This is a genomic window from Planctomonas deserti, from assembly GCF_003067705.1.
GTDB classification, from domain to species: domain Bacteria; phylum Actinomycetota; class Actinomycetes; order Actinomycetales; family Microbacteriaceae; genus Planctomonas; species Planctomonas deserti.
Genome location: NZ_QANL01000001.1, coordinates 1,080,760 through 1,138,430 on the forward strand (window position 1 = coordinate 1,080,760; position 57,671 = coordinate 1,138,430).

General features: G+C 69.9%; 46 protein-coding genes and 3 tRNA genes. 26 read left to right on the forward strand and 23 right to left on the reverse strand.

Going from position 1 to position 57,671, the window contains the following annotated elements; all coding sequences use genetic code 11:
• Positions 1–47: 47 nt before the first annotated feature.
• From DAI20_RS04945 to DAI20_RS04970, 6 genes are all read right to left on the reverse strand, one after another.
• A complete protein-coding gene (locus tag DAI20_RS04945) occupies positions 48–203 on the reverse strand; it encodes a zinc transporter permease (protein WP_108249395.1) in 156 nt (51 codons plus the stop codon).
• Positions 204–423: 220 nt separating this feature from the next.
• Positions 424–1,323, reverse strand: a complete 900-nt coding sequence (locus DAI20_RS04950) for an ABC transporter ATP-binding protein (RefSeq protein WP_108249396.1) — start codon at positions 1,321–1,323, stop codon at positions 424–426.
• Positions 1,320–2,198 carry an ABC transporter ATP-binding protein gene (locus DAI20_RS04955; protein WP_108249397.1) on the reverse strand — a complete coding sequence of 293 codons (879 nt, stop codon included), beginning with the start codon at positions 2,196–2,198 and terminating at the stop codon, positions 1,320–1,322. The genes DAI20_RS04950 and DAI20_RS04955 overlap by 4 nt, the downstream gene beginning before the upstream one ends.
• Positions 2,195–3,178: an ABC transporter permease gene (locus DAI20_RS04960; protein WP_108249398.1), complete on the reverse strand. Its 984-nt coding sequence runs from the start codon at positions 3,176–3,178 to the stop codon at positions 2,195–2,197. Before DAI20_RS04960 ends, DAI20_RS04955 begins: the two co-directional genes overlap by 4 nt.
• 18 nt (positions 3,179–3,196) lie before the next feature.
• Positions 3,197–4,186, reverse strand: a complete 990-nt coding sequence (locus DAI20_RS04965) for an ABC transporter permease (protein ID WP_108249399.1) — start codon at positions 4,184–4,186, stop codon at positions 3,197–3,199.
• Between the two features lie 46 nt (positions 4,187–4,232).
• Positions 4,233–5,936 (reverse strand): ABC transporter substrate-binding protein, encoded by a 1,704-nt coding sequence (locus tag DAI20_RS04970; RefSeq protein WP_108249400.1) that lies wholly within the window; start codon positions 5,934–5,936, stop codon positions 4,233–4,235.
• Between the two features lie 149 nt (positions 5,937–6,085).
• Between DAI20_RS04970 and DAI20_RS04975 the strand changes: the two genes are divergently transcribed.
• Both DAI20_RS04975 and DAI20_RS04980 read left to right on the forward strand, forming a co-directional pair.
• Positions 6,086–7,360 (forward strand): ROK family transcriptional regulator, encoded by a 1,275-nt coding sequence (locus DAI20_RS04975; RefSeq protein WP_108249401.1) that lies wholly within the window; start codon positions 6,086–6,088, stop codon positions 7,358–7,360.
• A gap of 174 nt (positions 7,361–7,534) precedes the next feature.
• On the forward strand, positions 7,535–9,691 hold the full coding sequence (locus DAI20_RS04980; RefSeq protein WP_108249402.1) for an alpha-galactosidase: 2,157 nt from the start codon (positions 7,535–7,537) through the stop codon (positions 9,689–9,691).
• Between the two features lie 90 nt (positions 9,692–9,781).
• Here the strand turns inward: DAI20_RS04980 and DAI20_RS04985 are convergent, their stop codons facing one another.
• Positions 9,782–10,651 carry a LacI family DNA-binding transcriptional regulator gene (locus DAI20_RS04985; RefSeq protein ID WP_108249403.1) on the reverse strand — a complete coding sequence of 290 codons (870 nt, stop codon included), beginning with the start codon at positions 10,649–10,651 and terminating at the stop codon, positions 9,782–9,784.
• A gap of 281 nt (positions 10,652–10,932) precedes the next feature.
• Between DAI20_RS04985 and DAI20_RS04990 the strand changes: the two genes are divergently transcribed.
• From DAI20_RS04990 to arfA, 7 genes are all read left to right on the forward strand, one after another.
• Positions 10,933–12,300, forward strand: coding sequence for an ROK family protein (locus tag DAI20_RS04990; RefSeq protein WP_240605877.1), 1,368 nt, complete (start codon positions 10,933–10,935; stop codon positions 12,298–12,300).
• 244 nt (positions 12,301–12,544) lie between these two features.
• Positions 12,545–13,393, forward strand: a complete 849-nt coding sequence (locus DAI20_RS04995) for an alpha/beta fold hydrolase (RefSeq protein WP_108249405.1) — start codon at positions 12,545–12,547, stop codon at positions 13,391–13,393.
• A gap of 162 nt (positions 13,394–13,555) precedes the next feature.
• Positions 13,556–14,605, forward strand: coding sequence for a lipoate-protein ligase LplAB (lplAB, locus tag DAI20_RS05000; protein ID WP_108249406.1), 1,050 nt, complete (start codon positions 13,556–13,558; stop codon positions 14,603–14,605).
• A 13-nt stretch (positions 14,606–14,618) separates the two neighbouring features.
• A complete protein-coding gene (locus tag DAI20_RS05005) occupies positions 14,619–14,852 on the forward strand; it encodes a KTSC domain-containing protein (RefSeq protein ID WP_108249407.1) in 234 nt (77 codons plus the stop codon).
• A gap of 111 nt (positions 14,853–14,963) precedes the next feature.
• Entirely contained in the window at positions 14,964–15,983 is a 1,020-nt protein-coding gene (locus DAI20_RS05010) for an NAD-dependent epimerase/dehydratase family protein (RefSeq protein ID WP_108249408.1), read from the forward strand.
• Positions 15,984–16,192: 209 nt separating this feature from the next.
• Positions 16,193–17,221 carry a LacI family DNA-binding transcriptional regulator gene (locus DAI20_RS05015; RefSeq protein WP_108249755.1) on the forward strand — a complete coding sequence of 343 codons (1,029 nt, stop codon included), beginning with the start codon at positions 16,193–16,195 and terminating at the stop codon, positions 17,219–17,221.
• Between the two features lie 96 nt (positions 17,222–17,317).
• Entirely contained in the window at positions 17,318–18,838 is a 1,521-nt protein-coding gene (gene arfA / locus DAI20_RS05020) for an arabinosylfuranosidase ArfA (protein WP_108249409.1), read from the forward strand.
• Positions 18,839–19,081: 243 nt separating this feature from the next.
• Here arfA and DAI20_RS05025 read toward each other — a convergent pair whose 3' ends face one another.
• The 7 genes from DAI20_RS05025 to DAI20_RS05055 form a co-directional block, all read right to left on the reverse strand.
• Positions 19,082–19,363, reverse strand: coding sequence for a GNAT family N-acetyltransferase (locus tag DAI20_RS05025; protein ID WP_108249410.1), 282 nt, complete (start codon positions 19,361–19,363; stop codon positions 19,082–19,084).
• Positions 19,364–19,439: 76 nt separating this feature from the next.
• Positions 19,440–20,318, reverse strand: coding sequence for a right-handed parallel beta-helix repeat-containing protein (locus DAI20_RS05030; protein WP_159084919.1), 879 nt, complete (start codon positions 20,316–20,318; stop codon positions 19,440–19,442).
• Positions 20,319–20,657: 339 nt separating this feature from the next.
• The gene (locus tag DAI20_RS05035) at positions 20,658–22,055 is read right to left on the reverse strand and encodes a UDP-glucose dehydrogenase family protein (protein WP_108249412.1); all 1,398 of its coding nucleotides are present in this window, start codon (positions 22,053–22,055) and stop codon (positions 20,658–20,660) included.
• A 96-nt stretch (positions 22,056–22,151) separates the two neighbouring features.
• On the reverse strand, positions 22,152–23,270 hold the full coding sequence (locus tag DAI20_RS05040; protein WP_108249413.1) for a right-handed parallel beta-helix repeat-containing protein: 1,119 nt from the start codon (positions 23,268–23,270) through the stop codon (positions 22,152–22,154).
• Positions 23,267–25,111 (reverse strand): right-handed parallel beta-helix repeat-containing protein, encoded by a 1,845-nt coding sequence (locus DAI20_RS05045; RefSeq protein ID WP_108249414.1) that lies wholly within the window; start codon positions 25,109–25,111, stop codon positions 23,267–23,269. Before DAI20_RS05045 ends, DAI20_RS05040 begins: the two co-directional genes overlap by 4 nt.
• The gene (locus tag DAI20_RS05050) at positions 25,108–26,274 is read right to left on the reverse strand and encodes a glycosyltransferase (RefSeq protein WP_240605878.1); all 1,167 of its coding nucleotides are present in this window, start codon (positions 26,272–26,274) and stop codon (positions 25,108–25,110) included. The genes DAI20_RS05045 and DAI20_RS05050 overlap by 4 nt, the downstream gene beginning before the upstream one ends.
• Positions 26,275–27,202: 928 nt before the next feature.
• Positions 27,203–27,733 carry a MarR family winged helix-turn-helix transcriptional regulator gene (locus tag DAI20_RS05055; RefSeq protein WP_108249416.1) on the reverse strand — a complete coding sequence of 177 codons (531 nt, stop codon included), beginning with the start codon at positions 27,731–27,733 and terminating at the stop codon, positions 27,203–27,205.
• Positions 27,734–27,829: 96 nt separating this feature from the next.
• Between DAI20_RS05055 and DAI20_RS05060 the strand changes: the two genes are divergently transcribed.
• Positions 27,830–28,774, forward strand: a complete 945-nt coding sequence (locus DAI20_RS05060; protein ID WP_108249417.1) for an NADP-dependent oxidoreductase — start codon at positions 27,830–27,832, stop codon at positions 28,772–28,774.
• A 69-nt stretch (positions 28,775–28,843) separates the two neighbouring features.
• On the opposite strand, the gene DAI20_RS05065 is transcribed toward DAI20_RS05060, so the two are convergent.
• Positions 28,844–30,304: a GH1 family beta-glucosidase gene (locus DAI20_RS05065; protein ID WP_108249418.1), complete on the reverse strand. Its 1,461-nt coding sequence runs from the start codon at positions 30,302–30,304 to the stop codon at positions 28,844–28,846.
• Between the two features lie 240 nt (positions 30,305–30,544).
• Here DAI20_RS05065 and DAI20_RS05070 point away from each other — a divergent pair, with 240 nt between their 5' ends.
• Positions 30,545–31,510, forward strand: coding sequence for an amidase domain-containing protein (locus DAI20_RS05070; RefSeq protein WP_240605879.1), 966 nt, complete (start codon positions 30,545–30,547; stop codon positions 31,508–31,510).
• 123 nt (positions 31,511–31,633) lie between these two features.
• Here DAI20_RS05070 and pgm read toward each other — a convergent pair whose 3' ends face one another.
• A complete protein-coding gene (gene pgm / locus DAI20_RS05075) occupies positions 31,634–33,256 on the reverse strand; it encodes a phosphoglucomutase (alpha-D-glucose-1,6-bisphosphate-dependent) (RefSeq protein ID WP_108249757.1) in 1,623 nt (540 codons plus the stop codon).
• 82 nt (positions 33,257–33,338) lie between these two features.
• Between pgm and pheA the strand changes: the two genes are divergently transcribed.
• Positions 33,339–34,316: a prephenate dehydratase gene (gene pheA, locus DAI20_RS05080; protein ID WP_108249419.1), complete on the forward strand. Its 978-nt coding sequence runs from the start codon at positions 33,339–33,341 to the stop codon at positions 34,314–34,316.
• A gap of 295 nt (positions 34,317–34,611) precedes the next feature.
• Positions 34,612–35,178 carry a hypothetical protein gene (locus tag DAI20_RS05085; protein WP_108249420.1) on the forward strand — a complete coding sequence of 189 codons (567 nt, stop codon included), beginning with the start codon at positions 34,612–34,614 and terminating at the stop codon, positions 35,176–35,178.
• A 129-nt stretch (positions 35,179–35,307) separates the two neighbouring features.
• On the opposite strand, the gene DAI20_RS05090 is transcribed toward DAI20_RS05085, so the two are convergent.
• Complete coding sequence (locus tag DAI20_RS05090; RefSeq protein ID WP_108249421.1) at positions 35,308–36,312, reverse strand: diacylglycerol/lipid kinase family protein; 1,005 nt, start codon at positions 36,310–36,312, stop codon at positions 35,308–35,310.
• Between the two features lie 38 nt (positions 36,313–36,350).
• Between DAI20_RS05090 and serS the strand changes: the two genes are divergently transcribed.
• From serS to DAI20_RS05110, 4 genes are all read left to right on the forward strand, one after another.
• Positions 36,351–37,622, forward strand: a complete 1,272-nt coding sequence (gene serS / locus DAI20_RS05095) for a serine--tRNA ligase (RefSeq protein WP_108249422.1) — start codon at positions 36,351–36,353, stop codon at positions 37,620–37,622.
• Positions 37,623–38,459: an HAD family hydrolase gene (locus DAI20_RS05100; protein ID WP_108249423.1), complete on the forward strand. Its 837-nt coding sequence runs from the start codon at positions 37,623–37,625 to the stop codon at positions 38,457–38,459.
• A gap of 193 nt (positions 38,460–38,652) precedes the next feature.
• Positions 38,653–38,737: transfer RNA gene (locus tag DAI20_RS05105), tRNA-Ser, on the forward strand.
• Positions 38,738–38,786: 49 nt separating this feature from the next.
• Positions 38,787–40,100: an LCP family protein gene (locus DAI20_RS05110; RefSeq protein WP_108249424.1), complete on the forward strand. Its 1,314-nt coding sequence runs from the start codon at positions 38,787–38,789 to the stop codon at positions 40,098–40,100.
• Positions 40,101–40,265: 165 nt separating this feature from the next.
• On the opposite strand, the gene DAI20_RS05115 is transcribed toward DAI20_RS05110, so the two are convergent.
• Entirely contained in the window at positions 40,266–42,251 is a 1,986-nt protein-coding gene (locus DAI20_RS05115) for a coiled-coil domain-containing protein (RefSeq protein ID WP_108249425.1), read from the reverse strand.
• 720 nt (positions 42,252–42,971) lie between these two features.
• On the opposite strand from DAI20_RS05115, the gene DAI20_RS05120 reads away from it, so the two are divergent.
• Positions 42,972–43,062, forward strand: a tRNA-Ser gene (locus tag DAI20_RS05120).
• Positions 43,063–43,216: 154 nt separating this feature from the next.
• On the opposite strand, the gene DAI20_RS05130 is transcribed toward DAI20_RS05120, so the two are convergent.
• Positions 43,217–44,281 carry a LacI family DNA-binding transcriptional regulator gene (locus DAI20_RS05130; RefSeq protein WP_108249426.1) on the reverse strand — a complete coding sequence of 355 codons (1,065 nt, stop codon included), beginning with the start codon at positions 44,279–44,281 and terminating at the stop codon, positions 43,217–43,219.
• 221 nt (positions 44,282–44,502) lie between these two features.
• Between DAI20_RS05130 and DAI20_RS05135 the strand changes: the two genes are divergently transcribed.
• The 4 genes from DAI20_RS05135 (at position 44,503) to DAI20_RS05150 (ending at position 49,484) form a co-directional block, all read left to right on the forward strand.
• Positions 44,503–45,762, forward strand: a complete 1,260-nt coding sequence (locus tag DAI20_RS05135; protein WP_108249427.1) for an ABC transporter substrate-binding protein — start codon at positions 44,503–44,505, stop codon at positions 45,760–45,762.
• Between the two features lie 78 nt (positions 45,763–45,840).
• On the forward strand, positions 45,841–46,803 hold the full coding sequence (locus tag DAI20_RS05140; protein ID WP_108249428.1) for a carbohydrate ABC transporter permease: 963 nt from the start codon (positions 45,841–45,843) through the stop codon (positions 46,801–46,803).
• Positions 46,800–47,705, forward strand: coding sequence for a carbohydrate ABC transporter permease (locus DAI20_RS05145; RefSeq protein ID WP_205781344.1), 906 nt, complete (start codon positions 46,800–46,802; stop codon positions 47,703–47,705). The genes DAI20_RS05140 and DAI20_RS05145 overlap by 4 nt, the downstream gene beginning before the upstream one ends.
• Positions 47,706–47,708: 3 nt before the next feature.
• Positions 47,709–49,484 carry a DUF5605 domain-containing protein gene (locus DAI20_RS05150; RefSeq protein WP_205781345.1) on the forward strand — a complete coding sequence of 592 codons (1,776 nt, stop codon included), beginning with the start codon at positions 47,709–47,711 and terminating at the stop codon, positions 49,482–49,484.
• Here DAI20_RS05150 and DAI20_RS05155 read toward each other — a convergent pair whose 3' ends face one another.
• Entirely contained in the window at positions 49,485–50,561 is a 1,077-nt protein-coding gene (locus DAI20_RS05155) for a DNA polymerase IV (protein ID WP_497802630.1), read from the reverse strand.
• 394 nt (positions 50,562–50,955) lie between these two features.
• Here DAI20_RS05155 and DAI20_RS05160 point away from each other — a divergent pair, with 394 nt between their 5' ends.
• Both DAI20_RS05160 and DAI20_RS05165 read left to right on the forward strand, forming a co-directional pair.
• Entirely contained in the window at positions 50,956–52,287 is a 1,332-nt protein-coding gene (locus DAI20_RS05160) for a S1C family serine protease (protein ID WP_108249430.1), read from the forward strand.
• Positions 52,288–52,383: 96 nt separating this feature from the next.
• A tRNA-Arg gene (locus DAI20_RS05165) sits at positions 52,384–52,456 on the forward strand.
• A gap of 86 nt (positions 52,457–52,542) precedes the next feature.
• On the opposite strand, the gene DAI20_RS05170 is transcribed toward DAI20_RS05165, so the two are convergent.
• Entirely contained in the window at positions 52,543–53,394 is an 852-nt protein-coding gene (locus tag DAI20_RS05170; protein WP_108249431.1) for an MmyB family transcriptional regulator, read from the reverse strand.
• Positions 53,395–53,495: 101 nt separating this feature from the next.
• On the opposite strand from DAI20_RS05170, the gene DAI20_RS05175 reads away from it, so the two are divergent.
• The gene (locus DAI20_RS05175) at positions 53,496–54,242 is read left to right on the forward strand and encodes an SDR family oxidoreductase (protein ID WP_108249432.1); all 747 of its coding nucleotides are present in this window, start codon (positions 53,496–53,498) and stop codon (positions 54,240–54,242) included.
• Between the two features lie 93 nt (positions 54,243–54,335).
• On the forward strand, positions 54,336–54,698 hold the full coding sequence (locus DAI20_RS05180; RefSeq protein ID WP_108249433.1) for a VOC family protein: 363 nt from the start codon (positions 54,336–54,338) through the stop codon (positions 54,696–54,698).
• Between the two features lie 121 nt (positions 54,699–54,819).
• Here DAI20_RS05180 and DAI20_RS05185 read toward each other — a convergent pair whose 3' ends face one another.
• Together DAI20_RS05185 and DAI20_RS05190 are read right to left on the reverse strand one after the other, a co-directional pair.
• A complete protein-coding gene (locus DAI20_RS05185; RefSeq protein ID WP_108249434.1) occupies positions 54,820–56,421 on the reverse strand; it encodes an ATP-binding cassette domain-containing protein in 1,602 nt (533 codons plus the stop codon).
• 464 nt (positions 56,422–56,885) lie between these two features.
• Positions 56,886–57,596: an SDR family oxidoreductase gene (locus DAI20_RS05190; protein WP_108249435.1), complete on the reverse strand. Its 711-nt coding sequence runs from the start codon at positions 57,594–57,596 to the stop codon at positions 56,886–56,888.
• Positions 57,597–57,671 lie beyond the last annotated feature (75 nt).

The following is a 57,671-nucleotide window of genomic DNA, read 5'->3' on the forward strand; positions in this document are numbered from 1 at the left end:
GAGGCCCCTCGCGTCGAGCTCAGCGCGTCGGCTCAGTGCTCGTCGTATCAGTGCTCGTCGTAGTGGTCCTCGTGCTCGGCGTGCATGTGCTCGCCGTGCATGTAGTCCACGTGGTCGCCGTGCTCCACGCTCTGGTGGCCGCAGTCCGCGCCGTGCTGGTGCTCGTCGGTGGTGTGCTCCGCGTGCACATCGGTGTCGGTCATTTGTGTTCCTCTCGTCCGAAGATCGGGGTGGTCGTGGGTCCCACGAAACCATACCCATAAACGGATTGCAATACGTCTATCTAATTGAGAACGGGAATCACGGAACGGGAATCACGGAACGGGAATCACAGAACGGGAATCGCGGGTGTCCTCGTAGGAAAAGGCGGTGCCCGGAACGGGCGAACCGTTCCGGGCGCCGCCCGTTGTCGAGGGAGTCGCTTCAGGACACCGGGACGGGCCGCTTGTCCAGGGAGGTCCACTCGCCCGTGTAGTGGTTGAAGCTCACCGAGTTGTCGATGCCGCTGCGGTCGGGCGCGCCCGCCGCGCGGACCAGCTTGCCCATGCGCTCCGGGTCCGGCGCGGACGCGGCGAGCAGCTTCGTGTAGTCGTGCTGCGGGTTGAGGATCACGGAGTCGGCCGGGCCGCGCTCCACGACGCGCCCGCGGTAGAGCACGAGGATCTCGTCGGAGAAGTGGCGGGCGGTGGCCAGGTCGTGGGTGATGTACAGCACGGCGAGGTTGTCCTCGCGCTGCAGGCGTGCCATCAGGTTGAGTACGCCGAGGCGGATCGACACGTCGAGCATCGAGACGGGCTCGTCGGCGATGAGCACCTGAGCGCCCGGGGCGAGCGCACGGGCGATCGCGACGCGCTGGCGCTGGCCGCCGGAGAGCTCGTGCGGCCGGCGGGCGGCGATGTCCTCGGCGGGGGAGAGGTTCACGCGCTCGAGCATGTGCACGACGCGCTCGTGCGTCTCCGCGGCCCCGCGGGTGCGGCGGTGGATCTTCAACGGCCGCGCCACGTGGTGCTCGATGCTGTGGAACGGGTTCAGCGACGCGAACGGGTCCTGGAAGACCATCTGCACGTGGCGGCGGTAGACGGAGCCGTGCACTGGCGTGCGGTCGTCTAGAGTCACATCGATGGAGCCCGAGGTCGGCTTCTCGAGCCGGGCGAGCATCCGCGCGATGGTGGACTTGCCCGATCCGGACTCACCGACGAGCGCGACGGTGCGGCCGGGCAGCAGGTCGAACGACACGCGGTCGACGGCGGTGAGCGTCGAGCGCTTCATGCCGTTGCGGATGTGGAACTCCTTGGTCAGGTTCTTGACCTCGACGCTCGTCATCGGTTGTCTCCCGTCAGGGCGTGGTCGCCGGTGCGGATGAAGTCGCCGCGGTCCCCGGTGAGGCTGGGGAAGGAGCCCAGCAGCTTCTGCGTGTAAGGGTGCTGCGGGTTGCGGTAGATCTGCTCCCCGCTGTTCAGCTCCACGATCTCGCCCCGCAGCATGATCGCGATGCGGTCGCTGATCTCGAGGAGCAGCGGCAGGTCGTGCGTGATGAAGATCACGGCGAAGTTGAGCTCGTCGCGGAGGCGGATGATCTCACGCAGGATGTCGCGCTGCACCACCACGTCGAGGGCCGTCGTCGGCTCGTCCATGATCATGACCTGCGGCTCGAGGATCAGCGCCATGGCGATCATGACGCGCTGGCGCATGCCTCCGGAGAGCTCGTGCGGGAAGCTGTTCAGGCGCTTGGGGTCGACCCCGACCCGCTGCAGCACATCCTGGCTGCGGGCGCGGCGCTCGGCCTTCGACATGCCCGGCCGGTGGGTGCGGAGCACGTCGTCGAGCTGGGCGGCGATGGAGATGACCGGGTTGAGCGCGTTCATGGCGCCCTGGAACACCATCGAGAGCTTCGACCAGCGGAACGCCCGCAGCTTCTCGTCGGAGAGGGCGAGCAGGTCGATGTCGCTGCCGTCCGCGTCCGAGAAGGTGACGGACCCGGAGGCGATGCGCGCCGGCGGCTTGTGCAGGCGGTTGATGGCGTAGGCGAGCGTGGTCTTGCCGCAGCCGGACTCGCCGGCGAGGCCGAGGATCTCGCCGGGGGCGAGGGTCAGGCTCACGTTCTTGACGGCGGTGACGGGGTTGGCGACGTCGTAGACGACGCTCAGGTCCTCGACCGTGAGCACCGGGCGCACGGCGCGCTCTGTCAGTGCGGTCATCGGGCTGCAGCCTTCCTGGCGATGCGCATGCGCTTGGCGTGGGCACGCACGTTGCGGAGCTTGGGGTTGATGATCTCGTCGATGCTGAAGTTGATGAGCGAGAGGCCGCAGCCGAGCAGGGCGATGATGAGACCCGGCGGCACGAACCACCACCACGCCTTCAGCTGCAGGGCGAAGCCGTTCTGCGCGTAGAAGAGCATGGTGCCGAGCGTCGACGAGTTGGATGCGCCGAGGCCGAGGAAGGCGAGGCCGGCCTCGCTCAGGATCGCGAAGATCACCGCGAACACGAACTGCGAGGCGATGACGGGGAGCAGGTTGGGCAGGATCTCCACGGCGATGACCCGCCAGGAGCGCTCGCCGGCAACGCGCGACGCGGCCACATAGTCACGGTTGCGCAGCGACAGGGTCTGGGCGCGGAGCACGCGGGCGGACGCGGCCCAGCCGGTGATGGCGAGCACGACCGCGATGGTCCACAGCCCGCGCTGCTCCTGCGGCACGAAACCGGAGATCACGATGACCAGCGGCAGGCCGGGGATCACGAGCATGACGTTGGAGAAAAGGGAGAACGCCTCGTCGGCGAACCCGCCGAGGTAGGCGCCGAGGACGCCGAAGAACGCGGAGAGCAGCGTCGCGAGCACACCGACGATGAGGCCGATCTCGAGCGAGCCGCGTGTCGCGAAGGCGAGCTGGGCGAGCACGTCCTGGCCCGTCTGTGTCGTGCCCAGCAGGTGTCCGCCGCCGGGCGGCTGGAGCCCGGAGTTGCGCACGGTCGTGGGGTCCTGCACGAACAGCGGGCCGAGGAGGCCGAAGAGCACGATCGCGGCGACGATGCCGAAGCCGATCACGAGGGACGGCGTCATGCTGGGCAGCATCGCGCGCCAGCCGGCACGGGGCTTCCTGCCCTCCTCGCGGGCGGTCGCGGCGAGGGCCTCGTCGGCGTCGGCGACGGACGGTTCCGTGGTGGGAGTGAGGTTGGTCATGTGTCTTTCCGCCTTCGCCTAGCTGCGGGCCCGGGTGCGGGGGTCGATGATGCCGTAGAGCAGGTCGACCAGGAGGTTGGCGCCGAGCACCGCGAGGGTGATGACGAGGAAGATGCCCTGCATGAGCGCGTAGTCGCTGTTCTGCACGGCCTGCAGCAGCTTGGAGCCGATGCCGGGGTAGGAGAACACCTGCTCGGTGATGATCGAGCCGCTGACCACGAAGCCGAGGGAGATCGCGAATCCGGCGATGGAGGGCAGGGCCGCGTTGCGCGCTGCGTAGCCGCCGAGGATCCGCGAGTTCTTGAGGCCCTTCGCCTGCGCCGTGAGGATGTAGTCCTCCGACAGGGTCGAGACCATCATGTTGCGCATCCCGAGCAGCCAGCCGCCGATGGACGACAGCACGATCGTGAGCGCGGGCAGCGTGCCGTACTCGATCGCCGAAAGGATGAACTCGGTGTTCCAGCCGGGGCTGAGCACGACGTCGTATCCGCCCATGCCCGGGAGCAGGTGGAGCGTCGACGAGATGATCAGCACGAGGATGAGGGCCAGCCAGAAGTACGGCACGGCCGCGAGGAGGGTGGTGGCCGGCACGAGGCTGTCGAGCCACGTGCCGGGCTTCCAGCCCACAATGGCGCCGAGGCCGACGCCGAGGATGAACGACAGGATCGTCGCGATGCCGACGAGCGCGATCGTCCAGGGCAGGGCCTGGCCGATCACCTCGCTGACGGGGGTCGGGAACACGCTGACCGCGATGCCGAGGTCGCCCTTGGCGAGGTTGACCAGGTAGTTCCCGTACTGCACCCACAGCGGGTCGTCGGTGCCGCCGCCGAGGAGGAGTTCGTAGGACCGGCGCGTGGCGGCGTCGACGATGCCGCCACGCTGCTGAAGCTTCGCGAGCAGGACGTCCACCGGGTTGCCGGGCATCAGACGCGGAATCAGGAAGTTCAGCGTCAGAGCGGCCCAGAGGGCAACCAGGTAGAAGCCAAGCTTCCGAACGAAATAGCTCACTTCATGTCACCAATCACTTGCGGACTCTCCTCGGCGGGGCGGCCGACTACTTGCCGGTCGGGGTGAGCGAGGCGAACACCTGCGAGCTGTCCGGGCGGGACCAGACGGCGGGGACCGCGTAGAGGTCCTCCTCCGTGGGCCAGCCGGAGAACTTGGCGGCGTTGTACTCGCTGGTGGTTCCACCGGTCAGCACGGGGATGTACGGCAGGTTCGCCGCGATCTTCTGCTGGATGAGGTCGTAGTGCGGCTTGCGCGACTCGACGTCGGTCGGGTTGGACGTGCGCAGCGCGGCGAGCGCCGCGTCGACCTCGGGGTCGCTGAAGCGGGCGAAGCCGGGGTTCACGCTCTGACCGACGGGGCCGGTGTTCGCAGTGCTGAAGAACTCGTTGTACATGTAGTACGGGTCCGCAGCGGGGCCCTGGGTGACGGAGTCGATGAGCAGCTGGTACTCACCGAGTCCGCGGACCTCGGTCCACTCGTTCCACGAGGACTGCAGAGCGGTGATCTCGATGCCCACGGCCTTGGCCTGCTGGGCGAGGAGGTCGACGGCCGTGATGTAGTCGGTCCAGCCGGTCACGACGCGCACGCTCATGGCGAGGCGCACGCCGTCCTTCGCGTAGATGCCGTCCGAGCCCTTGGCGTAGCCGGCGGCCTCGAGGATCTGGGTCGCCTTGTCGACGTCGGCGCTCATCGGGGCGGTCTTCTCCGGCAGGCTGTCGGAGAGGATGGCCTCGTCACGCTCGGGCAGGGCGAAGCCGGGGGAGACCTCGGCGGCCGTGTCCTGGAACGCCAGCGAGTTGATCTGGTCGCGGTCCATCGCGTAGTAGAGGGCCTGGCGAACGGCGGGGTCGGTCTGCGGTCCCTCGCAGCCGAGCTCCGCGTTGGAGCAGGTGAACAGGGCGACCTGGTTCATGTGCACCGTGACGGCCTTGTAGCCGGGGTAGTTCTTCTCGACGTTGGCCATGTCCGGCACGGGGCCGGTCTGCCAGTCGATGCTGCCCGCGGCGAGGGCGTCCGCGCCGGCCTGGTTGCCGGAGAGGGCGACGTAACGCACGTGCTTGAGCTCGGGCTCGCCGTCCCAGTAGGTGGGGTTGGCGTCGTAGCGGAAGGCCTGGGCCTTGAACTCGCCGAGCACGAACGGGCCGGTGCCGACGGGCTCCGCGACGACGTCGGTCGCGGGGTCGATGTCCTTCCACAGGTGCTCGGGCACGATCCACGTGCGGCCGAGGATGCTGGGGCCGTTCACGAACGCGGGAGCCGGGAAGGTGATGGTGACGTGCGTCGGGTCGACGACGGCAACCTCACCGTCGAAGCCGATCGCGTTGATCGCCGGGTTCTCCTTGAGGAGGTTGAGGCTGAAGGCCACGTCGTCCGCCGTGAAGTCCTCGCCGTCGCTCCACTTGACGCCGTCACGCAGGGTGACGGACAGGACGGTGCCGTCCTCGTTCCAGGAGAACTCGGTGCCGAGCAGGGGCTTGGGGTCCCCGCTCTGGAGCTGGTTGTAGTAGAACAGCGGCTCGAAGATTTCGCCCGGGCCGCCGATGGTGGAGGGCGAGTACGGGTTGAAGTTGATCTGGTAGTCGCCGGCCTGGCCGGTGTAGGCGACGAGGGTGTCGGACGCGCTGCCGGAGCCCGAGCCCCCACTGCTGCCGGAGCCGGATGCGCTGCACCCGGTCATGAGGAGCACTGCGGCCGCCGCCGTGGCGACGAAGGCTGCTCCCTTCCGCCTAGCGGAAACGTTGCGGAACATCGTTGATCCTTCCTGCGTCGCCACAGCGATGTGGGCGAGCGATCTGTGTCCAGTCTCGGTGCGGCTGGTGTTTTACATTCTTAGCGAACTAAATTAAGTAAGTCAACAAAGGAGGCAGTGCCTCCCAGCCAACCGCGAAGGAGTGGTCGATGGCGACTGCAACTGCCCTAGCCCGGCCACGAACGCACGGCATCGTGCTCGACCTCATCCGTGCCGCGCGCACGATCAGCAGGGTCGAGCTGGTCGAGGCGTCGGGTCTCACCGGGGCCACGATCACCAACGTCGTGCGCGAGCTGCTGGACGACGGCCTCATCGAGGAGGCGGGCAGGGCGGAGTCCACGGGCGGCAAGCCGAGGACGCTCCTGCGGCTCCGAGCCCGGGCCCGCTTCACGGTCGGGGTGCAGCTCGACCGGTGCAGCTGCACCATCGTCATCATCGACCTGGCCGGTCAGCTGGTCGCCCGCACGGCCATGGGCGGTGCCGGCCTCCGCTCGCCCCGCGAGACCCTCATCGCGGTCGCGGACCACCTCGACGGACTCATGGCCACCGCGGACGTGCAGCGGAGCCTCGTGCTCGGCATCGGCCTCGTCAGCCAGGGTCCGCAGGACCTCACCTCGGGTCGCCTGCTTACCGGGAACCCCATGGGAGCCTGGCACGGCTACCCGCTTCTGGACGAGTTGGAGGCCATCACCGGGCTGCCCGTTCTGCTCGACAATGACGCGACGGCCGCCGCGATCGGCGAGTTCTGGATCGGCGGGGTCGAGCCTGCCAGCACGTACGGCTGCATCTACATGGCCAGCGGCATCGGCGGTGGCGTCGTGAGCAGGGGCGGCGTGTACCGCGGCGGCACCTCGAACAGCGTCGAGATCGGCCACGTCTCCCTCGACATCGACGGCGAGACCTGCGAGTGCGGCAATCGCGGCTGCCTCGAGCACTACGCCGGACCGGAGGCCGTGATCGCGGGCGCCGAGCGGGTGCCCGGCCTCAGCCGCCGCCTCGGCCTCACCCACGGTGACACGGACACCCTGGTGAACTTCACCCGCATCGCCCGCGCGGCGATGGCGGGGGACCCGGAGCCGCTGCGACTGCTGCACGCGTCCGCCCGATACGTGGCGCACGCGGCCATCGGCCTCGCCAGCCTCTTCGACCTCGACGCCGTGGTGCTCGCGGGGCAGAGCTTCGCGTCCGCCGGCTCCATCTACGCCGAGGCGATGCAGACCCAGCTCGACCGCACGGGGTTCGCGCGCGACGTGCATCCCGTGCAAGTGTTGCTCTCGAAGAGCGGCGCGGACGCCGCCGCCATCGGTGGGGCGGTGCTCGTGCTGCGCAGCGAGCTGACCCCGCGCGACCTTCGCCGGCCGGACGGGCAGTCGCTGCGCTACACCGAGCCCCACCCCGTGCGCGACCTACCCATCACCGCCTGACGCGGCAGCGCACGGGGTCCCCGGCGCCAAGCCCGATCGCCGAGCCCGGTCGCCGGGGCCGGATGCCGGGTCCGAATGCCGTTCGCCGGGACGATCCACCGGGACGCCTCAGGCAATCACCATCACCCATCGCCACGCACCGAGACGCACTGCCCCGCACCGACAAGGAGACCCATGACCGATTCCACTCCCGACTCCGCCGCCTCCGAGTACGCGGTGCTGCGCCGCGAGGGCACGTCCCTCGTCGTGGAGCGCCCGGCCGCGGGACTGCCTCGCGTGCTGCACTGGGGCGCCGACCTCGGCGCCCTCGACCCCTCGGCATGCTCCGAGCTGGCGGTCGCCATCAGCAGGCAGACCGCCCCGGGCACGCTCGACGCCGCGTGGCAGCTGACGATCCTTCCGCAGGAGGCGGACGGCTGGGCGGGGCGCCCCGGTGCGCTCTTCGCCCGCCAGGGCCGGCCGGTCTTCCCGCGCTGGAGCGTGGAGGAGTTCGCCGCCGACGGCGCGACCCTCACGGTGCGTGCCGCCGACGCCGCGGAGTCCCTCGCGCTCACCGCGACGATCGCGATCCTCGACGGCGGCGTCGTCACCGTGCGGCACGAGCTGACCAACACGGGAACGGACGCCGTCGCGGTCGAGTGGATCGAGGCGACGCTGCCCGCACCCAAGGCGGTGGACCACCTCACCGAGTTCTCCGGACGCTGGACCCGCGAGAAGGCGCCGCACACCGGTCCCATGCCGCGGGGCGCGCACGTGCGGCAGACCCGCCGCGGGCGCAGCGGCCACGACGCGCCGCACGTGCTGCTCGCCTCGATCGATGCACCGCGTGACCGCTCCGGCGAGGTCTGGGCCGTGCACCTCGGGTGGAGTGCGGACGTGACGTACCGCACCGACCGGATGACCGAGTCCGTCGCGGTGCTCGGGGCCGGTGAGATGCTGCGTCCCGGCGAGATCACTCTCGCGGCCGGCCAGTCGTACGAGACGCCGGTCTGCTACTTCGCCTGGAGCGACGGCGGCCTGGACGGCATCAGCGCCCGGTTCCACCGCTACCTGCGCGCGCGGCCGCAGCACCCGAAGTCCCCGCGCCCCCTCGTGCTGAACACGTGGGAGGCGGTGTACTTCGACCACAACCCGGAGTTCCTGCTGAGCCTCGCGGACACGGCCGCCGGCGTCGGCATCGAGCGGTTCGTGCTCGACGACGGGTGGTTCATGGCGAGGCGCGATGACACGAAGGGACTCGGCGACTGGGTCGTCGACCCGGCCGTGTGGCCGGACGGGCTCGAGCCGCTCGCCGAGCGCGTGCACGAGCGCGGCATGGAGTTCGGCCTGTGGTTCGAGCCGGAGATGGTGAACCTGGACTCCGACGTCGCGCGGGCGCATCCCGACTGGCTGCTGCACAATCCCGCGCACATCGAGCACCCGGCCGAGCTGTCCTGGCGCACCCAGTTCGTGCTCGACCTCGCCAACCCCGACGCCTACGCGCACGTGTTCGGGCAGATGGACGAGCTCGTCACGCGGCTCGGCATCGACTTCATCAAGTGGGACCACAACCGCGACCTCGTGGAGGCGATCCACGACGGCAACTACGGCGTGCACGAGCAGACGCTCGCCGCGTATCGCCTGATCGCGGAGCTGAAGGCGCGCCACCCCGGGCTGGAGATCGAGTCGTGCTCCAGCGGCGGCGCGCGCACCGACCTCGGCATCCTGCAGATCACCGACCGCGTGTGGGCGAGCGACTCGAACGACCCGGTGGAGCGGCAGGACATCCAGCGCTGGACGGAGCTGCTGCTGCCGCCGGAGCTCGTCGGCGCGCACGTCGGCCCCTCGCCCGCGCACAGCTCGGGCCGGTTCACCGACCTGAGCTACCGCATGGCCACGAGCCTCGTCGGCTCATCGGGCTTCGAGTGGAACATCGCCGAGTGCAGTGAGGAGGAGCTCGAGACCATCGCGCGCTTCGCCGCCCTCTACAAGGAGGTGCGCCACGTGCTGCACGGCGGCACGGTCGTGCACGGCGACGTGCGCGACCCGGGACTCCGGCTGCACGGCTTCGTGGCCGAGGATGCCGCGGAGGCCGTGTACGTGATCGCGAGCATCGTCACGCTCGAGGACTCGCTGCCAGAGCGGGCGCGCCTGCACGGGCTCGACCCCGACCGCACCTACCGCGTCCGGGTGCGGAAGGAGATCGGCGACACCCAGTACGGCTGGCACCACCCCGAGTGGCTGTCCCGCGGCGAGGTGACCCTGCCCGGATCCGTGCTCGGCACCGTGGGCCTGCAGCTGCCGCCGCTCTGGCCGGCCCAGGCGGTCGTGCTGCACGTGACGGCGGTCTGACCCGGCGGCGCCGAGGCGGGAGGCGCCGTCGCCCCTGGTCTAGGCGGGGGTGCCGTTGTGCCGCGCGGGATGAGGTGCGGCGGTTGGGGTTCAGTCGCCTCTGCTCGGGGGAGGTGCCGTTGTGCCGCGCGGGATGAAGTGCGGCAGTGGCGCCTCCCGGCTCGGCGCTTCCTTGCCCTCGAGCAGCGCGAGCAGGGCGGCACCGGCGAGCTCGCCGAGCTCGTGCACGTCGTGGCTCATGGCCGACAGCGGAGGCGAGGCGAGGCGGCAGAAGGTGGAGTCGTCCCAGGCGAGCAACGACAGCCGGTCGGGGACGGGGATGCCGAGCTCGTGGGCGACCGAGAGGCCGCCGACCGCCATCATGTCGTTGTCGTAGACGATCGCCGTGGGCGGGGTCTCGGCCGCGAGCAGCGCACGCGTGCCGTCCGCGCCGCTGGCCTCGGTGTAGTCGCCCTCGACCGTCGTGCCCTCGGCCCCGGCCTCGCTCACGGCGGAGTCGAAGGCGCTCGAGCGCGACTTCGAGTGCAGGAGGCCGAGCGGCCCCGACACCCGGCCGATGCGGCGGTGGCCGAGGCTGGTGAGCGCGCGAACGGCATCCAGCATCGCGCCGTAGTTGTCGACCCGCACCGACGTCACAGGCTCGCTCGAGGCGGGCTCGCCCAGCACGACGGCGGCGAGGCCTAGCGAGCGGATGCGGTCGGCCCGCACGTCGTGGTCGATGAGGTCGCCGAGCAGCACGCCGGCGACGGTGCCGAGCTTCGCCCAGCGATCGTACGTCTCCAGCTCCGCGTCGCGATCGGGCACCACCTGCAGCAGCACCGAGTAGCCCTGCTCGCCGAGCACGCCCTCCATGCCGGCGATGATCTCGGAATAGAAGGGGTCGATGCCCAGGGTCCGCGGCGACCGGCGGAGCACCAGGCCGACCGACGTCGGCCGCCCCGTGCGCTCGTGGATGCTCATCCCTGCAGTATCCACCACCCGTCTCCACCTGCACGGGGCGGCGGCGGTTCTCCCCGCGGTCCCGGAGCCTCGCACGGTCCCTGAGCCCGTCGAAGGGACGCGCCCGCCACACGGTCCCTGAGCCTGTCGAAGGGACGCAGCCGTGACACGGTCCCTGAGCCTGTCGAAGGGACGCGCCTCTACCGCCGGCGCGTACCCATCCGCCCATCGGCCGCGGCGCGCCACTCACCTCGACGCCACCCAGGGAACCGGACGGCGCCCGCGGGGTGATAGGAATTGCTGTGCGACCGCGAATGCCGCGGCGCAGCGACGAGATCCCCACCCGTTGCTTGGACGGTCGTCTCGAGGTGAACGCCATCTCCACCACGCATCGCGGTGAAGCGCCCGCCCGATCGCGCTCGTCGCTGGCCGTCGCCACGAGCCGCGGCCTGGTCTTCGACCTGATCCGCTCGCGCGGTCCCATCAGCAGGGTCGTGCTTGCGGCATCCACCGGTCTGACCCAGGCGACGATGTCGTACGTGGTCCGCGAGCTCATCGAGGACGGCCTCGTGATCGAGACCGGGCACGGCGAGTCCACGGGCGGGAAGCGGCCGACGCTGCTCGACATCGACCCCGCCGCGCGGTTCGCCGTCGGGGTGCAGCTCGGGGCGGACGAGATCACCTACGTCGTCACGAACCTGGGCGGCGCCATCATCGGCCGCACCCGCACGCACGGCCCGACCGACGACCCCGAGCACGTGGTCACCCAGATCGCGGACCGCATCGCCGAACTGCTCGACAACGTGGGCGTCCGTCGCGATCGGGTCGTCGGGCTCGGCATCGTGGCACCCGGCCCCCTCGACCTGGTGTCCGGCACGATCTTCGCGCCGCCCACCATGACGGCCTGGCAGCAGTTCCCCCTGCGCAGCCGGCTCGCCCAGGCGACCGGGCTGCCCGTGCTGCTCGACAACGACGCGACGGCCGCCGCGGTGGCGGAGTTCTGGGGCGGCGCGCTCGCCGACTCCAAGGCGCACATGACGGTCTACATGGGTGCCGGCATCGGCGCGGGCATCGTGCTCGGCGGGACGGTGTTCCGCGGCGCGAGCGGCAACACCGGCGAGCTCGGCCAGGCGCTGCACCGCTCCGGCTCCGCGTCAGGGTCGGGATCCGCATCCGTATCCGTATCCGCATCCGCATCCGCATCCGGATCCGCGTCCGAGGACGAGTGGGTCACGGTCGAGGACGTCGCCGCGCCCGCCGCGGTCGCCGCACGCGCGCGGGCCGCGATCACGTCCGGCGTCCTGACCGGCATCGAGCTCACCGCCGACGCGAATCCCTACCGCGACTTCGCCCTGGTGGCCCTCGCCGCCACCCGCGGCAACGCGGAGGCCCTCGCCCTCATCGCGGAGTCGGCGGAGGCGCTAGCCGGGGCCGTCGTGTCCGCGGCCAACATCCTCGACCTCGACTCGGTCGTGCTCGCGGGGCCGTCGTTCGCCACCGCCGGATCCCTCTACGTGCGCGTGCTGAAGCGCAAGCTGGACGCGCGGTTCTTCGCGGGCGACCTGCACGATGTGCAGGTGCGGCTCTCGGGCCAGGTCGCGGAGGCCGCCGCGGTGGGCGGCGCGGCCCTCGTGCTGCAGAACACCCTCTCGCCCCGCTCCTTCGCCTGACCCGCCCGCCCTGCACCCCGCGAGCCCCGCATACCCTCCGGTGAGGTGCCCACTTCGGTCCCGAATCCGGCCCGAGCGCATCCGATCGGGCACCTCACTGGAGAGACATTCCGGTGAGGTGCCCACTTCGGTCCCGGATTCGGGCGGAGGGCATCCGAAGCGGGCACCTCACGGGAGTGGCAACCTCGGGAGGGGGATCGCGCCGGCGGCGCGGGGCGGACGATCGCGGTGACAGAATGCAGCCATGCCGCAGTTCACGGACGCATTCGGCGTCGCCGTCACGTACTACGAGTGGGAGGCGGACGCGCCCCGGGGCGTCGTGCAGATCGCCCACGGGCTCGGCGAGCACGCGCGCCGCTACACCGTGCTCGCGGGGGAACTCGTCGCCGCCGGTTACAGCGTTTACGCGAACGATCACCGGGGGCACGGGCAGACGGGCCTTGATCAGCACGGCGGCGACGCCGCGAAGCTGGGGCGGCTCGGCCCCGGCGGCCTCCCCGCCATCCTCGACGGCGCGCACCAGCTCACCGGCATCCTGCGCGAGCGCCACCCCGAGCTGCCCATCGTGCTCCTCGGGCACAGCTTCGGCTCGCTGGTCGCGCAGATCCTGCTGAACCGCTGGTCGCAGGACTACGCCGGGGTCGTGCTCACCGGCACCGCGACGCGCCTGCCCGGCCTCGTGAACGGGGGGGACCTGAATCGACTCCACAAGCACCTCGGGTCCACGGGCCGGGAGTGGCTGAGCCGCGACATCGCCGTGCAGGAGGCCTTCCGCGACGACCCGCTGACCTTCCCCGCTGATGCGTTCAGGGTCTTCGGACTTCCGCAGGGCTTGCGCCTCTACGGGTTGCCCGCGCGCCGGCTGCCGAATCGGCTGCCGCTGCTCATCCAGATCGGCGGCGAGGACTCGCTCGGCGGCGAGCGGAGCGTGAACTGGCTGGCTGCGATCTACCGCAGGCGCTCCGGGCTGACGGACGTGAGCGTCCGCGTGTATCCCGAGGCCCGGCACGAGGTCTTCAACGAGACGAACCGCCTCGAGGTGGTGGAGGACCTCATCACCTGGCTGGACACGCACGTCCCACCCGCCCCCTAGCCCCCGCCGCGCACCGCCCGCTCTCGCCGTGAGGTGCCGAAATCGGTCCCTTTTTCGCCGTATTCGCGTCCGAATCGGGCACCTCAGCGGCACGGGAGGACCGGAGCGCAACCGGAGCGTGACGCATCCGGGCGGCACAGGGGGCGGGGTTAGGCTCGCTGCATGCATGGTGAGTACAAGGTGCCGGGCGGCAAGCTGGTCGTCGTCGACCTGGACGTCGTGGACGACCGGATCGCGAACTTCCGCCTCGCGGGCGACTTCTTCCTCGAGCCGGACGAGGCGCTGCCACTCATCGACGCGGCCGTGAACGGGCTCCCCGCGAACGCCGACGCCAAGACCATCAGCGCGGCCGTAATCGCCGCGCTGCCGCAGGGCGCCGTGCTGCTCGGCTTCAGCGCGGATGCCGTCGGCGTGGCCGTTCGTCGCTCGCTCGCCCGGGCCACGGCCTGGCGCGACTACGACTGGCAGCTCATCCACGACCGGGCGTACCCGCCCGTGCAGCAGCTCGCCCTCGACGAGGTGCTGGCCGAGGAGGTCGGCGCAGGCCGCCGCGCGCCGACCCTGCGCATCTGGGAGTGGGACGAGTCCGCGGTCGTGATCGGCAGTTTCCAGTCGCTGAAGAACGAGGTCGACCCCGAGGGCGCCGCGAAGTACGGCTTCGACGTCGTGCGCCGCATCAGCGGGGGTGGCGCGATGCTGATGGAGAAGGGATCCGTCATCAGCTACTCGATCTACGCGCCGCTCGACCTCGTGCAGGGCATGACCTTCGCCGACTCCTACGCCTACCTCGACGAGTGGGTGATCCTCGCCCTGCGCAGCCTCGGTATCGATGCGTTCTACCAGCCGCTGAACGACATCACGAGCGCCAAGGGCAAGATCGGCGGGGCCGCGCAGAAGCGGCTGGGCAACGGTGCCGTCATGCACCACGCGACGCTCAGCTACGACATGGACGGCGACAAGATGGTGCAGGTGCTGCGCATCGGCCGCGAGAAGATCAGCGACAAGGGCATCACGAGCGCGGCCAAGCGCGTCGACCCGCTGCGCAGCCAGACCGGCCTCTCCCGCGCCGAGATCATCGAGCGCATGAAGGGCACGTTCACCGACCTCTACGGCGCGACCCCGGACGAGATCACGCCGGACGAGCTCGAGAAGAGCGAGCGCCTCGTCGCCGAGAAGTTCTCGACGCCGGAGTGGATCGCCCGCGTCCCCTGATCCGGCACCCGCCGTGGCAGCGAAGCAGCTCCGCATCCCGCTCGAGTCCTCCGTGCTCGAGGCGGTGAGCTACGACCAGGGGACGTCGCAGCTCACGGTCTGGTTCGTGTCCGGCGCGAAGTACCGCTACTCCGGGGTGCCGCCGGAGGTCGTGCTCGAGCTGCTGGAGCCGGCGGACGGCTCGCACGGGAGGGCGTACTCCCGCCTCGTGCGCGACCACTATCCCTACGACCGGCTGCGGGGCTGACGCAGTTCGCGCCCGGACCCAGCACCCCTGCACAGCGGTAATGGTGCCGCTCCCGCCTGGCGCACGGGAGCCGCGCGTAGGCTGACGGCCCACTGGAAGAAGGAGGGACGCATGCGCGTCGTCGTCGTGGGAGCAACGGGGAACATCGGCACGGCGGTCCTCCGCCGGCTGCACGCGGAGACGGCGGTGACCTCCGTCGTCGGCATCGCGCGACGCCTCCCGGACGACTCGGTCGCCCCGTACGCCGGTGTCGAGTGGCACTCCGTCGACGTGGCGGGGGAGACCGCGGTGAAGGACCTCGCCGAGGTGTTCCTGGGCGCGGATGCGGTCATCCACCTGGCCTGGGCCCTGCAGCCCAACCACGACGAGCGCGCGCTGTGGCGCGTGAACGTCAGTGGCACGGCCGCGGTGCTCGCCGCCGTCGCCCGGTCGGGCGTCCCGCACGTGCTCACCGCGTCCTCCATCGGCGCCTACAGCTCGGCGCCGAAGTCCCGGCGGGTCGACGAGTCGTGGCCGACGGGCGGCATCCACACGTCGCACTACAGCAGGCACAAGGCCATGAACGAGCGCGCCCTCGACTCCTTCGAGCACCGCAACCCGCCCGTCATCGTGACCCGGATGCGGCCCGGCCTCGTGTTCCAGCACGACACTGCCACCGAGCAGACGCACCTGTTCCTCGGCCGCCACATCCCGACGCGGTGGCTGGGCGTGGTCCGCCCGCCCGTGCTGCCGGTGCCGCCGGAGTTCATCTTCCAGGCCGTACACGCGGACGACCTCGCCGACGCCTTCTGCCGCGCGGTGGTGCGTCGCGCGGGCGGCGCGTTCAACATCGCCGCGGAGCCCGTGCTCACGCCGCGGCTGGTCGCCGACGTGCTGGGCGCGAAGCGCGTCGTACCGATGCGCCTCCGCGTGCTGCGCCTCCTGCTCCTGGTCACCTGGAAGCTGCGCCTGCAGGCGTCCGACCCGGGCTGGGTCGACCTCGCCGGCTACTGCCCGGTCATGGACATCCACCGGGCCCGCACCGAGCTCGGCTGGCGGCCGCGCACGTCCTCCACCGAGGCGCTCGCGGACGTGGTGAGCGGCGCATCCGTGCGCGCCCGGCACGCGGGCTCCCCGCCCCTCGACCCCTGATCCCGGAAATCCCGCAGATCCCGGAGCACACCGCCCGTGAGGTGCCCGGATCGGTCCCTTTCCGAGCGTTTCGGGGACCGAATTGGGCACCTCACGGGATGAGCGTGGGCGGGGACGAGTGCGTCCGCGGGTAGTGCGGGTAGTGCAACGTTGTAAGTTCTGTGGCAGCAGACATACGAATGCCGACGCGATTACCCCGGGAGGTGGCGATGCCCGCGACTCTGCACGACGTCGCGGCCCTCGCGAACGTGTCGATCAAGACGGTGTCCAACGTCGTGCACGACTACAAGCACGTGCGCCCCGACACCCGGGAGCGGGTGCTCGCGGCGATCAAGGAGCTCGGCTACCGGCCCAACATCACCGCCCGCGGGCTCCGCAGCGGGCGCACGGGTGTGATCGGCCTCGCGCTGCCCGAGCTGAGCCTCAGCTACTTCGCCGAGCTCGCCGACTCCGTCATCCGCGCGGCCGAGAAGCGCTCGCTCGTGGTGCTCATCGAGCAGACCGGCGGCGGCGACCGCGAGCGGGAGATCGAGATGCTCTCCAGCCCGCGCCTGCAACTCACCGACGGGCTCATCTTCAGCCCGCTGGGCATGGGCATGGCGGACCGGGAGCTGCTCGACGTGCCGTATCCGCTGGTGCTGCTGGGCGAGCGGATCTTCGGCGGCCCCACCGACCACGTGACGATGCGGAACGTGGATGCGGCGCGCGCGGCCACCCGTCACCTCCTCGAGCGCGGCCGGCGACGGATCGCCGTGATCGGCGGCCACGAGGGCGAGGACATGGGATCCGCGACGCTGCGGCTGCGCGGCTACCGTGAGGCGCTCGCCGAGGCCGGCGTCCCCTTCGACGAGCGCCTCATCCTGCCGGCGCGGGAGTGGCACCGGCATGACGGGGCGCGGGCAATGAGGGACCTGCTGGCCGCAGGCACCCCGTTCGACGCGGTCTTCGGCCTCAACGACACCCTCGCGCTCGGCGCGCTGCGGGCCCTGCAGGAGGCCGGCGTGCGGATCCCCGGCGACGTCGCGGTCATCGGTTTCGACGGCCTCGACGAGACGCAGTACTCGCTGCCGACGCTGACGACCGTGGATCCGGGCCGGGACGAGATCGCGGCCACGGCCGTGCGCGTGCTGGCCGAGCGCATCGAGGGCCGACGGGGAGCGCCCGGGAACGACGGGGCCGGCCCCCGGGAGTACCTCGCGGACTTCCGGCTCATCGAGCGGGAGTCCACGGCGTCCTGACATTTCCCGGGTTGCGAAAGTGCGGTCCATGACTTGACCTGCGCCCGATCCTCCCGCACGATGAGTACCACCGTTTACAACGTTGTACAGAACAGGATGAGCCTCTTCGTGACCACCACCGCATCCATCACCGTCGACCGCAACGCCGTCGTCGCCCCGATCAACCGCCGCATCTTCGGCTCGTTCGTCGAGCACCTCGGCCGCTGCGTCTACGACGGCATCTACGAGCCCGGCCACCCCACCGCCAATGAGGACGGCTTCCGCCTCGACGTTGTGGACCTGGTCAAGGAGCTCGGCTCCACGACCATCCGCTACCCCGGCGGAAACTTCGTCTCCGGCTTCAAGTGGGAGGACAGCGTCGGCCCGCGCGACCAGCGCCCCGTGCGCCGCGACCTCGCCTGGCACTCGCTCGAGACGAATCAGGTCGGCGTCGACGAGTTCGCTCGCTGGTGCAAGCTGACCGGCTCCGAGCTCATGATGGCCGTGAACCTCGGCACCCGCGGCATCGAGGCCGCCCTCGACCTGCTCGAGTACTCGAACCACCCCTCCGGCACGGCGCTCAGCGACCAGCGCATCGCCAACGGCTCTCCCGAGCCGCACAACATCCGCATGTGGTGCCTCGGCAACGAGATGGACGGCCCCTGGCAGACCGGCTACCGCACCGCGGAGGACTACGGCACCCTCGCCGCCCGCACCGCCCAGGCCATGAAGGCCGCCGACAAGGATCTCGAGCTCGTGGCCTGCGGGTCGTCCGGCTCGGCCATGCCGACCTTCGGCGACTGGGAGCGCACGGTGCTCGAGAAGTCGTACGAGCACGTCGACTACATCTCCGCGCACGCCTACTACCAGGAGCGCGGTGGTGACCTCGGCACCTTCCTCGCATCCTCGCTCGACATGCAGTACTTCATCGAGACGGTCGTCTCGACCGCGGACCACGTGAAGAACAAGCTCCGCAGCTCGAAGACCATCAAGATCTCGTTCGACGAGTGGAACATCTGGTACCTCGACGAGCACCAGGCCTCCGACGAGGTCAACGACGAGTGGCGCATCGCCCCCCGCCAGCTCGAGGACGTGTACTCGGTCGCGGATGCCGTCGTGCTCGGCAACCTGATGATCACGCTGCTGAAGAACCACGACCGCGTCGCCTCGGCGTCGCTGGCCCAGCTCGTGAACGTGATCGCGCCGATCATGACCGAGCCCGGCGGAGCCGCCTGGCGCCAGACCACGTTCTTCCCGTTCTCGGTGACGTCTCGCCTCGCGCAGGGCGACGTCCTGCGCCCCCGCATCGATGTGGGCACCTACGAGACCGCGAAGTTCGGCGCCGCCCCGCTCGTCGACGCCGTCGCCACGGCCGACTCCGAGTCCGGCGCGTCAGCCGTGTTCCTCGTGAACCGCAGCCTCACCGAGTCGATCGAGGTCACGATCCACGTCGGCGACCTCGGCGCTTCGAGCATCCAGGAGGCCGTCACGCTCCACGATGAGGACGTGTACGCGAAGAACACGATCGACGACCAGGAGCGGGTCGGGCTCAAGCAGCTCGAGGGCGCGACGCTCGAGGAGGGCACGCTGACCGTGACCCTTCCCCCGGTGTCCTGGTCGGCCCTCTCCCTGGCGTAACCGGCACCACGAGAACGCCCCGCCACCCGCTCCCGAGCGGGGGACGGGGCGTTCCGCGTCGTCGCGCTAGGGCCCCTGAGCCCCGTACGGTCCCTGAGTCCCCTACGGTCCCTGAGCTTGTCGAAGGGACGCGACCCACCCTGCGTCGCTTCGACAGGCTCAGCGACCGGGGCCATCCGCCCGGTCGCAGCGATACGGTCTCTGACTCGTTGAAGGGACGAAACGCGCCCCCGAGGGAGCGGGTCAGGCTTCCATGTCGCGGTACTCGGGGTGCTCCTCGAAGAAGGTCGCGACGAAGGGGCAGGCGGCGATGACGAGACCGGATCCGTTGGTGCGCACGTCGTCGAGGGCGCCCTGCACGAGCTGGCTGCCAAGCCCCTCGCCGCGGCGGTGCGGGTCGACCACGACGCGGAGCATCGCGACGGCCCCGTCCTGAAGGCGGTAGTTCACCTCACCGGCGTCGTCTCCGTCCACGTACAGGGCGTACCGGCTGCGGTCCGGCTCGTGCTTCACCTCGATGCTCATGCCAGCACACTACGCCCGGCCCACGAGCGATTCGGTCCGCCGGCGGACCACACGGGGACGTCCTCCGCTTCGCACGTCATCCTGCGCCGCGAACGTTCGACATGCCGCACGCCGCTCCGCTGCGACCGGGGGCGATGACGGTGCCGAGCGAGTTCGACTGCACCCAGACCTCGTACCCGGGCACGCCGCCCTCCACGACGTTCTCCGAGAAGACGTTGTCGAGGCCCCAGCCGGGGAGGACGCCGTGCACCTGGAAGGCGTCGCGCCGCGTCGACGAACCGGAGTTGCCCGACACGACATAGCCGTTGCCCTTGATGTCGACCCACGAGTCCGCGAAGTTCACACCGGGGTGGCCCGCGTTGAGGAAGACGTTGCCGGTGATCGATCCGCCGGTGGTGCCCTCCTTCGCGTCAACACCCTCGGCACTCGTGTTCGAGATGCGGTTGTTCCGCACGATCACCCGGTCGGAGCGGTCGGGCACCGCGGCGGAGCCGGTGACGGACTGCCAGTTGCCCCTCGCGCTCCCGATGTAGACGCCTTCGCCGAACCCGGGCCGGTGAAGCCCCGTGTCGTGGATCGCCGAGTCCTCGATCACGCCGTCACTGCTGCCGGCACGGAAGTGCACGCCCTCGGCTCCGATGTTGCCCACGTCCACGCCGCGAATGACGGTGTGCGTCGATCCGTCCAGCACGATCCCCTTGGCGGACTCGGTCACTGAGATGCCGCGCACGATCCAATGACTGCCGGTGAGGTGGAGCCCGTATCCCGACTCGATCGTTCCGGTGCTGAGCACGGCGTTCCGCGTCCCCGACAGGGTGATCGGCTCGCGCCTCGTGCCCGACGCCGCGGATGCGAACCGCCCGAGGTAGAGGCCGTCGGCGAGCTGGATGCACTGCCCCGGGCGGGCGCGCTCCAGCGCGGCGGCCAGTGCGACTGAGGTGGCGACCCGCACCACGTCGAGCTGCGCGGTCGCGTCCGAAGCTGCGGCGCCGGGATCGCGGCATGCCTCACCGCCGCTCGTCCAAGCGGCGCCCGTGCGCGTTCCCTCACCGGTGCTGATGGGCCAAGGGTAGCGCCGCCGATCTCCTGAGCCATCCGTCGGACGCGGGGGGATAATCGGTGCGTCGGGCTCCCGTCGCCCGCAAACCGCAACTGCCGGGTCCATCCGACCCAATGGATGAACCCGGCAGCGCACTGCACGGCCGGAACCTCACCCTCCCGTCGGGCGATTCCGGCAGTGCGCCACCGTGGCCGGCTCCCCACCCACGGGGAGCCGGCCACGGTAGTCCCTGCCTTACGCGCTGTGCGTAAGGATCTCGTCCCGCTCGCTCGTGGGTAGGAGGGCGGTGGTCGACTGGGCCGGACGACCGAGCGCCCGGTACTCCCAGCCCTTCGCCCGGTAGTCGTCGGCGTTCAGCGCGTGACGCCCGTCGACGACGCGGCGGTGCGCGACACGGGCGCCGAGGGCATCCGGATCGGCGGAGCGGAACTCGTCCCACTCGGTCAGCAGCGCGACGACGTCGGCCCCGTCCACGGCCTCCTCGAGGGAGTCGACGTAGTTGAGGTCGGGGTAGAGACGGTGTGCGTTGCTGTTGGCCTCGGGGTCGTAGACGGACACGACGGCGCCCTCGAGGTACAGCATCCGCGCGACGTCGAGCGCGGGCGCGTCACGGACGTCATCCGAGTTCGGCTTGAACGCGGCGCCCAGCGCGGCCACGCGGGCCCCCTTGAGGCTCCCGCCGGCGAGCTCGCGGATCAGGTCGACCGTCCGCACCCTGCGGCGGATGTTGATGGAGTCGACCTCGCCGAGGAAGCTCACCGCCTGGCCCACGCCCAGCTGCTCCGCGCGGAACTTGAACGCCCGGATGTCCTTCGGCAGGCAGCCGCCGCCGAAGCCCAGCCCCGGCTTGAGGAAGCGGCCGCCGATGCGGTCGTCGAGGCTGAGCGCCTGCGCGAGCAGGCTCACGTCGGCGCCGGTCGCCTCGCACACCTCGGCCATCGCGTTGATGAACGAGATCTTCGTCGCGAGGAACGAGTTTGCCGCGACCTTCACGAGCTCCGAGGTCGCCAGGTCGGAGACGATCACCGGCGTGCCGGCGTCGAGGATCGGGGCGAACGCCCGGCGCAGCTGGCTCTCGGCCCACGCCGAGCTGACCCCGAAGACGAGGCGGTCGGGGTGCAGCGTGTCCTCCACCGCGAAGCCCTCGCGGAGGAACTCCGGGTTCCACGCCAGTTCGAGCTCCTTGCCCAGGGGCGAGAGGTCGTGCACGAGGGACTCCAGGCGGGCGGCCGTGCCGGTGGGCACGGTCGACTTGCCGACGAGCAGCGCCTTGCGCGTGATCCGCGTGGCGAGGGCGGTGAACGCGGCGTCGACGTAGGTGAGGTCCGCGCCCGCGGAGCCCTGAGCCTGCGGGGTACCCACGCAGATGAAGTGCACGTCACCGAACGCCGCGGCCTCATCGAAGCTTGTGGTGAAGCGCAGTCGGCCGGACGCCAACGCCTCCTCGAGCTTCTCGGGCAGCCCGGGCTCGTAGAACGGCACCCGGCCGGAGCGGAGCAGTTCGATCTTGTTCTCGTCGACGTCCACTCCGAGGACCTCGAAGCCGAGGATCGCCATGCAGATGGCGTGCGTCGCGCCGAGGTATCCCGTGCCGATGACGGTGATTCTGGGGGCAGCGGTGTTCGTTGTCATGCCAAGGAGCTGTTGATTGTTCACTGATAGCTCTTTCGGGTAGAGGGAAGAAGTGGAACAGGGCCGGTGGCGCTACGGGTGCGCGTCGGCCCCCCGTCAACTCCGCGCGCAGGACTCGTTCGAGAGTCCCTCGGCGGCGTTGGAGGCTGTGTTGTTGCACTCGACCACGTTGTCGCGAGCGGGGGTCAAGGAGTAGCCGAAGCCATCCCCGTTGACGTTGGCGGTGTTGTTCCGGAACACGTTGTCCGTGCCCCAGCCGTCGAGGATCTCGTGGGTCTGATACCCGTCGAGCGGCGAGTTCTTGCCGGTGTTCCCCTCGATGATCCAGGCGTTGCCCTTGACGTCGACCCAGGAGTCGGCGCCGTCCTCGACGATCGCGGATCCGTCGAAGGTGTTGCCGACGAGGCGACCGCTGGAGGTGCCCTCCTTGATGTCGACGCTCTCCGCCGTCGTGCCGGAGATCGAGTTGCCGGAGATGACGTTCCTGTCGCTCATGTCGGGCTCGCAGTTGCTGATGTCGCACCAGTTGCTCTCGGCGGTGCCGATGTAGATGCCCTCGCCGAACTTCTCCCGGCGCAGCCCGGTGTCCGAGATCTCGTTACCCGTCACCTGGTTGTCCGTGCTGAAGGCGCGGAGATGGATGGCCTCGTCACCGATCTGCTGAACGCGGAGGTCAGCGATGACGGAGTTCGTCGTGCCGTCCGCCATCACGCCCTTCTGGCCGTTCTGCACGGTGAAACCCTTGAGCACCCAGTGGGAGGCGTCGTCGAGGTGCAGCACGTAGCCGCCGTCGATGGCTCCTCCGTCGAGCACGCTCTCGCGAGTGCCGCACAGCATGATCGGCTGCTCCGGTGTGCCGTCGCCCGTCGCCACGAACTCGCCCTCGTAGACGCCGTCGGCGAGCTGGATGACGGTGCCCGGCTCCGGCTCGGTCAGGGCGTCGCTCAGTTCCGCGGCCGTCGACACGAGGACGTTCGCGTCGGGGCAGTCGGGGACGGGCTGCACGGGGGGAGCGGTCGCGGTCGGAGCCGGTGCGGGCGGTGCCTCGTCGGCCGTCGGCTCCGGCGTCGCCGTCCGAGCCGGCCCCGCGGAGTCGCCCGAGGGCCCGGCCGAGCGCCCGACGAGAGCCGCCGTGACGCCGATACCGATGCCGATGATCAGGACGGCCGTGAGAGCGAGCAGCAACAGGACGCGGGGTCTTTTCAGCGGTTTCATGATGTCTCCCGCGTTCCGTCGAACCGGACGATTCCCTTGCTGAGGGAGGTCAGGGGAACGCGTTCGGGGTAGGGGCTTCCGATCGTACGGACGCGCAGCCGACGCGTGCGGGTCACGGCGCTCGCGATCAGGAGCGTGGCGAGGAGCAGCCACACGAAGGTGAGGGGCTGGAACACGGAGTTGACCACGCTCGCGACGGTGACCGCGGGGTGCCAGTCGAGCAGCTCGTTCTTCTCGACCGTGGCGAAGACCGAGTCCTTGGTCCAGATCGCCTTCGAGCCGTAGCCGGCCACCGAGTTCGCGGCGACATAGGTGTCCCTCATGTTGCCGACGAGGGTGATTCCGTGGTTGGAGATCGACGTCATCGTGTTGCGGGTGACCTGGGCGTCGGCATTCCGCACGTACACGCCCGTGTCGCCGCCGATGATGCGGTTGTCGGTGACCTCGGTGTCGGCGCTGCCGTCGCGGACGGCGACGGACTGCGCGACCTGGGCCGTGAAGGTGTTGTCCTCGATCGTCACGTGCGTCGCGCCCTCGTTGACCACGACGCCGACCTCGTTCCGTTCGACCGTGTTGTCGACGACCCTCAGCCGCTCACCGCCGCTGACCTCGATTCCGTACCGCTCGTTGCCGGCGATCGTGCTGCCGCGGACGGTGTTGCCGCCGAACTCACGGGTGCCCGTGCCGACCGCGTTAGGACCGTCGGCGAGCGCCTGACCGTCGAGCGAGATGCCGTTCCGGCCGTTGTCCTCGGCGGTGACGTCGGAGTACACGACGCCGGTGCTCGACCGGTCGAGCGAGAATCCGTCGACGTTGTTGCCGGACGACGTGGTCCTCCGGATCACCGCATCGGACACCCCGCGGTGCAGCGCGAGGCCGTCGACCAGGCTGCCGGTGATGGTGGTGTCGGCGATGAGCACGTCCTCGGCGTTGGTCACGAAGATGCCGTAGGCGTTGCCGGTCACGGTGACGTCGTCGATCCCCGCGGTGACGAGGCTGTAGTCGTCCGCGACGATGGAGAGCGTCGTCACTTCGGTGTTCGGGAGGAGAGGGGCTCCCGGCTGCGGACCGGATTCCGCCGCCGCGGGGGACGGGGTGAACATGCTGACCGTGTCCGTGCCGGTGAGCGCGAGCCCGCCGGTGTTGCCGCTCCAGAAGCCGAGGTCCGAGAAGTCCGCGTGGGAGAACGTGGCGTTGCCGCCGATCACCCGGACGTAGGCACGACCGTCCCGGGTCTCCGTGTCGGGCCCGTCCGCGGCCGTGTCCCAGCTCCTGATCTCGGCCTTGGATGACTCCGATCCGCCGATCGCGAGCGATCCGCCCAGTGCCACGACGGACACGAACGACTCGTCGTCGCTCTTCAACCGGACCCGGATGCCCTCCGGCGCTTCGAAGGACAGGGTCGCACCGGCGAGCACGGCGATGTTCTCCGACAGGAGGAACGAGCCGTCCGGCTGCTGCACGAAGCTCTGCGGCGCCAGGATCAGCAGGTCCGAGACGGTCCAGGGGACCTCGCGTGCCGGGAGGACGAGCGTGTTGACCGTCCCGGTGTTCAGGCGGTACGCGCCGTTCAACCCCTCGACGCGCCACCGCGCGGCCGCGGCCACCGTGCGCACGTAGACGAGGCGCTTGTCCTCGGCCTCCACGATCCGTGCCTCGCGCAGCGGGTTGCCCGGGTAGAGCACCCCCTGCACGGCGCCGTTCGAGGCGATCTCGTTGCGACCGACGGCATCGAGCTCTCGGTTCTGCCACGCGTTGGCGCTGAAGAACCACGCGCCGGCTACGGCGAGGAGTACGACACCGGTGAGGATCCCGAGCAGGAGCGGCTTGCGGCCCTTCACGGATTGACCTGCACGGTCTCGAGGCTCTGGAAGTTCTGGCCGTCGCCACCGATCTGGTCCGCGTGCCGGGTGAGCCAGCCCTGCTTGTTCATGGTGATGAAGGCGTACAGCTTGATCGGCAGCGCGACGAGGATGACCGCGAACGCGAGTGCCGGGAGGATGAGGATGTCGCTGGGGTGCTCGCGGAGGTTCGAGATGCCACGGATGCCGCGGCCGAGGAGCAGCCAGGCGAGAGCCGCGATCACGCCGATGACGGTGAGGTCGAGTCGGGCGAAGATCAGGTAGTACATGGTGAGGCCCATGGTGAGCGGCGTGACCAGGATCTGCAGGACGGTCACCTTGGTGATGAACGGGACGTTCCACAGCCAGCCCCGGGCGATGGCCGTCAGGTAGCAGCGGTAGGAGTTCCGGCTCCAGCGCACGCGCTGCTTGATGAAGGCGCCAAGGCTGGCGGGGAACATCGAGAGCGCGCGTGCGGACATCTGGTGCACCGTCTTGTAGCCCGACGCGAGTACGAGCCAGGTCAGGCGTCCGTCATCGCCGGAAATGCAGCGCTTGCCCATGAAGTACTCGTTCTCGAGGTGCTCAAGAACGGGCAGCACGGCTGCTCGGCGGTAGACGGCCGTTCGGCCGGAGACGCAGGGCACAGCGCCGGCCGCGCCCATGGCCGGCACGTAGTCCAGGTAGCGGACGTTGATGATCCAGTCGGCCACGCGCCGCCAGACGCTCGAGTTGCGCTGGTACACGTTCTGACGGGTGCTCACCGCACCGACGAGCGGGTCTTCGAAGGGCATCTGCACGTTCTCCAGCAGGCCCGGCTCCCACCAGGTGTCCGAGTCGGTGAGCACGAGGATGTCGTACTTGGCGAGGCGGATTCCCGCCCCCAGGGCGGATCTCTTGCCCACGTGGTGGAACAGGATCGGCCTGATGGTCGGGTCGTCGAGCGCTGTGAGGCGGGCGTACGCGTCGAGATCGGCGAGGTCGAGAACGATGATGATCTCGTCCGGCTTCTGCGCGCGCCACGTCTCGAGACAGCTCATCAGGATTTCGGGGTCCTCATGGAACGACGGCACGACTACCGACGTCCTCGCCCGGAACTCGGTCACGATCGGACGGGCGCGGTGCGACAGGATGAATCGATAGAGCCACAGGGCCCACACCACGACTCCGGCTACGGCGAGTGGGAAATAGGGCGAAAGCGCTGTGTAGTAATCGCTTATCAGGGTCCAGTCGAAGTCGACGAAGGGTCCATTGAGGGCATGCGGGAGGGTAAGCATAGGTTGGGTCCTTGTGCTGAGAGGGGGGGTTAGCACAGCGGGCGAAGCGCGCAACACTGCACTGGCCGAGAGAGGGTGGGGCAACACGTCGAAGATCGGGTGTGACGCGTTCGGGGGGCATCTCGAGCCTTGCTCAATAACAACCCGAAGCCCGACGCAGCACAACCCTCGGAAACGTTTTGTCACAGGAAGTTGACGCGCCGTTAACGTGAATCCGCGGTGTACGGAAACCGAATTCGATCGGCATTTCCCCTTGTGATGCCAGGGTGATCCAGCGGTCGGCGACGGCCGTCAAGCCCCGATGAGAGCCTCATTGCGCCCAGCATCTCGGGTGGTATGGGTGGCGAATCCACCATTGCGCGGCCGCCGCTTCATGTAACCGGCAGGTAAAAAAACGGGGGCGCGCTCCTGCATGAACGGGGGCGCCCTTCCTGGGAAAAGGGGGGCGCGACTTTCGCCTCCTGCGACGAAGTGCGGTGCACTATTCGCCCGTTATGGCCGCAATGCGCGTCCTTTATGTCGTCGAATTCGATCACCGAAAGGAACTCCGGTAATCGAATTCGGCATATCGTTCACGGCCCCTGAGCCCGCCGAAGGGACGCGAGGCGACCCACGTCGCTTCGACAGGCTCAGCGACCGTGTTCGTCGCGTCAATCGCGCCCCTGGGCGACCCCTCCACGGTCCCTGAGCTCGTCGAAGGGACGCCAGGCGACCTACGTCGCTTCGACAGGCTCAGCGACCGTGTTCGTCGCGTCGGTCGCCCCCTGCGGCGGCCCCTACGGTCCCTGAGCTTGTCGAAGGGACGGAACGGACTTCAGGCGTCGCCGGAGGCGGGGCGGGGTGCCGCGCCCTTGCGTCGCGGCTTCGCCGAACGGGGCGGGTTCGAGCGCATGTGGTCGCGAACGATGGTGAGGACGCGAGCGAGGCTGTCGACGTCCTCCGATGTGAGCGGCTCGAACAGGAGCTGGCGCAGTCCGTCGATGTGACCGGGGAAGACCCGGGCGAGCACATCCCGTCCTCCAGCGGTGAGCGTCACCGTCACGCCGCGGTCGTCGTCCGCCGACGGGCTGCGCACGACGAGTCCCGCCTTCTCGAGCAGCCCGACCTGGTAGGTGAGGCCGCTGCGGCTGTACACGACCCCGTCCGCCAGCTCGGTCATGCGCCGGCTGCCGTCCGGCGAATCGCCGAGCGTCGCCAGGAGCTGGAACTGCACGTAGCTGAGGCCGCCCGCGTTCCGCAGCTGCTCCTCCACGGTGTGCCGCACGAGGCTGCTCACCTCGATCAGCGCGAAGTACGCCTCCAGCTCGGTGGGGGAGAGCGACGCGGGAGAGCTCTTGTCCGTCATGACGACATTCTACTTGCTTCGTATTCGAAGCAGTGCTACCGTCGCGTTAGTGCTTCGAGTTCGAAGCACCCGAATCCAAGCAGAAGGAAGTTCGTCATGAAGGCAGTTCGATTCCACGAGTACGGTGATGCCGGTGTCCTCCGCTACGAGGACGTGGCCGTGCCCGTTCCCGGCGCAGGCCAGGTCCGCATCCGGGTGGCCGCGACGTCGTTCAACTCGGTCGACGCGGGGATCCGCGGTGGCGGTCTACAGGGCCCGTTCCCGGTGGCTCTGCCCCACACGCCGGGCATCGACGTCGCCGGCACGGTCGACGCGCTCGGTGAGGGCGTCGACACGGTGTCGGTCGGCGACGCGGTCATCGGCTTCCTGCCGATGATCGGGGACGGTGCCGCGGCGGAGTACGTTCTCGCGGCCGCCGACATCCTGGCCCCGGCCCCGTCGAGCGTGCCGCTCGCCGATGCGGCCGCCCTGCCGGTGGTGGGACTGACCGCCTGGCAGGCGCTGTTCGAGCTCGGCGGCCTTACCTCGGGGCAGCGCGTGCTCATCACCGGCGCGGGTGGCGCGGTCGGTGGTTATGCGATCCAACTGGCGAAGAACGCGGGTGCGCACGTGATCGCGACGGCGAGCCCGCGGAGTGCGGAGCGGGTGCGTGCCGCAGGCGCGGACGAGGTCATCGACCACACCACCACGGACGTGGTCGGGGCGGTCACGGAGCCCGTCGACCTCCTGCTCAACCTCGCGCCGATCGATCCGTCGCAGTTCGCCGACCAGGCCGCCCTCGTGCGGGACGGCGGCGTCGTGGTCAACACGACGGTATGGATGCAGGCGCCGAGCGACGAGGCGCGCAACGTCCGAGGCGTAGACCTTTTCGTCCGCAGCGACGCGAGTCAGCTGGCCGCCCTCGCCGCGGCCGTCGACCGGGGCGAACTGCGCATCGACGTCAGCCGCCGGGTCCGGCTCGAGGATCTTCCGGCGTTCCACGCGGAGGTCGCCGCGCGGCCGGCGTCCGGGAAGGTCGTCATCCTCGCTCCGGCAGTGTGACCCAGCAGCCTCCGACACGCGATCGCGACGACCCGACGGGGCCGCCGCGATCGCACGGGGGCGTCGGCGTCAGGAGGACGTGCCGAGGGAGCGGGCCGCGATGATGGCCGCGTACTCCTTGCCGCTGTCCTTCACCGTGCGCTTCTGCGTGTCGTAGTCGACCCGCACGATGCCGAAGCGCTTGTGGTAGCCCCACGCCCACTCGTAGTTGTCCATGAGCGACCAGTAGAAGTAGCCCTTCACGTTCACGCCCTCCTCGATCGCGTCGAGCACGGCGGCGAGGTGGGCGCGCAGGAAGGCGACGCGCTCCGTGTCGTGCACCTGCCCGTCCTCGGCCACGACGTCGTCGTAGGCCGCGCCGTTCTCGGTCACGTAGAGGTCGACGCCAGCGGGTCGGGCGTACTCGCGGTCGATGCGGGCGAGCACCTCGCGGAGCCCGTCCGGCTGCACCTCCCAGTTCATGTCGGTGAGCGGCAGGCCCTGGGGGTGGTTGAACACGGCGTCGGCGGCGGGGTACGGCGACGAGGTGGCCCGGCCGACGGGCGCGTCGCCCGAGGGGATGCCCTCCGCAGGCGTGGCCGAGACGATCTCGCCGTGGTAGTAGTTCACGCCGAGCGCGTCGATGGGCGCCGAGATGATCTCGAGGTCGCGGTCCCGCACGACGTCGAGCAGCCCGTACTCGGCGACGTCCTCGAGCACGTCCGCCGGGTACTCGCCCCGGAACACGGGGTCGAGGAAGATGCGATTGAACTGGCCGTCGATGCGGCGTGCCGCGTCCACGTCGGCCGGGTTCTGCGGGTCGAGCGGCTTCGGCAGGGTCTGATTGAGCGTGATGCCGAGGGTCAGGTCGGAGCGCCGGTCGCGCAGCGCCTCGACCGCGAGCCCGTGGCCCAGCAGCAGGTGGTGCGCGGCGACGAGTCCGTCGCGCTGTGACTGGCGGCCAGGGGCGTGCACCCCGGCGGTGTAGCTGAGGAAGGAGGAGCACCAGGGCTCGTTCAGCGTCGTCCACACGTCGACGCGGTCGCCCAGCGCCTCGTACACGTTGAGCGTGTAGTCGCGGAAGAGGTAGGCGGTGTCGCGGTTGGTCCAGCCGCCCTTCTCCTCCAGCGCCTGCGGCAGGTCCCAGTGGTACAGGGTCAGCCACGGCTTGATGCCCGCGGCCAGCTGCGCGTCGACCAGCCGGGAGTAGAAGTCCATGCCCGCGCGGTTGACGTTGCCGCCGTCGGGCTGGATGCGGGACCACGACGTGGAGAACCGGTAGGTGTCGAGCCCGAGCTCCTTCATCAGCGCGACGTCCTGCGGGTAGCGGTGGTAGTGGTCGCACGCGACGGACCCGTCGTGCGCGTCCAGCACGGCGCCCGGCACGCGGGCGAACGCGTCCCAGATGGAGTCGGTGCGGCCGTCCTCGTGCGCAGCGCCCTCGATCTGGTAGGCGGCGGTGGCCGCGCCGAAGAGGAATCCGGGCGGGAACGACCGCGTGTCCCCGCTGGTGTCCGGGATCTGCGGCAGAGCCGCGCCGTTCGAAGTCATCGTTCTCCTTTGTCCTGCTCCCGCGAGAGTTCGGCCAGGCGGGTCACCTGCCGGCGAGGGCGATCAACACGATTGGCGGAACGGTCGGATGGGCGACGCCCGCGGTATCAGAGAGTAGTCACCGATGTGCGTCGCCCGTAGTCGACCCCGCCGGGCGGCGCGGCCCGCCGGTCACTCTGGGGCTTTCCCGGGGGCGCGGGTTACCATGACAGCGCTCGCGCTCCCGCTCGAAAGGCCTTCGTGACTCCTCGCCGCACCCGTTCCGCTGCCATCGCCCTCTTCGGCGCCGCGGCCCTGCTGCTGGCCGGCTGCACCGCCGCGCCCGCCGAGGGTGACGCGACGAACGGCGGTGCGTCATCCGGCGGCGCCTCCGTCGGTGGCGACTCGGCCGGTGGCGGGTCGACCGCCGAGCCCGCGGCGCCGGCCGAGACGCCCGCCGAGGAGCCGGCAGCCGAGCCCGCGGTCACCGCGGTCGCCCCGGCGGAGCTCTCCGTCGGTGGTGGCACGACCGTGACCATCGAGGGGACCGGGCTGAGCGACGCGACCGCCGCGACCTTCAACGGCACCCCCGGCACGAATCTCGCGGTGGCGTCGGACACCTCGCTCACCGTCGTCGCGCCGCGCTCCACCGACTTCCAGCCCGCCGCGGCCGACGTGAAGGTGCTGCAGGGCGACGCTCCCGTCGCCTCCACCGCCGCCCCCGTGAGCTACACGGTGCAGACGCCCGTCGACCGACAGCTCACCTACGCGCTCAAGCACTGGAACAACTACAACCTCGCCGAGTTCGGCAACATGAACCCGATCGGCGGCGACTGCGTCAACTTCGTCGGTCAGACGTTGCTGCAGCGCGGCTGGAAGATGACCGACGAGTGGCACAACCGCGCGGGCGGCACCGAGTACACGTCCGCCTGGATCCACGTGCCCACCTTCGACCGCTGGCTGCGCGCCAACCAGCAGGAGCTCGGCATCACCCCGCTCACGCTCGAGCAGCGCGACCAGGTGAAGCCCGGCGACATCGTGGTGTTCGACTGGAACCTCAACGACTCCCTCGACCACACCCAGATCGTGTCCGCGGTGGAGATCGTCGACGGCAAGCAGAAGATCCTGATGGCGGGCCACAACCTCGACCACAACTTCCGCGACTTCGACAACACCATCACGGTCGAGCACCCGGGCGCGTACGCCGCGTTCTGGAGCGTCCCCTAGGGGCCGTTCCGTTACACGGGTCGCGTCCCTTCGACAGGCTCAGGGACCGTATGGACCGCGTCCCTTCGACAGGCTCAGGGACGGTGACCACGGTCGCTGAGCCCGTCGAAGCGACGTAAGCGGCTACGCGCCGGAGATGGCCTCGTCCACGATGCGGCGGGCCTCCTCCTGCACGCGGTGCAGGTGGTCCGTGCCCTGGAACGACTCGGCGTAGATCTTGTAGACGTCCTCGGTGCCCGACGGGCGCGCGGCGAACCACGCGTTCTCCGAGACGACCTTCACACCGCCGACGGCCGCGTCGTTGCCCGGCGCGCGGCTGAGCTTGGCGGTGATCCGCTCGCCCGCGAGCTCGGTCGCGGCGATCGCGTCGCCGTCGAGCTTGCCGAGGGCCGCCTTCTGGGCCTTCGTCGCAACCGCGTCCACGCGCTCGTATACCGGGGCGCCGAACCGCTCGGTCAGCTCGGCGTACAGCTGCGACGGCGTCTTGCCGGTCACGGCGCGGATCTCCGCGGCGAGCAGGGCGAGCAGGATGCCGTCCTTGTCGGTGGTCCACACGGTGCCGTCGAAGCGCAGGAAGCTGGCGCCGGCCGATTCCTCGCCGCCGAAGCCCACGGATCCGTCGACCAGACCGGGGACGAACCACTTGAAGCCCACCGGCACCTCCCAGAGGCGGCGGCCGAGGGACTCGGCGACCCGGTCGATCATGGTGGACGACACGAGGGTCTTGCCGATGGCCGCATCCTCGCGCCAGTCCGAACGGTTGCGGTACAGGTAGTCGATCGCGACCGCGAGGTAGTGGTTCGGGTTCATGAGCCCGGCGTCGGGCGTCACGATGCCGTGGCGGTCCGCGTCGGCGTCGTTGCCGGTGAGGATGTCGTAGTCGTCCTTGTGCGCGAGCACGGACGCCATGGCGGAGGGCGACGACGGGTCCATGCGGATCTTGCCGTCCCAGTCCAGCGTCATGAAGCGCCAGGTCGCGTCGACGGTGGGGTTCACGACCGTGAGGTCGAGCTCGTACCGGTCCGCGATGGCCTGCCAGTACGCGACGCTCGCGCCGCCCAGCGGGTCGGCCCCCACCCGGATGCCGGACTTCTTGATGGCCGCCATGTCGATGATGTTCTCGAGGTCGTCCACGTAGTTCGCCACGTAGTCGTAGGTCTCGACCCCGCTCGGCTCCGCGCGCTTCACGTCGCGCATCCCGCCCGCGATGATCTCGTTGGCGCGATTCGCGATCCAGCCGGTCGCGTCGCTGTCGGCGGGGCCGCCGTGCGGCGGGTTGTACTTGAAGCCGCCGTCCTGCGGCGGGTTGTGGCTGGGGGTCACGACGATTCCGTCGGCCTCGTCGTCGTTGCCGGCCCGGTTGTACTTGAGGATGGCGTGGGAGACGGCGGGGGTCGGCGTGTAGTTGTCGTACTGGTCGACGAGCACGCGCACCTGGTTGCCGACGAGCACCTCGAGGGCGGTCGTGAGGGCGGGCGTGCTGAGCGCGTGGGTGTCGATGCCGATGAACAGCGGGCCCGTCGTGCCCTGCTCGGTGCGGTACTCCACGATGGCCTGGGTGATCGCGGCGATGTGATCCTCGTTGAAAGCCGTGTTCAGGGAGCTGCCGCGATGGCCGGACGTGCCGAAGACGACCCGCTGCTCCGGGTTGGAGACATCGGGCTTGCCGCTCCAATAGGCGGCGAGCAGTGCCTCGACGTCGACGAGATCTGATTCCTGGGCGGGTGTTCCGGCGCGGTCGGTCATGGTCCCCATATTGGCACTGCGGCCCGATCCGCGCCCTGCCCCGCCCGGATGCGCCGCTGCTGCCGCCCATTAGGGTTTTCCCATGCCCGCACCCTCCGCTCCGGCGCCGCACCACACCCCGTCGGAGACCTACAGCTTCCTCGGGCCGTCCGGCACCTTCACCGAGGCGGCGCTCGCGCAGGTCGAGGCGGCCCGCGGAAAGGCCTGGCGGGCCGTCAACAACGTGGGCGAGGCGCTGTCGGATGTGGTGAGCGGCCGCAGCACCGCGGCGATGATCGCGATCGAGAACTCCGTCGAGGGCGGCGTGACCGCGACGCAGGACGCGCTCGCTAACGTGCCCGACCTGCGCATCATCGGCGAGTACCTCGTGCCGGTGAACTTCGTGCTCGTCGCCCTCCCCGGCACCCGGCTGAGCGACGTGCGGACCATCAACGCGCATCCCGTCGCCTACGGCCAGTGCCGCGCCTGGCTGGACGCGAACCTCCCGAGCGTCGGCCACATCCCCGCGACCTCCAACGTCGCCGCGGCCGCCACCCTGCTCCCGGACCCCGAGAGCGGCTCGGCCCCGAGCATCGCCGACGCCGCGATCGCGCCGCCCGGCATCGTCGACCACTACGACGTCGAGGTGCTCGCCACCGGCATCGAGGACAACCCGAACGCGGTCACCCGCTTCGTGCTGGTGAGCCGCACGACCGAGCTACCCGCACGCACCGGCGCGGACAAGACGAGCGTGATCGCCGAGCTGCCCGAGGACCGCGCGGGAGCGCTGCTCGAAATGCTCGAGCAGTTCGCGACCCGCGGCGTGAACCTCAGCCTCATCCAGTCGCGGCCCATCGGTGACGAGCTCGGCCGCTACCGCTTCGTCATCGACGCGGAGGGACACGTGCACGACGAGCGGGTGGCGGACGCGCTGCTCGGACTGCGCCGCTTCAGCCCCCGGGTCACCTTCCTCGGCTCGTACCCGCGCGCGGACAGGGCGCCGAGCACCTATCGCGACCATTACGACGACGCGGTGTTCCTCGAGGCCCGCGCCTGGCTGGACGGCCTCCTCGGTCGCTAGCCCGCGCGGTCCTCGCCCCGACGGTCCCTAGCTTGTCGAAGGGACGCGCGACCCACGGTCCCTGAGCTCGTCGAAGGGACGCGAGGCATGCGGGAACACTCCGGCGGTCGCCCGGGCGACGGGGCGGGTGACAGCAGCTCGGATGAGGACGGGTCATCACTGAGACGGAGGAGATGGGTACGCGGGAGCGATGTGGACGCGGCCCGGGCGCGGAATCGTGGGATTCGAGTCGGGAACGTGATTCCCGATCACCGCCGCCCGCCCGGGCGCTGTCTCAACTCGAAGGAAGACACCTGTGATCAACATCCTCACCGCCACTACCGCCGCCGCCGCGACCGTGATGCTCCTGCCCGCCGCGATCCTCGGAATGTCGGCCGGAACCTCGGAATCCAGCGTCGACCAGCCCGCCGCCGTCGACGCTCCGCTCCTGACGCAGAAGGTCGGCGACTACGAGGGCAGCTGGCAGATCGCGGATGGCGTTCTGCAGGAGTCCTTCGTGGAGGACGGCGTTGTCGTCTCGACCGGCACCACAACGCTCCAACCGGAACTTGCAGCCGACCAGATCCTCTCCTTCGGCTTCGTGGCCGGGTACGGCAATGCGGCGACCGGTGACGACTACGCGCAGCTCAGCGGCCAGGCCGGTACCGGTGTCACCGCCGTCCGCGTCGTGAGCGCGTCCGGCGTCGTGACGTCGGCGAGCCTCGTCGACGGTGTGTGGGGAGCGGTCTGGCGTGCCGGCGCCGACGCTGACGAGTACGGGGCCGCCGAGCTGCAGTTCGACACCGCCGCGGGCACCGTGACGGTGTCGACCGACGATGTCGATGTGATCGCCGCTGCCCAGGAAGCCGAAGACGGAGCCTGACCCCGGACCACCGCTCCTGCCCAGGCAGAAGGATCCTGCGCAGCTTTTAGCTGGGCAGGATCCTCGTGCCTGGGCAGGGGCGCTTCCCGGCGCTCGCGCCGGGACGGATCAGGACCGCTCTCTGCGGGGTCAGGCCGCCTCGGGTGGGATGCGCACCGTGAGGGCGAGCGGGTCCACCGTGAGCTTCACGGCCCGTGCGTCGCCGAAGCTGTCGCCGTCGAGCTCGAAGTCCTCCGCGCGCTCGAGCCGCACGACGAGCTGCCGGCCCTTCATGTAGCGGAGGGTGCGCACCTCCTTGGTGACGCCCATGATCTTGCGGCCGACCTGGGTGCGGCGCAGCACGCCGTTCTCCCACACGATCTTCACCCAGATCTGCGCCCAGCCCAGAAGGCCCTCGGGGCGCAGCGCGACGATGTCGAACTCGCCGTCGTCCACCGCGGCATCCGGCAGCAGCAGGATGTTGGCGGGCAGCGACCCGCAGTTGCCGATGAGGATGGTGTGGGCGCGCAGGGTCCGCGGCGGGTTGTCGTCGAGCGTGAAGCGCATCCGCAGCGCGTTGCTGTCCCGGAGCGAGCGGATGATGGCCTCGACGTAGGCGAGCCACCCCACGCGCTCCTTGAGCTTGTCGCTCGTGTTCGCGATCATCTTCGCGTCGAGGCCGAGGCCCGCCATCACGAGGAACACGTGCCGGTCCCGGGATCCGTCGGCGCGCTCGATGTCCGCCACGCCCAGGTCGATCTTCCGGTCGGCGCCGGAGAACGCGTTCCGCACGGACTCCTCGACGTTGTCCAGCGTGAGGTCGAGGTTGCGGGCCAGCAGGTTGCCGGTGCCGGACGGCAGCAGGCCGATCGGCACGCCGGTGCCGCGGAGGGACTCCGCCACGGCCCGGATGGTGCCGTCACCGCCGGCCGCCATCACCATGGCCGCGCCGTCGTCGAGCGCCTCGCGGGTCACGCCCTCGCCGGGATCCTCCACACTCGTCTCGTACCAGCGGGTCTCGCCCCAGCCCGCCTCGCGCTGGGCCGCGGAGACCGTCGCGCGAAGCGCGTCCAGGTCCACCTTGATGGGGTTGTAGACGACGGCGGCATGCGACTGTGCGGGGGAGGCGGCGGGCTGTTCGGGGGCAGTCGACACGCGGTAAACGCTACGGCATGGCCAAGTAGGGTGGACGCGTGATCGATCCGCAACTGCTCCGCGACAACCCTGACCTGGTCAAAGCTTCGCAGCGGGCTCGCCGGTCGTCCGAAGATCTCGTGGATCGCGCTCTCGAGGCCGACTCGAACCGCCGCGCCGCCATCGCCGAGTTCGAGCGCCTGCGCGCCGAGCAGAACGCCTTCGGCAAGCGCGTGGCGAAGGCCGCGCCCGACGAGAAGAAGCAGCTCGTCGCGGAGGTGCAGTCGCTCGCCGCGAACGTGAAGACCGCGTCGCAGACCGCGCAGGACGCGGAGGCCGAGTTCTCGCTGGCCGTGCGCGCCATCGAGAACATCGTGCTCGACGGCGTGCCGGAGGGCGGCGAGGACGACTGGGCGCTCGTGCGCACGGTGGGCGAGATCCCCGAGTTCGACTTCGAGCCGCGGGACCATCTCGAGATCGGCGAGGCTCTCGACGCGATCGACATGGGCCGCGGCGCCAAGGTCTCCGGTGCCCGGTTCTCCTTCCTCAAGGGCATCGGCGCCAGGCTCGAGCTCGGGATCATGAACATGGGACTCGATCGGGCCCTGGCGGCCGGCTTCGTGCCGATGATCACCCCGACGCTCGTGAAGCCCGAGATCATGAGCGGCACGGGCTTCCTCGGCCAGCACGCCGACGAGATCTACCACCTCGCCGACGACGACCTCTATCTCACCGGCACCAGCGAGGTCGCGCTCGCCGGCTACCACAGCGACGAGATCCTCGACCTGTCGAAGGGGCCTCTCCGCTACGCCGGCTGGTCCACCTGCTACCGCCGCGAGGCCGGCTCCTACGGCAAGGACACCCGCGGCATCATCCGCGTTCACCAGTTCACCAAGCTCGAGATGTTCAGCTACATCGCCCCCGAGGACGCCGAGGCGGAGCACGAGCGCCTGCTCGCCCACCAGGAGGGCATGCTGCAGGACCTGGGTCTCAGCTACCGGGTCATCGACACCGCGGCGGGCGACCTGGGCTCGAGCGCCGCTCGCAAGTTCGACGTCGAGGCGTGGATCCCCACCCAGCAGGCCTACCGCGAGCTCACGTCGACCTCGAACTGCACGACCTACCAGGCGCGCAGGCTCGACATCCGGCACCGCGCGGACGGCGGGAAGACGACCCCCGTCGCCACCCTCAACGGCACGCTGGCCACCACCCGGTGGATCGTCGCCATCCTCGAAACCCACCAGCAGGCCGACGGCTCCGTCGTCGTGCCCGAGGCGCTCCGTCCCTATCTGGGCGGGCTCGACGTGCTCCAGCCCACGGGGAAGCACTGAATGTCGTCCGACACCATCCCCGCGGTCCGGCACGACCGGCTGCTGATCGCGCTCGACCTCGACGGCACCGTGCTCGGCATGGACGGCACCCTCAGTGACGCGGTGACCGAGGAGGTGCAGCGGGTGTCGGGACTCGGGCACGAGGTCATGGTCGCGACGGGGCGCTCCGTCGCGGACGCCCTCCCCATCCTCACGCAGCTTGGCGTCTCCCCGGAGTACGTGGTCTGCTCGAACGGCGCCATCACGATGCACCGCGACCCCTCGTCCCCCGAGGGATACCGGCGCCGCTTCGTGGAGACCTTCGATCCCACGGACGTGCTCCAGCGCATCCGCCCCTACCTCGCCAGCGGCCGCTACGCCGTGGAGGACGAGGACGGGCACTACCTGTACTCGGGGGGAGAGTTCCCGGACGGCTTCCTCGAGGCGAAGGGCACGCAGGTCGAGTTCGAGGAGCTCCTGCACCGCGACGCCACCCGCGTCGTCGTGATCTCGCCCGGTCACGACATGGAGGACTTCCTCGCGGTCGTGGAGCGCATGGGCCTGCACCGCGTCACCTACGCGATCGGCTGGACCGCGTGGCTCGACATCGCCCCGGACGGCGTGAACAAGGCGACCGCCCTCGAGCGCGTGCGCCGGCTCCTCGACATCCCGCTCGAGCGCGTCGTGGTCGCCGGCGACGGGCGGAACGACATCGACATGTTCGAGTGGGCGCGCGAGCACGGCCGCGCCATCGCCATGGGTCAGGCGCCGCAGGAGGTGCTCGCGGCCAGCTCGGAGGTCACCGCGCCCGTGACGTCGGACGGCCTCGCCGCGGCGCTGCGGACGATCGAGCACTAGCTGACGCCGTCGGCGCATCCCGGGGTATCTCGGCAGCGCTGACCGGCAGCCACGAGCGGGAACGCACGCCCGTGCGCGGTGCATCCGGCCGGCCAGCGGTCCAGCAGCGGTCGCCAAGACGCATCCGTTACACTCGGCTTCCACGTCGTTCCACCGGCCCCTTCCCGCGGGAGCACCGGTCCCGGCGTGCACGGGAGGGCTGTCCGAGCGGCCGATGGAGCCAGTCTTGAAAACTGGTGGGCAGAAATGTCTCGTGGGTTCGAATCCCACGCCCTCCGCGTTTTCCGTAAGTTCCCGCGATCCCAGCGCCAGCCTGAAAGGAGCCGGATGAGCGACAGATCCTCGCGGTCGAGCAGCCCCAATCGCATCTCCGGCATCGCGCGGCACGGACGTCTCAAGCGCTCCAATCCCATGCTTGCGCTGCTGAAAGGCTTCGCCCTCGTTCTGGCGGTCCTGCTCGTCAGCGGTGGCACCATCGCTGCGGTGGCGCTGTGGAACATCGACCGCACCATTCAGAGTCGCTCCATCGACATCTCGGGCGGCGATGGGGACGACGTGCCCTCCATCGGCGAGTTCGACGGCGGCGTCAATCTGCTCCTGGTAGGCAGCGACAGCGGCGAGGGTGACCCCTCATACGGCACGCGCGACGCCGAGCTGAACGACGTGACGATGCTCATGCACATCTCGGAGGACCACTCCAACGCCGTCGTAGTCAGCATCCCGCGCGACCTCATCATCCCCATCCCGTCGTGCACCAACGAGGAGGGCGTGAAGCATCCCGCCGTCGCCGCGGATGCCATCAACATGACCCTCACCTACGGCGGACTCTCCTGCACGGTGGCGACGGTGGAGCAGCTGACCGGACTCGAGATCCCCTTCGCGGCGAAGATCGAGTTCAGCGGCGTGATCGAGATGTCGAACGCCATCGGCGGGGTGCCGGTGTGCGTCGCCGAGCCCATCCGCGACGAGAAGACCGACCTCGAGCTGTCCGCCGGCGAGCACACGCTGCAGGGCAAGGAGGCCCTGCAGTTCCTGCGCACCCGTCACGGCGTGGGTGACGGCAGCGACCTGGGCCGCATCAGCAACCAGCAGGTGTTCCTGTCGTCCCTGGTCCGCACGGTCAAGAGCAGCGAGACGCTCACCAACCCCGCGAAGCTCTACGGTCTCGCGAAGGCCGCCGCCGACAACATGTCGCTGTCCACGAGCCTCGCGAATTACGACACGATGGTGTCGATCGCCCTCACCCTGCGCGACATCCCGCTGGAGAAGGTCGCCTTCGTGCAGTACCCCGGCACGACCGACGGCACCGGCATCTACACCAACCGGGTGAAGCCCCTCCAGGCGGACGCGGACGTGCTGTTCGCGAAGATCCGCGCCGACGAGCCGGTGGCGCTCTCCCCGGACGCGGTGAACATCGGGTCGGTGCCCGACCCGAACGCGCCCGCGCAGACGCCGGCGGCCACGCCGGATGCCGCGGCGCCCGCGCCGGAGGCCAGCGCGCCCACGGTGCCCGAGGCCACGGGGACGCCCGCCCCGGTGCCGACGGCCGACGCCGGCGCGCCGACCGAGGCCCCGCTACCGTCCTCCATCTCGGGCCAGACCGCCGCCGAGTACACCTGCTCCGCGGGGCGGCTGGACTAGTCCCGACGGCGCACGGTCGGCGGCGCAGCGCGCTCTCTGCCGCCGCTGTTGCCCGGCTTACCGGCCCGGTAGCACCGCACTCCCATTCGGTGGCGGGGCGCACGCACGAAGGCCCCCGGGGGTTACCCCGGGGGCCTTCGTGGTACTGCCGATCTAGTTGCGCTGTCAGACGAGGCAGCCGCCGAGGGCGATCGTCCCGTCGATGGCGGCGATCCGGTCGAGAACCGCCGCGTACTGGGCCTGCAGACCGGTCAGCACGGTCCTCTGCGCGGCAACCGCATCGCGGTTGACCTTCTTGGCGCTCTCCAGGGTCCGGAGGATCGCGGACTCCGTGACGATCTTCGCGTCGACGGCGCTCAGATCGGTCTTGGCGGTCGTGAGGGCCGCCTCCTTCTCGCTGATCTGCGTGTTCAACGTGTTCAGCGAGGCCTGCAGCGGGGTGAGCTGGTTCTGCAGCGACAGGATCGCGTTCTCCGCAGCGGTGATCGAGGTGTTCAGCGTGCCCAGCGTCGTCACCAGCCTGGTGACCTCACCGTTGAGGCGGCTGACCTCGGTGCTCTCGCGGGTGACCGCGGCGTCGGCGGCGGCGAGGGTGGCCTGCAGGCCCGGCAGGGCGTCCTGAAGGGCCGCGAGCTCGCCCTGCTTCGTCGTGATCTCCGCCTCGGCGGCGGTCGCGTCCCCGACCAGGCCGGGCAGTGCGGCCTCGAGCGCGGCGATCTCCGCCTTCTTGGCGGTCACCGCGGCGTTGGCATCGGTCACGGCGCTGTTCGCGGCGGTCTGGGCGGCCCTGGCGTCGGCCAGCGTCTCGGTGGCGGAGGTGACCTGCGCGTTCGCGCCAGCCAGGCTCGACTGCAGGCCCGGGAGATGCTGCTGGAGGTTGCTGCTCTCCTGCTGCTTGGCCGACAATTGTGAGTTCAGGAGAGCGAGCTGGCCCTGCAGCTTGGACAGGTCACCGTTCAGGGCGGTGATCAGTGCCGTCTTGCTCGCAGCCTGCTGCTCCGCCGCGGTGATCTGCGCCCGGAGCGCGACGATCTGGGTCTGCAGCTGCTTGGCCCGGTCGCTGCTGCTGTTCGACAGCGCCTTGCGCTCGGCCTCGAGCTTGTCGAGCTGGATCTGCAGCGCGGCGGCGTCGGCGACCGGCGTCGCGGTCGCGGCGGCAATCTCGTTCTGCTTCGCGGCGATCTCGGCGTTCTTGGTGGTGATGTCACCCTGCAGGCCGGCGATCTCGCTCTGCAGGACGGGGAGCCTTGCGGCGATAGCACCGATCTGCTGGGTCAGGCTGGTCACGCTCTGCTCGGCCAGGCGCAGGTTCTCCTCGGCCTTGACCACCGCAGCGGTCGCCGCGGCGGCGGTGGTGTCGGCGGTCTTGGCGGTCGCCTCCAGCCCCGGCAGCGCGAGGCGGGCGTCCGCCAGCTTCTTCTCCGCGGCGTCGACCGCCGCCTGAGCGGTGTTCCCCGCGGCGGTCGCGTCCCCTAGCTCCTGCGTCGCGGTGCCGATCGCCGCCACCTGGGCGTCGACGGCGTTCTGAGCCGTCGTCGCCGCCGCCGTCGCACTGTCCAGGCGGGTCTTGGCGGCGGCGAGCTCGCCCTCCCTGGTCGCCTTGTCGGCGAGGGCCTGGGTCATCTTCGAGTTCAGGTTGGCGAGCTCGGTCTGTGCGGCCGTCAGTCGTGTCTCCAGCGGCGTGATCTGGTTCACCAGCGTCGTCCTCTGCCCCTGCAGCGTCGCCAGCTCGGTGTTCGCTGCGGCGATGGCCGCGGTCAGCGTCGCCTTGTCCGCCTCGAGCTTGGTCAGCGACATCGTCGTCGTGTCGATCTTCCCGACCAGCGTGGCGAGCTCAGCGTCGAGCGCGGCGATCTCCTTCTCCGCCGCGGTGATCTGCGCCGTGAGGCTGTTCTGGGTGGTCACCAGGGCGGATCGCTCGGCGGTCAGGGTCGCGATCTGCACCGCGTTCTGCCGGGCCGCGGCCTTCAGCAGGTTCGGCTGCACGGCGCCGCGGTGCCCCAGCTGATTCGTCACCCCGTTGCAGATGCCGGCGACCGGGCTCGTCGCAGCGGTGGCAGGCGTGGCAAACATCAGCATGCCGGCGAATACACCGGGCAGGACGACGGCGGTGGTGATGCGGCGGGCGGTGTTTCTGGCGCGCGTGGACATGGCGGATCTCATTTCGGGGGGAGGGGGAGTACCTCACCGAGGAGGTACATCTTCGGGGGGAGTCAGCTGCGTCGGGCTCTTCGGTGATGCACCTGACGCATGAAGCGCAGAACAACGTCCATGCCTGGGGGAGGCGGTGCACGCGTGAGACGAGACTACGCGCGCTGTCCTCCAAAGCGGGGACCCCACTTCGGGGGTGGTGCTCGGGCCCGCACCGCAGACGGCGGACAACAGGTGCCCGAGCGCGCTTCATCGCGCCGGAAAACTACAGGGGGGCCGCGGTAGTCCTCACCGCGGCCCCTGTGTAGGCGACGAACCCCCGCTGGACACACCCAATGTCCGCGGAGGCTCGCCTATCTCACTCGGGACCAACCCGAACTGGTCGATGAGTGAGAGTTCTTCCTCACGGATCGGCGACGGACGATGTCCATGCCATCACGAACGACGCGCGTGCGGGAGGGCACGCAGCGTCGGGCGCATCGCGTCATTGGGCGCAGCATCGTGTGGTGTCGATCCTTGGGTAGAGGCGTGTGAGACGATCGGAGAAACGGCTTTCGGGGGAGCCGGTTCGAGCGCTTCCTCGGAACTCTACTTTGTCCCCTAATTGGAGGACAAGTCAGCGCGGCTGGGAATGGTCTTCGGCCTTTCCCCAGGTGCCGAATCGCGGGGGCCGCGCTCTGCCGTTATGATGGCAGTCGTGTGTCCGCTCGCGGGCGCTCGGGAGACGTCGCATAGTTCGGCCTAGTGCACCACCCTGCTAAGGTGGAGTACCCTTTATTGGGTACCGTGGGTTCAAATCCCACCGTCTCCGCGCATCGGCTCGAGACCGAATAAGCCCCTGACTCACGTCGGGGGCTTCCCTGTTTCCCGGTCGCGCAGGCATTCTCGAAGCGGATCGTCGGCCGCGATCCGCGATCCGCGATCCGCGATCCGCGATCCGCGATCCGCGATCGGCGGTCGCCGCGTCAGGACGACGGTGCGCGATCGGCCTCCGGGCGAGCCGGCGCGGTCGACTCGCGCTCGATGAGCACGGACGGCAAAACCCGCAGGTCGAGTCGCTCGCCCTTCTCGATGTGGTGGCGGATCATGTCGAACGCCACGGTGCCCAGCTCGTCGAAGTCCATGCGCATGGTGGTCAGGGGCGGCGCGTAGTACGCGACCTCCGGCATGTCGTCGACGCCGACGATGGAGTAGTCGCGCGGGGCTTCGTAGCCGCGGGACCGCAGCGCGCTGGTGAAGCCGAGCGCGATGGCGTCGTTGGCCGCGAAGACGGCGGTGAACTCGGCCGGGTCGACGGCGAGACCGGCCCGATGGCCGGTGTCGGCGGACCAGCTCGTGCCCGAGGGCCGGGGCAGCGGGGGAAGGCCGGCCTCGCTCATCGCGTCGAGGTACCCGCGCTCGCGCTCGAGCGTCTCGTTGCGGTTCTCGGGTCCCGGCACGTGAAGGATCCGCTCGTGCCCGAGTTCGATGAGGTGCCGGGTCGCGAGGAGCCCGGCCTGATGCGAGTCCAGCGCAACGGTGTCCGCGTTGGGCTGCGGAAGGCCGGAGAGGGTGACGACGGGGAACCGCTCCGAGATGCCCTCGGCGAGCTCGTCGGCGTCCCGGTACTGCGTGGCCAGGATGATGCCGTCCACCTGCAGGGACTGGAGGCCCTCGAGGCCCTGCCGCGCCTCCTCGAGCGCGCCGGGCTCGTCGAGGTCGGAGTCGATGTGCCGGATGACGATCGAGTAGTCGGTGGCGTGGGCGGCGGCGGTGAGCCCGGAGTACAGGGCGGTGATGCCGTAGTTCATGGTGCCCATGGTCATGACGCCGATGGTCTTCGTGCGATTCGCTCGGAAGGCGCGGGCCAGGTGGTTCGGCCGGTACCCGAGCTGGGCGACCGCAGCGGTGATGCGCTCGCGGGTCTCCGCGCTGACGTAGCCCGTGCCGGTGAAGTAGCGGGAGACGGTCTGAGCGGATACGTCCGCCAGGCGGCCGACGTCGGCCATGCTCGGGCGCGCGCCCGACGGTGTCTGCGGCCTGATCGACATTCCTCACCCCCCTTTCCCGATCCGGGATCTCATCCAGGCTATCGGCGTCCCGCGGCCGGGTTCCGCCCCGGCGCAGCACTCTCGCGGTGCGTGATCACGATAAGTGATCGATAACTTGACATGCCGTGAGTGATCGATAACCTATCCCACAGACGTCGCACCAGGCGCGTCGAACAACGGCGTTTGGCCCTCAGACGTCACCACAGTGGAAGGACGCAAAGATGCGTGCAGGACTCAGGCCGGCGGCGTTCGTCGCCGGTGCCGTGATGATCGCCGGGCTGACCGGTTGTTCCGGCGGCGGCTCGGACAGCGGCAAGACCGAGGTGACGTGGTTCAAGCTCACCGAGACGGCCTCGACCGCGAATGACACGATCAACGGGGTCATCGAGAACTTCGAGGAGGCGAACCCCGACATCGACATCGTCGTCGAGGAGCGCTCGACCGACGCCCACAAGGACGCCCTGCGCACGACGCTCGGCACCAACGGGGCCCCCGACATCTTCTTCTCCTGGGCCGGTCCTGGCCTGGGTGGCGAGTTCATCGAGGCGGGCGCCAGCCTGAACCTCGAGGAGTACTACGACGAGTACGGCTGGGCCGAACGCTTCTCCGAGACCACCATGGCGACCGTCACGCAGTACGGCGGCTACGACGGCGTGCCCTACACGCAGCGGGGCGAGGCCCTGTTCTACAACAAGGACCTGTTCGCGCAGGCCGGCGTGGATGCGGTGCCCACCACGTACGACGAACTCGTCGCGGCCGCCGAGAAGCTCAAGGCCGCGGGCATCACCCCGATCCAGTTCGGCGGCACCGTCAACTGGCACGTCATGCGTCTGCTCGACAGCATCCTCGAGGCGAAGTGCGGTGCGGACGGCTACCAGGCGCTCGTGACGAAGGAGGCGAGCTGGGCCGAGGAGCCCTGCGTGACAGAGACGTTCACGGAGTTCGGCAAGTGGACGAGCGACTACCTGAACCCCGGCTTCATCTCCATCAACAACGACGAGTCGAGCGCGCTGTTCTTCTCCGGCGAGGCCGCCATGGCGCTGGAGGGCGACTGGTTCAACCAATCCGTCCGTGACAACGGGATGGACGAGTCCACCGTGGGCATCTTCCCGTTCCCGACCGGGACGAACCGCCTCTACGGGTTCAACGAGAACAACTACATCACCTCGAACTCCGACCACGCCGACGAGGCCGCCAAGTTCCTCGACTACCTGACGAGCGAGGAGGCGCAGCAGGAGCTGATCGCCGCGTTCGGCAGCCAGTCCGTCAACATCAACGTGAAGCCGGAGGGCGGCAGCGAGCTCGACGCGGCGTGGGGTCCGATCTTCGAGAACGCTGAGGGCGTCTACATGAACAACGACCAGAACCTCTCGCTCGCCGAGACGACGGAGTACTGGCGCGTGCAGAACCTCGTCGCCACGGGTGAGCTCGACCCCGCGAACGCCGGCGCCGAGTTCCAGAAGTTCATCGACCAGCAGTAGCCAACGCTGCACCCGCCGGGGCGGCGTCCTCCGCCGCCCCGGCCTTCCGCACCCCCAGCACCGTCGCAAGGGATACGCATGTCCACAACCATCGCTCCGCCGGCTCCACCGGCGGGCCGCAAGCGCTCCGTCGCCCGGAAGCGGGTCGCGAAGGCCTCGCACGTCGGCTTCGTCGCCGCACTGCCGTTCCTGGCCCCCGCCCTCGCCGCCTACCTCGTCTTCGTCATCGGGCCCATGGTCGAGTCGGTCCGCCTCAGCTTCTTCGAGTGGTCCGGTTTCCAGGGCGCTCCCCAGGAGTTCGTGGGCCTCAAGAACTACGTCCGCATCTTCACCCAGGACCCCGTCTTCTGGACGGCGCTCGGGAACACCGTCATCTGGGTGATCCTCTCGCTGGTCATCCCCGTGGCGCTCGGCCTCGTGCTCGCACTCGCGCTCAACCGGCCGCTGTTCGGACGCAACGCGTTCCGCTCCCTCTTCTACATCCCCGGAGTGCTCGCGCCCATCGCCATCGCGAACATGTGGCGCTGGATGTACAACCCGAACTTCGGCGTCGGGGTCACCCTTGCCGAGATGTTCAACGCGCCGTGGCTCGCCGAGATCCAGTGGCTCGGCGACCGCAACCTCGCGCTGTACTCGATCTTCGCGGCGTTCGTCTGGCAGATCGCGGGCACCAACATGGTGCTGTTCCTCGCGGGGCTGCAGTCGGTGGCGACGGAGCACGTCGAGGCGGCCAAGCTCGACGGCGCGAACGCGTGGCAGGTGTTCCGCAACGTGACGCTCCCGGCGCTGCGCCCCGTGACGGTCGTCGTGGTCGTGCTCACGATCATCAACTCGATCAAGGTCTTCGACCTGATCGTCGGAATGACCGGTGGCGGTCCGGCGCAGTCGACGCAGGTGCTCGCCCTCTGGTCCTTCACCCAGTCGTTCGGGAACCACGAGTACGGAATGGGCAACGCCATCGCCACCGTGCTGCTCGTGATCACCCTCATCATCGTCGTCCCGTACATGGTCTGGACCGCAAGGCAGGAGAAGCACTCGTGAGCCTCTCGACCGTTCCCCCCGCCGTCGTGGACGCGGCGATGCCCGCGCCGCGCCGCCGGACCCGTTTCGGCACCGCGCGCCGCGACTACATCACCATCGGCCTGTGGCTCGCCCTCGCGATCTCGGTGCTGATCTGGTCCATCCCGATCATTTTCATGGTGTTCACCTCGCTGAAGAGCGAGGCCGACATCTTCGGAACCCCGGCCTTCGTGCCGCCCTGGTCACCGGAGTGGGGCAACTACGTCGAGGCGCTCGACCGGGGCAACCTGCTGGGTGCCGGTGCCAACAGCCTCATCATCGCCGTGTTCAAGGTGCCCATCGGACTGCTGATCTCCGCGGCGGCGGCGTTCGCGCTCTCGCGCCTGCGGTTCAAGCGCCAGCGCCTGCTCATGGGCGTCATCGCGATGGGTGCCATGGTGCCGATCCAGGTGGCGATCGCACCGCTGTTCCAGGTGATCAACGGTCTCGACCTGCTGAGCACCCACGTCGGCGTGATCCTGCCGTACATCGCCTTCGGCCTGCCGTACCAGACGTTCATCCTCTACGGCTTCTTCCGCTCCATTCCGCACGAGCTCGACGAGAGCGCGCGGATGGACGGCGCGGGCAACTGGCGCCTGTTCCTGCAGATCATCCTGCCGCTGTCGAAGCCCGCACTCGCCGCGCTGTTCATCCTGGACTTCGTGGCGACGTGGAACGAGTACTCCATCGCGCTCGCGCTGCTGCAGAGCCAGGACTCCTGGACCATCCCGCTCGCCATCCAGGGCTTCCAGTCGCAGTTCACCAGCGCGTACGGGCCGCTCAACGCCTTCACCATCATGTCCGTCTTCCCCGTCCTGATCGTGTACCTGCTGTTCCAGCGGTACTTCGTCGAGGGTGCCTTCGCCGGCGCCGTGAAAGGTTGATCCTTGCCCACCCTCACCCAGCCCACCGCGTTCACCCCGGAGACGCCGCTCTTCGAGGTGCTGCGGGATCCGCGCGGCCGCGACATCGTCTCGCGGCACCTGCCGGACCTGGTGCACTCCTCGACCCTGCACACGCTGCACAGCTACCCCGTGGGGCTCGTGCTCGAGACCGAGGCCGGACTGCTCGATGATCCCGACGCTCAGCGGGGCATCCTCGCCGAGCTCGCCGGCATCGACCGTAGCGCGCCCGCGCCGCGGCGGCAGCCGGAGCCGTTCGTCGCGCCGTCCGGGAACTACGAGGCCGCAGACACAGCCGTCGGGTCCGCGCCCGCGAGCTGGACGGAGTCGGTGCCCGCCTACGGCCGCTTCGAGCTCCGCCTCGCCGGCCCGTCCCACGGCAACCCCTTCCTCGACGTCGAGCTCTCCGCGCGGCTGGAGGGCCCGAGTGGCGCCGTGTCCGTGCCCGGCTTCTACGACGGGGACGGATCCTTCCTGCTGCGCTTCCTGCCCGAGCGGGCCGGGTCCTACTCGTTCCGCACGTCGAGCAACGCGCGGTCCCTCGACGGCGTGGCCGGCTCGTTCGACGTGACCGGCCCCGCCCCCGGCTCGCACGGACCCGTGCGGGTGGCCGACACGTTCCACTTCGCGCACGCCGACGGCACCCGGCACCGCCCCATCGGCACGACCTCGTACGTTTGGACCCACCAGGGCGACGAGCTCGAGGAGCGGACGCTTCAGACGCTGGCCGCCGGCCCGTTCACCAAGATGCGGATGTGCGTCTTCCCGAAGTCGTACCTCTTCAACGAGAACGAGCCCGAGCTGTATCCCTTCGAGGGGTCGCCCGCGGAGGGCTTCGACCTCCAGCGTCCGTCGCCGCGGTACTGGGCGCATCTGGAGCGCCGCATCGAGCAACTCGGCGAGCTCGGCATCGAGGCAGACCTCATCCTGTTCCACGCCTACGACCGCTGGGGCTTCTCGACCATGGATCCGGTGGCCGACGACCGCTACGTGAAGTACGCGGTCGCCCGGCTCGCGTCCTTCGCGAACGTGTGGTGGTCGCTCGCGAACGAGTACGACCTGCTCTTCGAGAAGGACGTCGAGGACTGGGAGCGCTTCGCCCGCATCGTGCAGGAGAACGATCCCGTCGGTCACCTGCTGTCCATCCACAACTGCCGCGACTTCTACGACCACTCGCGGCCGTGGGTCACCCACGCGAGCATCCAGCGCCGCGACATCTACAAGACGAGTGAGATGACGACGGAGTGGCGAGAGCAGTGGGGCAAGCCCGTCGTCGTCGACGAGTGCGCCTACGAGGGCGACATCGACCAGGGCTGGGGCAACATCACCGGCGAGGAGATGACGCGGCGCTTCTGGGAGGGCGCGGTGCGCGGGGGCTACGTCGGGCACGGCGAGACGTACGTGCACCCGGACGACGTCCTCTGGTGGGCGAAGGGCGGGGAGCTCCGCGGCTCGTCGCCGGAGCGCATCGGCTTCCTGCACGAGGTGCTGCGCGACGGACCCGACGTGCTCGAGCCCGCGCCACTGGACTGGGACATCCCGCGGGCCGGCGTGGAGGGCGAGTACTACCTCTACTACTTCGGGTTCAATCAGCCCACCTACCGGCGGTTCCTCCTCGATCCGGCGGTCTCGTACACGGCGGACGTGATCGACACGTGGGACATGACGGTGACCCGGCTGGAGGGCACGTACTCGGGCCGTTTCCTCCTTCCGCTGCCGGGCAAGCAGTTCATCGCCGTCCGGCTCCGCGCCGTGAGCTGATCACCAGCCGCCGCGGGTCGGAGTGTGCCCCTCCCGGGCATCCTCGGGCATGGGCATCTCCGCCCGCAGGCCGAGCAGGCGGATCTGCTTCTCGGGATCGAGCTTGTCCACGAGCTCGAGGGCGCGCGCGAGCACGGTATCGGGATCGGACGTCTCCGGGATCTTCCTCGCGAAGGTCTTCGTGACGAACGGCGCGAAGCGCACCTTGAGGGTGAGCCCGATCACCGGCCTGCCCTCCGCGGCGACATCCTCGAGCACCCGCGCCACGAGGTCCCGCACGGCGTCCCGCACCTGCTCGGGGTCGGTGAGGTTCTGCTGGAAGGTGGTCTCGCGGCTGTGGCCGCGCGCGACCCAGGGGGTGTCATCGACGACGCTCGTGCCCTCGCCCCGGCCGAGGGTGACGTACCACGGGCCCATCTTGGGGCCGAACTCCTCCACCAGGCTCGCGGGATCCGTGGCGGCGAGTTCGGCGACGGTGCTGATGCCGTGGCCGGCCAGCCGGCGGGAGATCTTGGTACCCACGCCCCAGAGGTCCACGGTCGGGCGCTCGCCCATCACCTCGAGCCAGTTGTCTGCCGTCAGCCGGAACACCCCGCGAGGCTTCCCGAATCCCGTCGCGTTCTTGGCGCGCAGCAGCGTGTCCCCGATGCCGACGCTGCAGTGCAGGGCCGTGCGGTCGAGCACGGCGCGCTGCAGGTCGCGCGCGTAGTGCTCCGGGTCGTCCGTGCGCACGCCGACGAAGGCCTCGTCCCAGCCGAGCACCTGAACGGTGGTGCCCGGTTGTGCCCGGAGCGTCGCCATCACCTCATCGGATGCCGCCGTGTAGTGCGCGGCGTCGACGGGCAGGATGACGGCGTCGGGCACCTTGCGGGCGGCGATGCGCAGAGGCATCCCGGACCCGACACCGAACGCACGCGCCTCGTACGATGCGGTCGAGACCACGGCCCGCTCGCTGGGGTCGCCGCGACCGCCGACGATCACGGGCTTGCCCATCAGCTCCGGCCGCCGCAGCACCTCGACGGCCGCGATGAACTGGTCGAGGTCGACGTGCAGCACCCACGGCGTCGTTTCGGTCACGCGACCAGTGTGCCGCGCGACGGCCCGCCCGGCGAGAAGTCGGCCGGACGCGGTGCTCTCGCTCCACGGACGCTGAGCTGTCGCTCCACGGTCGCTGAGCTCGTCGAAGCGACGCTACGTGACCCGATGCGTGGTGGCTTACGTCCCTTCGACAGGCTCAGGGACCGTGATCCACGGTTCACTCACGGTCGCTGAGCTTGTCGAAGCGACGCGACGTGCCTGTGGATCAGGGTGGGCTTACGTCCCTTCGACAGGCTCAGGGACCGTGTGACCCGGTTCCGCGCGCCGCTCACAGGGCTCGCATAGGAACGCTTGGCGGCCGCCAATCGTGCTCATCGACCGCTCATAGGGTGCGGGACTTTCCTCGTCTCAGCAGGAACGAGGAAGGATCACCATGAACGAGACACAGGACACCCAGCCCGAGGCCGAGCCGGCCGAGACGCCGACCCAGACCACGCCCACCCCCACGGTTCCCACGGTTCCCACCGCAACCGCAACCGCGACCGCGACGCCCGCGGCGCCCGCCCGCCCCTGGTACCGGCGGAGGACGTCCGTCATAGCGGGAGCCGCGACGTGTGCGCTCGCGCTCAGCGCCGGCGGCTTCGGCATCGGCTACGTGGCGCACGGCGTCAGCGACGCCGTCGTAAGCGCGGCCGGCGGCGGCACGATCACGGCCGTCGCGCCGGACACGGTGCCTCAGGCGCCGTCCCTCGGCTACTACCCGGGAACCTACGGGTACGACCCGTACGGCTCGTCGGGCACCGGCGACTCCGGGTCCGGCGCGACCGGAGCGTCGCAGCAGACCCTTCCGGTTGCCGCGACCGACGCCCAGGAGACCGGCGTCGTCACCATCGTCTCCGACCTCTACTACGGTCAGGGCGAGTCCGCGGGCACCGGCATCATCCTGGACTCCGACGGAACCATCCTCACGAACAACCACGTGATCGAGGGTTCGACCAGCGTCGAGGTCACCGTCGAGTCGACGGGGGAGACCTACGAGGCACACGTCGTCGGCACGGACGCGACGAACGACGTTGCCGTGCTGCAACTCGATGGCGCCTCCGGCCTGCAGGCCGCCACGATCGACGACGCGGGTGCGGTCGCCGTGGGCGACGCGGTCACGTCGGTCGGCAACGCCGAGGGCACGGGAGACCTCGTCGCCGCGACCGGCAGTGTGCTCGACACCGACGAGAGCATCACCGTGGCGGACGAGGCGACGGGCGGCGGGGAGAACCTGGCCGACCTCATCATGGTGAGCGCCTACGTCGTGTCGGGCGACTCGGGTGGCCCCCTCGTCGACGCGGAGGGAGAGGTGATCGGCGTCGTCACCGCGGCGTCGTCCGGCTCGACCGTCGTGACCGGCTACGCCATCCCGATCGACACGGCACTGGCCGTGGCCGACCAGATCGAGTCGGGCGTCGAGTCCGGCACGGTGGAGATCGGCACCCCGGCGTTCCTCGGCATCGCGCTGGCCGGAAGCGACGCACAGGCAACGGGCGGTGCCCCCGTCGGTGGCGTACTGACCGGCGGTGCCGCGGAGTCCGCGGGTCTCGCCGCCGGCGACACGATCACGTCCGTCGACGGCATCGCGATCACCGACTCCGCCGCTCTCAGCGCGGCGATCGCGGCGCACGAGCCAGGTGACAGCATCGACGTCGGCTGGACGGACGCCTTGGGCGCCGCGCAGCAGGCCACCGTCACCCTGGCGGCGGGACCGGCCGCCTGACCGGTGCCCGGACCGGCCTCGATTCGCGGCAGGCGGGCATTGCATGTATCCTCGACCTTGGCCTTCTGCCGGGGAACCCGGCATCGAGCAGGTCACGCGCCCGTAGCTCAACGGATAGAGCATCTGACTACGGATCAGAAGGTTGGGGGTTCGAATCCCTCCGGGCGCACAGATCAGCCCCGCTCGTCCTCGGACGAGCGGGGCTTTTTCGTTGCCGCGACAGCGGTGATCACCGCCCGGCGAGGCTCCCCGCACCTATCGATCGCCCGCGGGGGCGAACCGCTGCTGACCGACGACCGCGAGGAGCGCGAGCTTCTCCGCCGCCTCGGTGCGAGGCGCCGCCGTGAGCACCAGGAGCGCCTGGCCCTGGTCCTCGGTGAACAGGGCCTGACAGCCGAGCTCGATGTGCCCGAGCTCGGGATGGATCAGCGTCTTGTGGTCGTCGAAGCGCGTCGCGACGGCGTGGCTGTCCCACACGGCGGAGAACTCCGGGCTCCGCTTCTGCAGCTCCCGCACCAGGGTGCCGGCCCGCGAGGACTCGCCCTCGGCACCGTAGGCGACCCGGAGACCGGCGACCTGCGCCTGGCCCTGTCGGTCGCGATCGGCCTCGGGATACAGCTCGCGCTCGGCCGGGTCGGTGAACCACCGATACACGCTGCTGCGGGCGAGGCCGGTGTGGGCGGAGTGATCGCTGAGGAGGGCCACGGCAAGCCTGTTCTGCATCAGCGTCTCGCCGAGGCTGGACAGGATGAGGGCCGGGGTGTCCTCGAGCCGATCGAGCACGCGCAGCAGCCCGGGTGCCACGTGGGTGTCGAGGGGAGTGCGGCGCGGGGCGGAGTGGTCGGCGAGCCGGAAAAGGTAGTCGCGTTCGTCGTTGCTCAGCCGGAGCGCCCGCGCCAGTGCGGCGAGGATCTGCTCCGACGGCTGCGGCCCGCGTGCCTGCTCCAGCCGCACGTAGTAGTCCGTCGACATGCCGGCCAACCCGGCGACCTCATCGCGGCGCAGTCCGAGCACGCGTCGGCGCGAGCCCGGGGACAGCCCCACGTCCTCGGGACGCAGCCCGTTGCGACGGGTGCGGAGGAAACCGGCGAGCGCGGGACGGTCCATCCGCTCATTATCGGCGCCGCACACGGGCGGAGGGAGGGACCGCCGGTCCTACGACAAGGCGTCCTCACCCGCGGAGGTTCGACGGGCCCCAGGCTCGAGGCATGAACATCACCGGAAACACCATCTTCATCCCCGGCGGCACCAGCGGCATCGGACTCGCCCTCGCGCTGCGGTTCCAGGCCGCGGGGAACACCGTCATCGTGGGCGGACGCCGCGCCGACCTGCTCGCTCAGCTCGCCGAGGAGCACTCCCTGGCGACCGTGGTGATCGACACCACGGATGCCGACTCCGTGCTGGCCGCGCGGGACGAGGTCCTCGAGCGCCACCCCGAGCTCAACGTGCTCATCGCGATGGCGGGCATCATGGCCGTCGAGGACGTGCGCGGCCCGCGCTTCCTGTCGGAGGCCGAGCGGATCGTCGACACCAATGTCGGCGGACCGCTGCGCCTGGTCTCCGCGTTCCTCGACCACCTGCAGACCCGACCGGATGCGACGCTCATGACGGTCTCGTCCGGTCTCGCGCACACGCCGCTGGCCGCCACGCCGACCTACAACGGCACGAAGGCGTTCATCCACCAGTTCACCGAGAGCATCCGCCTGCAACTCGCCGGCACCACGGTGCAGGTCGTCGAGCTGGTCCCGCCCGCGGTGCGGACCGAGCTCCTTCCCGGTCACTCGGAGAACGAGCACGCCCTCCCGCTCGACGCGTTCGCCGACGAGGTCATGACCCTGCTCGGGACGCAGCCGGATGCCACGGAGATCCTCGTCGAGGCCGTCAAGTTCCTCCGATTCGCCGAGATCGAGAACCGCTACGACGCCGCCGTCGCGGTACTCAATCCGGCCGCGTAGGTCGATCCGATCGTACGGGGCCCGCGCTCGCTCGCCCTCCGCGTGCGTCGGCCCTCTCTTGTCGGGGCCGATGCCGCGGGGTTGGATTACGGCATGAGAATTGCTCGACAGGTCGTCGTGTTCGACGCCGCAGACCTTGCCACCGAGAGCACGTTCTGGGCCCGGCTCCTCGAGGGCACGGTCGAGGCGGACGACGACTGGCACACGGTGCTCGTCGACGGCGAGCCGCGAGTGGCGGTGCAGCTGGCGCCGAACCACGTGCCGCCGGACTGGCCGGACGGGGAGCCGCAGCAGGTTCACCTCGACCTGTACGTCGACGACGTGAACGAGGCGCACGAGGAGGTCCTCGCGCTGGGCGCCCGGCTGCTGCGGGCTGCGGAGGACACCGGATCGGACGAGGGCTTCCAGGTCTACGCGGATCCCGCCGGGCATCCGTTCTGCCTCTGCTGGGCCTGACCGTATCCGATCGCGCTCGGATCGCGCCGGGCCTGCGCCGTGGCCTGATCGGCGACGGGCCGGATCCTGAGCGTGGGCCCGATCGGCGCACCTCCTTCTCGTCGCCATTCCCGCCCCGGGGTCACCCCTCCGGCCTGATGCCGCCGTCCGCGTCGAGAGCGAGCACGGTGTCCAGGTCCAGCCGCGCAAGGAAAGCGTCGTCGTGGCTCACGATCAGCAGGGCGCCGTGGTAGCTCCGGAGGGCGTCGACGAGCTGATCGACGCTCTGGATGTCCAGGTTGTTCGTCGGTTCGTCGAGCACGAGCAGCTGCGCGGGAGGCTCGGCGAACAGCAGCCGGGCCAGGGAGACGCGGAAGCGCTCACCGCCGGACAGCGTGCGCACCGGGCGGTGCACGCTGTCCCCGCGCAGCAGCAGGCGCGCGAGCCGGTTCCGGATGATCCCGGGCGCGACCTCCGGCGCAGCCGCTCGCACGTTCTCCAGCGCGCTTGCATCCTCATTCAGGTCGTCGAGGCGCTGGGGGAGGTAGCCGACCCGGTCGGTCAACAGGGCCGCTCCCGCCGCCCCCGGTCGGGCCGGTCGGCGAAGGATGAGGTCCTCGAGCAGTGTCGTCTTGCCCACCCCGTTCGGCCCGACGAGCGCGACGCGTTCGGGGCCCTGCAGCACGTACGTGCGGTCCGTGCCGCGCAGTTCCGCGATGCGGCGGCCGCGGGAGACGCCGGGGTCCGGCAGCTCGAGGTGGATGTGCTCGTCGTCGCGCACCCGCGCCTCCGCCGCGTCGAGCGCCTCCTGCGCCGACGCGATCCGCGCAGCCGCCTCCGTGCGCATCCTGCCCGCCGTCACCTCGCCGTCGGACCGCCACTGGTTCAGCACGATCTTCGGCGCGCGCCGGTTCTCCCTGTTCGTCTTGGCGGTGCGGGCCTTCCGGGCGAGCTTCGTCTCCGCCTCGATGCGCTGGCGCTTCTCCACCTTCACGGCCTGCTCCGCGGTGCGGGCGGCCTGGGCCGCGGCGCTCTGCTCCCGCTCGAGGTTCTCCCGCCAGGCGCTGTACGGGCCACCGAACACGGTGAGCCGGCCGCCGTGCAGCTCCGCTGTGTCGTCCATGTGCTCCAGAAGCGAGGTGTCGTGGCTGACGATGACGAGCGCTCCCGGCCAGGTCGTCACGAGCCCGGTCAGTCTGGTGCGCGCGCCGCGATCGAGGTTGTTGGTCGGCTCGTCGAGGAGCGTGATCGGCGTGCGACGGAGGCGCAGGCCGGTGATGGCGACCAGCATCGCCTCGCCGCCGGAGACCTCGTCGACCCGACGGTCGAGGTCGGCCGCGCTCAGCCCGACCTCCCGGAGGGCCTCGTCCGCGCGGGTCTCGATGTCCCAGTCGTCCCCGATGGCGTCGAAGTGGCGCACGTCCACGTTCCCCGCCTCTATGGCGCGCAGCGCGGCCAGCGTTTCGGCGATGCCGAGCAGCTCGGCGACCGTCGTCTCGTGCCGGAGCGTGAGCGTCTGCGGCAGATACGCTACGTCGCCCGTCGTCGTGATCCTCCCCGTGGTCGGGGTGAGGATGCCGGCGATGAGCCGCAGCAGCGTGGACTTGCCCGCGCCGTTGGCGCCGACCAATCCGGTGCGGCCGGTGCCGAAGCTGCCGGAGAGTCCGCTCAGCGCGGTGCTGCCGTCCGGCCAGCGCAGGCCGACGTCGGACAGGGTGATGGATGCGTTCTTGGTGAGGGACACGGTGCTCCTGAGGTCTCAGCGGGGCGCTGGGACCGGAGCCGGGTGCGGCGATCGACGGTCGTCAGCGCACGGATAGCGGCGCGAAACCCTCGATGCCCGTCACTTCATCACCTAACGTCAGGAACAGGAGCCCGCCCAATCTGCCAGGAAGCGCGGGCGTGCGCAAGAGCGGATGTGTGTGCTTGCTTCCGAGCTGCTGCCTCCTAGGATGCCCCTGCCCAGGCAGGAGGTTTCTGCCCAGCTAAAAGCTGCGCACGATCCTTCTGCCTGGGCAGGGGCAAAGAGTCGGCGGCTCGTTAGTCGGCCTTCCCCTGTTGCTGCCCAGGCAGGAGCTCACGTCTCCGCTGTCGGCCCTGCTTCCCCCGCTTCCTCCTGCCCCTGCCCAGGCAGGGGCATGCTGCCCAGCTTCAACCCGCGCACAATGCCTCTGCCTGGGCAGGGGCGGGGGATGCGGGAGGGAAGGATCAGCGACGGCGGGTGGGCCGCACCGACAGCGTCTCCACGGTGCCGCGCGGCGGCAGATCGACGACCGTGCGTACGGCCGCCGCGACGTCTTCGGGAGCGAGGAAGTAGTCCGTGTCGTACGTCTCGCCGAGCTTCACGGTGAGGGCGCGCTGCATGTCGGAGTCGGTGCGCCCCGGGTGGATGCTCGACACCCGGACGCCGTGCGGGCGCTCCTCCTCCCGCAGCGCGTCAGTCAGCGCGCGGAGCGCGAACTTCGAGGCGCCGTAGATGCCGCCGCCGGGTCCCGAGACGAAGCCGGACCCGCTGTTGATCGCGACAACGATCCCCTGGCTCGCCCGCAGCGCCGGGAGCGCGAGGCGGGTGAGCTCGGCGACGGCGAAGACGTTGACCTCGAACACCCGGCGCCAGGTGTCGATCGGGGTGTCGGCGATCCGGACGCCCTCCTCGACGCCCGCGGAGTGCACGAGCACGTCGAGGCGTTCGGGTAGCTCGGGGATGGGATCGGCGGCGAGGTCGCCGACGAATGGCTCGGCCGACGGCAGGGCGGCGACGACGGCGGCCACGTGATCCGCGCTCCGCCCGCCGACGAGCACGTGGTGGGTGCGCCCGAGCTCCTCGGCGATCGCCCTGCCGATGCCTCGCGTCGCCCCGGTCACGAGCGCGACCGGGCGTCCACCGGGCGCGGTCGAGGTCTGCTCGCCATCCGTCATGCGTCCAGCCTAGGCGGCGAGAAATCGGCGTCGCCGCCGTGCGGAGCCGGCGCGGCGAGCGGGGGCTGTCGAGAT

Excerpts from the sequence above, each read along its gene's own strand:
- DAI20_RS05180 (WP_108249433.1), top strand. The coding sequence starts at position 54,336 with ATGAGAATTGCTCGACAGGTCGTCGTGTTCGACGCCGCAGACCTTGCC.
- DAI20_RS05170 (WP_108249431.1), bottom strand. The coding sequence starts at position 53,394 with ATGGACCGTCCCGCGCTCGCCGGTTTCCTCCGCACCCGTCGCAACGGG.
- DAI20_RS05055 (WP_108249416.1), bottom strand. The coding sequence starts at position 27,733 with ATGACGGACAAGAGCTCTCCCGCGTCGCTCTCCCCCACCGAGCTGGAG.
- DAI20_RS05060 (WP_108249417.1), top strand. The coding sequence starts at position 27,830 with ATGAAGGCAGTTCGATTCCACGAGTACGGTGATGCCGGTGTCCTCCGC.
- DAI20_RS04970 (WP_108249400.1), bottom strand. The coding sequence starts at position 5,936 with ATGTTCCGCAACGTTTCCGCTAGGCGGAAGGGAGCAGCCTTCGTCGCC.
- DAI20_RS05025 (WP_108249410.1), bottom strand. The coding sequence starts at position 19,363 with ATGAGCATCGAGGTGAAGCACGAGCCGGACCGCAGCCGGTACGCCCTG.
- arfA (WP_108249409.1), top strand. The coding sequence starts at position 17,318 with ATGAGCCTCTTCGTGACCACCACCGCATCCATCACCGTCGACCGCAAC.
- pgm (WP_108249757.1), bottom strand. The coding sequence starts at position 33,256 with ATGACCGACCGCGCCGGAACACCCGCCCAGGAATCAGATCTCGTCGAC.
- lplAB (WP_108249406.1), top strand. The coding sequence starts at position 13,556 with ATGCATGGTGAGTACAAGGTGCCGGGCGGCAAGCTGGTCGTCGTCGAC.
- DAI20_RS05065 (WP_108249418.1), bottom strand. The coding sequence starts at position 30,304 with ATGACTTCGAACGGCGCGGCTCTGCCGCAGATCCCGGACACCAGCGGG.
- DAI20_RS04995 (WP_108249405.1), top strand. The coding sequence starts at position 12,545 with ATGCCGCAGTTCACGGACGCATTCGGCGTCGCCGTCACGTACTACGAG.
- DAI20_RS05035 (WP_108249412.1), bottom strand. The coding sequence starts at position 22,055 with ATGACAACGAACACCGCTGCCCCCAGAATCACCGTCATCGGCACGGGA.
- DAI20_RS04960 (WP_108249398.1), bottom strand. The coding sequence starts at position 3,178 with ATGACCAACCTCACTCCCACCACGGAACCGTCCGTCGCCGACGCCGAC.
- pheA (WP_108249419.1), top strand. The coding sequence starts at position 33,339 with ATGCCCGCACCCTCCGCTCCGGCGCCGCACCACACCCCGTCGGAGACC.
- DAI20_RS04955 (WP_108249397.1), bottom strand. The coding sequence starts at position 2,198 with ATGACCGCACTGACAGAGCGCGCCGTGCGCCCGGTGCTCACGGTCGAG.
- DAI20_RS05190 (WP_108249435.1), bottom strand. The coding sequence starts at position 57,596 with ATGACGGATGGCGAGCAGACCTCGACCGCGCCCGGTGGACGCCCGGTC.
- DAI20_RS05160 (WP_108249430.1), top strand. The coding sequence starts at position 50,956 with ATGAACGAGACACAGGACACCCAGCCCGAGGCCGAGCCGGCCGAGACG.
- DAI20_RS04985 (WP_108249403.1), bottom strand. The coding sequence starts at position 10,651 with ATGAGCATCCACGAGCGCACGGGGCGGCCGACGTCGGTCGGCCTGGTG.
- DAI20_RS05140 (WP_108249428.1), top strand. The coding sequence starts at position 45,841 with ATGTCCACAACCATCGCTCCGCCGGCTCCACCGGCGGGCCGCAAGCGC.
- DAI20_RS05015 (WP_108249755.1), top strand. The coding sequence starts at position 16,193 with ATGCCCGCGACTCTGCACGACGTCGCGGCCCTCGCGAACGTGTCGATC.
- DAI20_RS05175 (WP_108249432.1), top strand. The coding sequence starts at position 53,496 with ATGAACATCACCGGAAACACCATCTTCATCCCCGGCGGCACCAGCGGC.
- DAI20_RS04980 (WP_108249402.1), top strand. The coding sequence starts at position 7,535 with ATGACCGATTCCACTCCCGACTCCGCCGCCTCCGAGTACGCGGTGCTG.
- DAI20_RS05110 (WP_108249424.1), top strand. The coding sequence starts at position 38,787 with ATGAGCGACAGATCCTCGCGGTCGAGCAGCCCCAATCGCATCTCCGGC.
- DAI20_RS05130 (WP_108249426.1), bottom strand. The coding sequence starts at position 44,281 with ATGTCGATCAGGCCGCAGACACCGTCGGGCGCGCGCCCGAGCATGGCC.
- DAI20_RS05040 (WP_108249413.1), bottom strand. The coding sequence starts at position 23,270 with ATGAAACCGCTGAAAAGACCCCGCGTCCTGTTGCTGCTCGCTCTCACG.
- DAI20_RS05135 (WP_108249427.1), top strand. The coding sequence starts at position 44,503 with ATGCGTGCAGGACTCAGGCCGGCGGCGTTCGTCGCCGGTGCCGTGATG.
- DAI20_RS05010 (WP_108249408.1), top strand. The coding sequence starts at position 14,964 with ATGCGCGTCGTCGTCGTGGGAGCAACGGGGAACATCGGCACGGCGGTC.
- DAI20_RS04950 (WP_108249396.1), bottom strand. The coding sequence starts at position 1,323 with ATGACGAGCGTCGAGGTCAAGAACCTGACCAAGGAGTTCCACATCCGC.
- DAI20_RS05115 (WP_108249425.1), bottom strand. The coding sequence starts at position 42,251 with ATGTCCACGCGCGCCAGAAACACCGCCCGCCGCATCACCACCGCCGTC.
- DAI20_RS04975 (WP_108249401.1), top strand. The coding sequence starts at position 6,086 with ATGGCGACTGCAACTGCCCTAGCCCGGCCACGAACGCACGGCATCGTG.
- DAI20_RS04945 (WP_108249395.1), bottom strand. The coding sequence starts at position 203 with ATGACCGACACCGATGTGCACGCGGAGCACACCACCGACGAGCACCAG.
- DAI20_RS05100 (WP_108249423.1), top strand. The coding sequence starts at position 37,623 with ATGTCGTCCGACACCATCCCCGCGGTCCGGCACGACCGGCTGCTGATC.